The following is a 57,671-nucleotide window of genomic DNA, read 5'->3' as shown; positions in this document are numbered from 1 at the left end:
GGAATACACCATTGTATTAGCCCCGCCAAAGGCCATGTACCCAAACACAAAGAATGTGATGCCTATTAAAACAAATCGATAATCCACCTTCAATGCCGATGTGAGCACCTGGGTAAGTCCTACAGTTATGAGCACTAAAAAAGTGATTAGCAAAAGCGAAATCACGGCAAAGAAGGTCGAAATTGCCCTGCTTTGATACATATGACCCATCCACTGTGCTAGTGTAAGAGCCCTGGTTGAGCTACCCGCCTGTCGAAACTTTCTGGTCAGAATGACGAGCGATACCAGCGCTGCTAGCGGCAGAGAAATCGCATAACTTATCACCCCACTGATGCCGTAATAACCGATTAATCCCGGATTAATGATAAAAGTAGCCGCGCTTGTCATTCCCGCGGCCAAACTCAACCCAACAAACACCGGAGAAAATATCATCGACCCCAGGGCATAATCGCGAATACTGCCCGTACTCTGGCGCGATATCACCGTGAAGTATAATACAACGCCAGCCCAAAGGACCAAGAGAATAGAAGTTGCGATTACCATGTAATAAAAGTTTGAAGTGCAACCCGTTAAATCAACAGCTAATGTAGAGGCTTTAAAAAGCTTTTTAAAAGCCCTTTAAAAATTAATGGGCTGCAATAATTAAAAACTGAGTTCCTTAATTATTATTAAAATGCTAATTTTCAGAAAGTCACAATCAAATATTTACACACCGACCTGAAGCGCGAGGGTCAATATTTTAAAATTTCAGCCTTTTCGATGAAATATCGCCCCTCTTCTGTTAGTCTAGCACGGTCAATCATAGCGCGTGCGATTTGCTCGGCTCGCACCGCTCTATATTTATTAGGGATCAAGCCACCCAGCCAGCCATCGATTTTAATGGCCCACTCTTCAGCAGGTCGGCGCTCAGGTCGCTGACCTATGATGGTAGATGGTCTAAAGAAATCAACCCTCGGAAGTGCAGTGGCAGCTACATCGCGCTCCATCTCGCCCTTTAGCTTAGAGTAGAAAATCCAGCTTTTTGGATTGGAACCAATAGCCGATACCACCAGCATGTGATACACATCGGTAATTGCAGCCAGCTGGGCTGTACGCACGGGAATTCCGTAATCAATGGCGCGATAGGTATCTCGATCAGGCGTTTTCTTGCGCGTAGTGCCGATGCACATAAAGATGTGTGTAATGTCCTCTAAATGATTAGAAATAAACTGGTCAAAAAACAAATCTCCCACATGCCATTGAAGTTTTGGATGGGAAATAGATGCTTTTTGACGAGCCAACACGCGCACGAGTTTCCAATCATCAGCTTTCAGTAAAGCTTTAACCACCTCAGAGCCCACAGCTCCAGTTGCGCCTATCACCAATGCACGCATACGTAATTACGAAAGTTTTTGCAAAAATTCAACAACTTTTTCAGCCACGCGTTCGCCATCCATAGCCGCTGAAACGATGCCGCCTGCATAGCCACCTCCCTCACCGGCGGGAAACAGGCCTCCTATCTCCGGATGCATGAGTGTATCGGAATTTCTTGGAATTTTCACCGGCGACGATGTCCGGCTCTCAGTTGCCACGATTTGAGCTTCTTCGTTTAAATAGCCTTTCATCTTACGGCCAAAGGCTTTAAAGCCTTCTTTGAGCCTATAGCTAACAAACTCGGGTAATACCTCATTCATATTAACAGACGTTAGTCCAGGTATATATGAACACTCTGGAAGCACGGTGCTCACCTTGCCGTGAAGGAAGTCGATAAGCCTTTGTGCAGGCGCTGCTTGCGTTTTACCACCAGCCTCCCACACCCTTCGTTCGACCATCTGCTGAAAGCGCAGAGCTGCCAGCGGACCTTCTTTTTTAAATTCAGAAACATCCTCCGGCCGTATTTCTACCACTATACCCGAATTGGCAAAACGACTGTCGCGCTTGCTTGGCGACATACCATTTACTACAATCTCTTCTTGTGCCGTAGCAGCTGGCACTATGAATCCACCCGGACACATGCAGAAGCTGTACACTCCCCTACCTGCCACCTGATGCACCAATTTGTAGCTGGCTGCTGGCAAGTGCTCTCCGCGCTCCATGCCGTGATACTGAATGTGATCGATTAGCGCTTGAGGGTGCTCCACCCGTACCCCTAGTGCAAAGGGTTTGAGTTCGATTGAAATCTGCTTTCGGTGTAGCAGTTCAAAAATGTCTCGAGCAGAGTGTCCTGTGGCCAAGATCAAGGCGTCTCCTTCGATCACAGCTCCATCTCGAGTCACCGCCCCGGTCACCCTACCACTCTGAAGTACAAAATCTACCACCCGAGTGCCGAAGTGAATCTCTCCGCCATGTTCCAAAATGCGCTCTCTGATGGCCTGTACTACACCAGGCAATTTGTTGGTTCCAATATGTGGATGCGCATCTACACGGATAAAGGGATTTGCACCGTGATGGACTAGCAAGTCATAAATCCTACGCACATCTCCTCGTTTTGTAGAGCGCGTGTAGAGCTTTCCATCGGAGTAGGTACCGGCACCTCCCTCACCGAAGCAATAGTTACTTTCAGGATTTACGATGTGATCTCTGTTAACGGCTTTTAGGTCGCGACGACGCGTTCGCACATCGAATCCCCGCTCTAACACGATGGGCTTGAAGCCCAGCTCAATGAGCCTAAGAGCAGCAAACATGCCTGCCGGGCCAAAGCCTACAATTAATACACGCTTTTGAGCATCTCGCACATTTTTGTAAATCAAGGGTGTTAGCTCATCAGCTGGCAAGGGTTCGTCGAGGGCTACCAGCACTCGCTGTACGATCTGAACTGGATGCCTTCGCGCATCGATCGAGTAGCGCAAGGCCCGATAACCGGTCAGTTCGCTGGGTTCAACTTTTAGGTGCTTTAAAATTTCTGATCTTACAAACTCATCGTTGTAAGCCAGTGCCGGCAACGACTTTATTTCAATCTCTTTGATCACCTTTAGGTCAGCTTATTCAAATGTGATACAAAACAATACTGACCGCGTGTAAATTTTGTCAATATTATTTACATATACCGAGCCATCGTTAACCAGCAAGTTAGCAAAGCCAAAACCTGCCTTCAGCTGAGGCGACATTTTAAAATATTCAAAAAAGATATCTATGCCACAGCCTACTTCATATGCAAAATCGTTTCGCCGAATTTTAAACAACTCGTCGTCGAGCACCTTTTCCTGAGAGGCGAGGTCTATGTTGTAGCGCAAACCACCGGTTACATACACCAAATAATTGTGTATTCTCTTACTTGAAAATTTAAGCTCGAGCGGAAGCTCTACAAACGACGATTCCACGTCTTTAACATACACCTGCCGGCGTAAAAAATTTGGATTGTAGGTATCGATTTCAAGTCGGCGTACTGTCGCAGCAAAAGCGGGATTAAAACGCAGATTTAAGTGATTGACTATCCGGAGATCGGAGATGATACCTACATGATAGCCCGGATCAACGCGAGTAATGGTTGAATAATACCCTGGAAAATCGTCAAGATTGGGCTTGTGCCGAATGTGAAAGTTATACCAATTGATACCAATGTAAAATCCAAAGTGGTAAGGCTTGCTCGTATAGGTAGGCATATTCAGAATGCGCTGCCCATAAGCTGCAGTACTGCCCACTAGCAAGAAAACAAATAGCGCGTTTAATCTATGTAGTTTCATTACCCCTGAAAAACGCAAAAAACAACGCATTATTTTTCAGCCTCGTATATCGTTGCCACTCCAAATGTAAGTGGATGTAGCCGAATGTTTTTATATCCTAAGTATTTTAGAATGTTGGAAAAAGCCACTCCATAGGGAAATACCTCAACCGAATCAGGCAGGTAGCTGTATGCTCGGCTGTCTTTACTCACCCAGCGACCCACCAAAGGAAGAATATTTTTGAAGTAAAACTTGTAGAGCTGAGCAAATGGAAATCCTTGAGGCTGCGAAAACTCTAAGATGTAGATTTTCCCTCCCGGTTTTGTAACGCGAAGCATTTCTGCAAGGCCTGCTTCCAGACGTTCAAAATTCCTAACACCGAAGGCCACCGTTACTAGATCGAATGTGTTGTCTGCAAACTCAAGTGCCTCGCTATCGCCTTTTTGGAGGGTAATCAGCCCTTTAAGGCCTTTTTTCTCGATCTTCTTATGCCCATAAGAGAGCATGCCTTCCGAAATATCTACCCCAATTATGCAATTAGGCTTAAGCTCTGCCAAGGCAATAGCCAAGTCACCAGTACCAGTAGCAACATCGAGTATGGTTTTAGGTTTTGCCTTCGATGCCAGGCGAAGCAGCTTCTTTCGCCAACCTCGATCAATGCCCAGCGAAAGAATGTGGTTTAAAAAATCGTACTTGGGCGAAATGTTGTCAAACATCTCAGCCACCTGTTCCTTCTTGCTACCTGCTTTGTCGCTGTAAGGTTTTACTTCCATTTCTCGTAGTTCCATAAAAAACAAAACCTTAACACTGGTAGGCAGTGAAAAGGTTTTAAGAGTAAATCGAAAAAAGTATTTTTTTATTCAGCGTCAAAATTTTCGTAGCGCTCCATTTCTCTGTCGTAGAAGCTATCAGCCTGTTCGAGCAGTTGCATGATTTCAGCAGGTATGTCATCTTCTTCGCCAAGATCCACATCATCAAGCCATTCGAGCTCATCTGTTGACATATTTAAGATAAAGCGAGGATATTCCGTGTGAATTACGAAGATATCTTCAGGAAAATCGGTGTTGTCAGCGATTAAAAATTTAGGCATGCTCATGAATAATGAATTTAAATAGTTTTAAATCTTTAATGCTACAAAAGTAACCTCCACATTTTACCCTACCCTCCAACACCTCCAATTTTGGGCATTCCTTAACGGTATGTGATGAAACAATTAGCACAATTTACTCAACTTCTGAACTGTCATACATTCACAGGCCAAAACAACTGCATTTAAATGATTCGTTTTCTGAATTTATGAATATGGTTTTTCATCTTATTTATTGAAAATGAAAATCAATTTTTTCGAGAGAAAAGTGCAAGATTAAAAAAATTAACCAGGAAACAGCGCTACCAACAAACCTTTCCCTTCGAAGAGAAGAAAAATAAACTGATTTTCGAAGCGAACCTGTTTAATTGGTTCTTTATAAGGAAGTTCAACACGGCGTAAGAAATTGACATTCAGCCCACTGATGAGAATTCTCTTGCCTTCTAACCCATAGAGTTTTTTATCCTTTATCTGCACAGAAGTCAAATTTTTTACAGGCAATACTTTTACAAAGTTTCCAAACACGTCGAAAATCATCAGTCCGGCCTCTCTAAGATACAAATAGACACCTGAAGCATCACTCTGAAGGTACTCTGGCGTATTTTCTACACCAAGGAGTTGTGTGATGTTTTGAGTAGAAAATTCGATACCTTCTAAACGCGGATTGAAGAGCACAATCTGATCAAGCACCTGGTCGTAGAGCCAAATGCGGTTTTGGGTGGTCATGCTTGCCAATTGCACATCCATCAGACCAAGCTCTTCGAGTTGCAACGACTGTTGTATTTTGTTGAGTTTGTTATCTAAAAAAATAATGTTGTTAAACGGCTGATAGCGTACCAGTATTCGCATAGGATTAAAAGCATCAATAGAGGCCACTTTGCCGAGCTGAGGCTCAGAGAAGCTAATCTTTACCGCATTAGCAGCCGGATAAGGAACTATTTTTTTGATTTCTTCTTCGTAAATCAGGTAAATATTTCCAAGATTGTCGGTTGTAAACGACTTAATGGTCGGGTCTGCAACCCAAAGCACGGTATCAAGTGTTGATAAGTCCCCAAATTGGGCCTTAGCCGTGAGAATAAATCCAGTATAAAGCAGTGTTGCAATTAATTTCTTCATGAAATAAGCGGTAATAATTCGTCTAAAATCGATCGGTCGTTTTTGAGTTTTGGCACTTTGTTTTGACCTCCCAATTTGTTTTTAGACTTCAGCCAGTTATAAAAAAAATGCTGTGGTGCGCGATGGATAATCGGAAATTTTAACGTCATGTCTTTAAAACGCTTTGCATCGTAATCAGAGTTTACCTCGCGCAGTGCAGTGTCAAGCATTGTGCAAAACTTTTTGAAATCATCAGGCTCTTTGGAAAATTCAATGATCCATTCGTGTGCACCACTGGTATTTTCGCCAAAATAATAAGGTCCCGCCGTAAAATCGCGAACTTCCGCTCCGGTCGCAACGCAAGCTGCCTCAATGGCGCGCTCGGCATTTTCGATCATCAACTCTTCGCCGAAGGCATTTATAAAGTGCTTTGTGCGGCCAGAGATGTAAAAGCGCAAGGGTCTGGTTTCAGTGAAGATCACTGTATCGCCCGGCATGTATCGCCACAATCCAGCATTAGTCGAAATTACTAAAGCATAATTCACACCTGGTATAGCCTCCCATACAGGTATGATGTGCCTCTCCCATTCATCGTTTAAACGATCTAATGGAATGAGCTCGTAAAAAATGCCGTAATCGAGCATTAGAAGCATGCTGCCAGGCTCCTTGAGGTCTTGAATCCCAAAAAATCCTTCAGAAGCGTTGTAGGTTTCAAGATAATGTACAAAATCACCTGGAAAGAGTTTTTTAAAAGCATGGCGATAAGGTGTAAAGCTCACTCCACCGTGAATGTAGAGCTCCATATTTGGCCAAATTTCGTGCAGGTGCTTTGCTCCCGTTTTTGCCAGTATTCGCTGGGCCATCACATACAGCCAAGAGGGTACACCGGCCATGCTGGTTACATCTTCGTGAATGGTAATGTCGATGATTTTTTCAATCTTTTCTTCCCAGTCGCTGATTAAGGCAATATCTTGACTCGGCGTTGACCGCCACTGTACCCATGCCGGAAAATTTTTAATGAGAATGGCGCTTAAATCGCCCGAATAACTGCCGTTAGCTTCATTTATAAACTGTGTACTTCCGCCGATGCGCAGGCTCAACCCATGAAAGAGTTTGCTTTCAGGAAATAAGCTAAAGTAAATGCCTAGCATGTCGCGTCCGGCTTTAAAATGACACTCTTCTAGTGCTTGCTGGCTCACGGGTATGTATTTGCTTCGGTCGTTGGTAGTGCCCGACGATTTGGCAAAGTAGGATATCTCACCGGGCCACATCACATTGTGCTCTCCCTTCTTTATGCGAGCAATGTAAGGCTCTATGGTTTCGTATTGAACAACAGGTACATACCTGCGAAAGTCTTCGTACGATTCGATTTTTGGGAAATTGTACTTTACACCGTATTCGGTGTAGCGGGCCTCATCAATAAGCTCATGCAATATTTTTCGCTGTGCTTTTTCAGGAAACTCTCTGAAAAAATCCAATTCATCCATTCGGGCCTGCAAGTTCCATTTAAGCACATTATTGATGATGGATTTTAGCATGAGCTCAATATTTTTACCGTGTAAAAATACTGTAAACAACCATTATGCACTATACAGGATACTTAAACAAAATGTCTGTTTATCAGCACAATCCAGTGAGATATTATTTAAACACTGAAAACGATTTATTTTTCCTTAACGATCTTTTGGGTAGAAAAATTAAAATTTCTTACTTGCATAAAATCAAGTGTTTTTGCGGTAAAATTGTTGATTCGGTGTATCGAATGAATTTTTGTCAATCTTGTTTTTTTACTCTTCCACAAGCATCTGATGCGATTCTAAAGCCTGAACTAAGCAAGGCACATTTAGGCATCGAGGAGCGCGATTTAGAGTTTGAGAAGGCCTATCAGCTTCAGCCTCATACTGTTTATCTGGCTATTTCCGGTGGGTTAAAAGTAGGCGTATCCCGCACAATCCAACAAACCACCCGATGGATCGACCAAGGTGCAGTGGCAGCTCTCCCCTTGCTACAAGTTGAAAATCGCTATCAGGCAGGAATATGGGAAGTAGAACTGAAAAAAAAGTTTTCAGATAAAACTGCCTGGCGCCAAATGCTCACATGGAAAGACCCTGATGTAGATTTAATATCAATAAAAGAAGAAGTAAAACAAATGTATCCTGATAAAATTCATGAGTTTTCATCTGATAACACAATATACAGATTTGAATATCCTAAAATTGCCATACCTGAGAATATCTCTTCTGTAAACATTGAAAAAAACTCTTCTATAGAAGGTGAACTCACTGCAATAAGAGGGCAATACATCATCTTTAATAATTCCACAGCGCTCAACATTCGAACATATGAAGGGCGAATGGTAGAAATTGTGTTGTGAAATATCTTTGAATTATAATAAAAAGAAATGCTAAGCACACGTAAATTAAGGCTAATCATTTTAGTGACGTGTGCATTCATGTCCGTCTTCGATTTGTTTGGACAAATCGTACAATATAAGTTTTTAAATTACAATTCAAACAACGGACTTTCTCAAAATTCTGTTTACAGTATCGATCAAGACAGCATCGGACGTCTGTGGATTGGAACAGCAAACGATATCAACATTTGGGATGGCCATGAATTTAAAATGTATTCCGATATTTTTAAAGGAACAAAATATCTCAAATCAAAAAACATTAAAAAATTATATCTTTATAAAAATCTTTGTATTGTTTCAAATGATTTTGGTATTGAAATAATTGACATTATTAATGACTCCTTACTCACTAGAGATGAATTTAAAAACTACCAAACTTTTGATGTAAATAATAATCTATTATACATATATCAAGACACACTAATCGAAACAATTAATTTAGACAATTTAAAAAAGATAAAAAAAATACATGTAGAAAATTCTTTTCTTACCCTTGTCGCCTTTGATGACTTTTTGTATTTATACGACTATGACAAGCCCATTATAATTAGCTTAATAGAAAATAACAAGGTTTATTCCTTGAAAAATTGTAGATTAAAAAAAGTAAAATATAAACGTACAAATATTGCTATTCTCATTCATACTGAAGACTTCTATAATCCACTTCCTGTAGAAATTTCTTCTAAGATTCATTACTTCGAGACACAATCGGTTGAGGATATTCGATCATTTTACCTCTACAATGATAAAATCTGGATTGCACAAGGAAATGAACTGTATATTTATCAAACAAATGTTGGAAAATACCTCAAAATAGATAAAAAAGAAGTTCTTCCTACTTTCAGTAGTTTGTTTGTCTATGATTTTTTTACAGATTATAAAGATAATTTATTTATTTTAACAAACATCAATGGTTTTTATATATTCTCTCGCGACAATAATAAATTTATTCACATAAAAAATCCGAATTCATCGCTTAATATGGTGAAATCTATTCACGTATTGAGTGATTCGACCATCGTAACAGGAGTATATGGTGGAGGTATATCCTACTATTATACAAATGGCAATTTTAAAAACATTTTATTACCAGGCATGGACGCTATATGGGACATAGAGGCATCTTTTGAATCACCTGATAATTTTTATGTTATAAGCACAACGAGCTTATATTACTTTGAAAATAAAAAATTTAAAAAAATCTTGAGAGAAGATCCAAATATTGTTTTTATAAATATAGCAAAGGGTATAAACAATTATTTTCTCACCTATTCTGTTTCAAATAAAAGTGAAAAAAAGATCATTATTGAGCGATTAGATTACAAATTTCGAACGATAGATATATACGAAACAGATACATACATTCTAAATGTCTTTCAAAAAGACTTTAACACGCTTTTATGCAGTTCTTTTGACGGCGTCTATGCAATAGATATTAACACAGAAAACAAGAGAAAAATCTTGTCAAACAGAGCACAAGCCATAATAAGGGAGAACGAGCTTATCTATGTTTCAACCAATGAAGGTCTGTTTATTTTGGATGATCAGTTAACAATTAAAGAACTAATTACAAAAAAAACTCACAATATATCAGACAATTTTATTTATGCTACCCTGATTGATTCTGATGGTAACATTTGGATATCAACCAACAGAGGTATTAATGTTATTAATTTAAAAAATAAAAAGACGATTAAATACAGCCTGAACGACGGATTACAAGCAAACGAATTTAATACAAATGCATATTGTAAAAATGGAAATCTTTTTTACTTCGGTGGAGTAAATGGGATTAATATTATAAATACTAAAAATATTTACAACAACAACTTAAAGCCAAATATTTACTTTACGAATATTTTGGTAGATGACGAAATTGAATTAAAAAATTCACCAGATAACATCACATTAAATTATTCGAATAACACAATTTCACTATCTATCCGACACATAAACTTTACAAGTAAAGAAAAATCAGAGTATTTTCACAGATTATCGCCCATTGAAAGCAATTTTATTAATACGGGAAACAATAACTTTATACGTTATACCAATCTTCCGCAAGGATCATATACTCTTGAATTTTTTGTAATAAATCAATATGGAGAAAAAAGCGATATAAAGAAGATATTCATTAAAGTATTACCTCCATTTTGGAAGACATGGTGGTTTTACACTCTCGTAATACTTTCTGTTTTGATAATGATTTCAGGATTCATCATTTATCTCTATGAAAAGAATCGTCAAAAAATACTTTTGAAATACGAGGTTCAGAAAAATCTTGAAAATGAAAGAATGCGTATATCAAGAGAACTTCACGATAATCTCGGGGCTCAACTCTCATATATGATATCTCAAATAAATCTGTTTACCTCAAAATACTATAAAATACTCAATGACGATGACCGTTTGAAATTGAAAAAATTAGAAAAAGTATCAAAAGAAGCGATTCAAACAATTCGGGAAACCATTTGGCTTTTAAATTCGAAAAAGCTTTCGATTGAACAATTTATTGACAAAACAAAACAATATGTTTTGTCAATTCGTGAACTCAATGAATCGATTGAAATTGAGTATTTTGAAAATGTAGATTATTCTATTATTATTCCACCATCCTTAGCCATCAATCTATTCAGAATCGTACAAGAATCCATTACGAATTCGCTCAAACACAGTCGGGGTAATCGAATAAAAATCTACTTTGAAACGTTAAATAATAAACTTAAAATTCAAATAATTGATGATGGTGTAGGATTTAATCTGAATACAGAATTTCTTGACCACTATGGCTTGAAAAATATAAAAGCTCGAGCTGATGAAATTAATGCTTCCGTCGTAATTCATTCCGAAAAATTCAATGGTACCCTCGTTGAAATTGAACTTGATTTACATCAAATGCAGTATGCGAATTGATAGGCCTACATCTTTACTTTGTAAAGTTCAAAAAATACTCTATTCAACATGATTAAGTTAGCATTAGTCGATGACAAACGCATCAATATACAAAGCTTAATAGACCGTATTCGTCATAGTCCTGATTTTAAAATCGTTTTCACAGCCAGTGATGGAGAAGACTTTTTAGAGAAGTGTAAACAGTCGAAAGAATTGCCTGATGTGGTGTTTATGGACATCGATATGCCGATTATGAACGGTATAGAAGCTGTTTCCATTGCTTCTGAACTCTTCCCGTCCATAAAATTCATCATGCTCACAGTATTTGATGACGATGACAAGATTTTTGAAGCCATCAAATCAGGAGCTGTAGGATACCTTTTAAAGGAAGAAAGCGCAGATAAGCTAATACAACACGTACGCGACGTGGTAGAATTTGGCGTAGTTCCCATGAGCCCGCGTATCGCTCGTAAAACCCTGCAGCTGCTGTCGCGTGCTCAGGTGGAGCTCGTAAAAAACAAAGAAGAAGTGCTCAGTGAAAGAGAAGTAGACATTTTAAGGCATCTGATCAACGGGCTTGATTATCGGCAGATTTCAGAAAGACTGTTTATCAGTCCAAATACCGTACGAACCCACATTTCTAATATTTATAAAAAGCTGCACGTAAACAACAAGGCACAAGCCATTAAGATGGCCTATAAGAAAGGGATTGTGTAAAACAAAAATCCCGACCATAAACGAGCCGGGATATTTGAAATCGCCAAATTCTACGTTATTATTTTACTTTATTTGATCGATTACAGCTTTGAACGCATCAGGATGATTCATTGCTAAGTCAGCTAGCACTTTTCTATTAAGCTGTATGTTGGCTTGTTTTAGCTTGTTGATCAGTTGCGAATAAGAAATACCGTGCATGCGAGCACCAGCATTAATACGCATTATCCACAATGAGCGAAAATTTCTTTTTCGAGCTTTTCGGTCGCGGTATTGATATGTGAGTGCCTTTTCGACGGCATTTTTGGCTACGGTCCATACATTTTTTCTTCGGCCATAGTAGCCCTTGGCCATCTTAATTATTTTCTTCCTTCTCTCTCTGGAAGCTACGTGATTTACGGATCTTGGCATTTTACTTAGATTTTTTTGTGATAGGCGACTTGATTTTCAAGTACTTTAAGAGCCGGACACAGGGTTTTTAAACCATGAATTGGTTAGATGCAGAGCATCAGTTTTACATTAGGCTTATCAGCTTTGTGCACAAGAGCGTATTTTGTGAGAGCTCTTTTGCGGTCTGTAGCTTTCTTGGTCAGGATGTGACGCTTACCTGACTGTTTTCTCTTGATCTTGCCTGTGGCTGTGATCGCAAAGCGCTTCTTTGCGCTCGATTTGGTCTTCATCTTTGGCATATCCAACAGACTTTATTTATAGAATTCGGCGATTTATTTTTTCTTCTTAGGTGCTATAATCATTATCATTCGCTTACCTTCGAGCTTTGGCATTGATTCAACTTTTCCTACATCCTCTAACTCTTGAGCAAGTCGAAGCAAAAGTATCTCACCTTGTTCTTTATACACAATAGACCTTCCCTTAAAAAAAACATAAGCTTTCACTTTAGCACCCTCTTCGAGAAAGGCTTTTGCGTGTTTTTTCTTAAACTCGAAGTCGTGATCGTCGGTTTGAGGGCCGAAGCGGATTTCTTTTACAATGATTTTGGCCGCATTGGCCTGTATTTCCTTTTGTTTTTTCTTTTGTTCGTAGAGAAACTTCTTGTAATCGATAATTTTACAAACAGGTGGAATGGCCTTTTCTGTAATCATCACAAGGTCCATCCCTTGTTCTTCTGCCATTCTTAGGGCGTCTTGAGTGCTGTAGATGCCTTGCTCTACATTATCGCCCACTAGCCTGACCTGAGGCTCGGTGATTTCTTCGTTGATTCTAAAGGATATAGTGTCTTTCGACATTCGTCTTCTTTGGGGTTTTAGGGGTTAGTAAATTGAGGAATTAAACTGTTGATTTCATTGGTTAAACGTTCTACAAATGTAGGAATATCCATTTCTCCAAGAGTTTCGCCTCCGTGCTTGCGCACGTTGAGAATGTTATGCTCCTGTTCACGTTCACCTACGATTATCATGTAGGGAATCTTAGATACCTCGGCATCTCGAATTTTGCGACCTACTTTTTCATTGCGTTCGTCGATAAGGGCGCGGATATCGTGCTGATGGAGCTGTTGGGCGACTCTCAGGGCATACTCGTGATATTTTTCGCTAACTGGTAGAATGATGACCTGGTCAGGAGCCAACCAGATAGGGAAGTTGCCACCACAATGCTCTAAGAGAACTGCCACGAAGCGTTCCATAGATCCAAAAGGGGCCCGGTGAATCATAACGGGTCGGTGCATTTGATTGTCAGCACCTTTGTATTCGAGCTCAAAGCGCTCAGGAAGGTTGTAATCGACCTGAATAGTTCCCAGCTGCCACATGCGGCCGAGTGCGTCTTTTACCATAAAGTCGAGCTTGGGACCGTAAAAGGCTGCTTCGCCATATTCGATCACTGTAGGTAAGCCTTTTTCAGCGGCAGCTTCTATGATGGCTTTCTCAGCCTTTTGCCAGTTTTCTTCGGAGCCGATGTATTTATCGGGATTGTTTGGATCGCGCAATGATACTTGAGCTTTGTATTCGTTGAAATCGAGGGCTTTGAAAATATACAATACAAGGTCTATAACTTTCTTGAACTCGTCTTTTAGCTGATCGGGTGTACAGAAGATGTGCGCATCGTCTTGTGTAAAGCCTCTTACTCGTGTAAGGCCGTGAAGCTCACCACTCTGTTCGTAGCGATATACTGTGCCAAATTCAGCTAACCTCAAGGGAAGGTCTTTGTACGACCTTGGTTTCACGCGATAGATTTCGCAGTGATGCGGGCAGTTCATCGGTTTGAGTAAGAACTCTTCGCCCTCTTCAGGAGTAGTAATGGGTTGAAAACTGTCTTTGCCATACTTGGCATAGTGGCCTGAACACACATAGAGGTCTTTATGGCCAATATGAGGAGTAATTACCTGCTGATAGCCAGCTTTTTTCTGAGCCTCTTGTAAAAATTTCACAAGGCGCTCGCGGAGGGCAGTACCTTTAGGTAACCAAAGTGGTAAACCCTTCCCAACCCTCTGGCTGAATGCAAATAGCTCTAATTCAGCACCAAGGCGACGATGGTCACGTTTTTTCGCCTCCTCGAGTCGCTGAAGGTATTCGTCGAGCATCGACTGCTTAGGGAAGGATATGCCATAAACTCGCGTGAGCTGTTTGTTCTTCTCATCGCCACGCCAGTACGCTCCAGCGGCATTTAAGATTTTTACAGCTTTTATAAATCCGGTATTTGGAATGTGACCACCGCGACAGAGATCGGTAAAAGTACTGTGGTCGCAGAAGGTAATGGTGCCGTCTTCGAGATTCTGAATGAGTTCAGTTTTGTAGGGATTATCTTTATAATATTCCAAAGCCTCTTGTTTGGAAACGCTGCGCATTTTGAATTCTGCTTTTTCTTGCGCGCGCTTGAGCATTTGCTTTTCTATTTTCTCGAAGTCAGCTTCTCCAAACACTTCGTCGCCGAAGTCGATATCGTAATAAAAGCCATTTTCTATTGGTGGACCAATCGTGAGTTTAGCATTCGGATAGTAATCGAGAATGGCCTGAGCCATCACGTGGGCAGAAGAGTGCCAAAAGGCTCTCTTACCTTCGTCAGAATCCCAGGTGAAAAGTCGCAATGAACCGCTCTCATACAAGGGCTGATTGGCTTCAATGATCTTACCGTTTAACTCGGCTGAGAGCACGTTTTTAGCCAGCTGATTGCTGATACTTTCAGCGATTTTTAAGGCTGTAGTGCCGTCTTCGTATGTTCTTTTCTTACCGTCGGGAAATGTTATTTCAATCATTTAACCTAAAAAACGGCTGCAAAAGTATTTTAAAATCGATTGTACAGATATATCTGAAAAAAGTATTTCCCTAAAATTTCTATTGAAACAAATATTGCCAGCCTACTCTTACCTGTGATTTCCAGCTCAATTCGTCGAGGGGATCTTCTCTATCAATAAGCCAGTATTGCACTTTTAACATTGACTTCCAGCTATTTAACTGAAAAGCATAGGCACCTCCAAATCTTACCATTTTACCCGGAAGCAAGTCGTTGAGCATCAGTTCTTCATAGCGAAGAGAGAAAATAGATTTCAGGGGTTTGGCGAAGTAATTTATCTGCCCGTACATTCCTCCGCCTTGATAAAAACCTCCGGTTTGCCATTTCGGAAGTCCGAGGAGCATGAAATTGTTTGAGTCGCGTGGTGTGGCGCGGTAAAAGTGAAATTCATATTGTGCAGAGAAACCCATCCACTGAAAGGCGACATCGAAGCCGTAGACATATTTAATGCCGTCGATCACTTTTACACCATATTCACCGCCGGCTCCTGCAGGTAGAGTTCTATTGGCTAAAGGCTGTCGTTTATCGGCGTAACGGCCATTAATACCGACAGCAACTATGGGTACTGGAGTGATACGATCGTCTATATCCCTATACCTGAAGCGCGATGGATAGGCGACTTCTGCTCTTCCTACATATTCTAATGTTCCTGATGGATCGTTGTCACCTCTTAAGCTTAATTCACCTAGCCCGTTGTAAACACCAGCCACAATGTGGGCGCGCTGCCTCCAGAAGGTTTTTCCTAACGAAACTCCCACATCGCGACGCGAAAAAATATCGCCACGCACGATTTCAGCTCTTTGCCAATAGGGTGTATATATAAAAGGTACAAGCGATGAGCGTGAATAAGGCAATTTGGTGTATCCGAAAGTGATATCAACTACATGCAGTCCTTTGTAACGCACATAAGCATCCATGATTCCGGGGTTTTCGGGATCAATCACTCCGGTAGCCGCCTGTCCAAGGTCTGAAAAGTCAATCTGAAGCTCATATTCTACCGTGCGCTTATACCGACCTTCTATCTGAATCTGTGCATCGCGCAGATTAAATCGGTCTTTGCGTTTGTTTAATTCATTTTCTTTCAGAAATCTCTTGTTAAAATAAGTGGAAACTGCACCCGTAATCTCTATGGTATGATCACCATTTGTCAAAGTTACCTGACTGAAAACTAATTTGTTTACAACGAAAACTATAAGTAATAGCAATTTTTTTTTCATTGATTCGGATTTTTAAAGTAATATAATTTTTCACGGTCATCACTGATGATTCGAAGGCTCCTGTCTGGTAAAAACATGATGCCCTCGGGATTAATGATTGGCACCCTCCAAGCCTGTATAATGGAATAATCCTTAGGTGAAAGTTGGAAAATGGTTCTGTCTTCATCGCTCAACAGATAAAGAAAACCTTCGAAATACGTAGCTGAGGAAATATCGCGAGCGGCTTCAAAGCGTTGAATGTTCAATTGGCGAAAGGCAGTGTCTAATTCCACGATGTATACAGGGTCTTTTTCGGTAACGAGAATAAATTTTCTACTATCTGGTATATAAGCTATTGATTCAAACCCTTTATTTCTGCCGCCCGAGTAAGGTATATGATACGTGCGAAGAAGTTTTAAGTCTTTTGGGTCAAATACAAGAACGTTTCTGTGACGCTCTTCGACTACATAAATAAGATCATTTACGACAGTAACTGCTTCGAAATCGACCCCCTCGTAAGGCGCTTTGCGAAGGATTTTACCATCTAGTGTGGTTTCAAAAAGATCACCATCGTCGCTTACTATGAATAGTGAATTGTTGTTTGAGTAATATACCAATCCACTTGGCTCAGATACTTCGATGTAATGCGACATGTAGGGCGCTATCTTCGTTCTTTTAATCTTTTGAGCGTAGACATTTGCAATGGAAAGAACAAACAATGCAACCGCTATGCCGAATTTGTAACGCATCATAAACAGAAAATTTATTTATTAAGTTATTGATTTGGTGCATTAGGCGTCATCACCATTTCGTAGTACGTATTTCCGGTACCATCGGGCCTTAAACCAATTGACTTGGTGAAATCGTAGGGAGTGTAAGACATTTCATCAATCCTTGTCAGGGGAGAAGACGATGATTCTTGAAAAGAAATAACAAAATCCTCACCCGAAGAAGAAAGGCCAAAAGAAGTATTGATAAATTGTCCTTCGCTGTTGCGGGAATTACAAAATACAATCAGGTAGCCTCTTGGTGGAATATACCAATCACGAGTGATAGCAAATTTAGTGGGGTTTCCTTTACTGTCGCTCAAAAAGGTTTTTCCACCCGTTAATTTAACCCAGCTTGTATTGGAAGGATTAAAAATTTCTACCCAATCGTTGTTTTGCCCAAACTCATCCGGCAGATTGCTCCCGCTTGCCACCAATTCATTTATTCGTAACATATTAGGTTGGAGTAGAGAAACTGTATCGCGAACGGGAGGAGGAGGGGGATTTGTACCTTGATCCACATTCAACTTTCTATCTTTCAGACATGAACTGAGAGCAAAAACTGTTATCAGCGAAACTGTAACTATTTTCATTGAAAAAATTTTTTAACAAATGTAGACGTGTTTTATTACTAAATCTTTAATCTTTGTTTTATAAAAATTTGACCTCAGATGAATTTTTTTCCTTATTTTTACGATATATCTTTTCAAAGAAATGCATATTCTCGTGCAAAAAATCTTATTTTGATATTTCATTAATCAATCTTTATTTTGGCATTTAAAATATTTTCCAACCCGAAAACGAATGAGCCGCACATTAATAGCAAGTATCTTAATTGCTTTAAACTTCTCAATTTCAGGATTTTCTCAAAATGTCGCCTCTAAACAAACCACAGCGACTCAAGCCCCAAAAGAAGAAAAAAAGAGCAAAGACTTCAGGCAAGCTTTAGATGCTTTCAAGTCTAATGAATTTTATTTCGCTGCTGAGCAATTTAAAAAGGCGTACTCCAAAACGCGTAGCAAGTCAGAAAGAACTGAAATACTCTACTATTTAGGACAATGTTATTTTAAAATGCTAAATTTTAAAAATTCATCCAATTATTTTCAAAGAGCCATTTCGGCCGGTTACAGCGAGCCAGAAGTACGCTTGTTGCTGGCCCAATCACTTCATAATTTAGGTGAGTATGAAGACGCTATAAAAGAATACGAAAACTACTTAAGACTTGTACCTGATGATCAAAGAGCAAAAAATGGAATCGAAGGCTGCAGGTTGGCAGTGCAGTACAAAAAGAATCGTACACGATATTTGGTAGAGAACGTAAAGGATCTCAATACCAAAGAAAACGAGTTTGGAGTGGTATATGCCGGAAGACCAGGCTCATATGACGAAATTGTTTTTACCTCTGATCGACTGGGTGCCACTGGTAAAAAACGCGAAGGCTGGTTCGGAGGCAACTTTACAGATATTTTCGTGGCTCAGGCTGAGCGCAAAACAGCCAAAAAACAGCAGAGACTCAAAAAAGGTGAGAATAAGTCACTCATGTCAGAAACCAAATGGCTAGAGCCCAAGCCTGAAAGTGCAATACTCAATACTCAATATCACGAAGGAGGTGTCACTTTCGACAAGCGCAGAAAAACCATTTATTTTACACGTTGCCTAAAGCAGAAGAGTCAAAACCTCGGTTGCGGAATTTATGTATCAGAGCGCTTAGGACAAGATTGGAAAGAGCCCGAAGTAGTATTCCTTGCCCCTGACTCTGTGAGCAGTGTGGGTCATCCTGCCCTATCGCCCGACGATAAATATCTCTACTTCGCCAGCGATATGCCCGGCGGATTTGGCGGAAAAGATATCTGGATCACTACATACAACCGCCGTACACGCTCCTGGGATACTCCAAAAAATCTCGGACCTATGGTTAATGGCGCCGGCGACGAACTCTTCCCTTTTGCTCACGACGACGGCTACCTTTACTTTTCAAGTACCAGCCATCCGGGTATGGGTGGGCTTGACATCTTCAGAGTACCCGTAAACGAAGAAGGAATGCCCACCGGAAAACCTGAAAATATGGGCTACCCTATTAATACGAATTTTGATGACTTTGCCATCGTGCTCGAAAGTGGTGGCGCCAAGAAAGGTTTTATATCGTCAAATCGCGAAGGTGGTAAAGGAGGCGACGACATCTATGCCATTTACCTAGCTCCGCTCGAGTACAAACTAGAAGTACTCGTAACCAATTCCAAAGACAAAAAACCTTTACCTCAGGTATCTGCTCGTATTGATGGCAGCGATGGTTCGTCTTTTACGGTTAATACCGATAAAAATGGCGTATTTATCGTAGAACCGGGTACACTTAAGGAAAATGTGAACTATCAGATCAACTTTGAGAAAAAGAAATTTCTTAGTGGATTCATCAACTTCTCAACCGTGGGCATAGCCATGGAACAGTACGAATTTATTCCGGCTGAAAACCACTTTTTATACAGCTTTAAGTTCACCAAATCACTCGACCCAATTGAGGAGCCAATCATACTGCCTAATGTATTCTTCGATCTTGCAAAGTGGGATCTCAGACCTGAATCAAAAGAGGCACTCGATATGGTGTACGACATTCTTATCAAAAACCCTAATATCGTCATCGAATTGCGCTCGCATACCGACTATCGCGATTCAGATGCCAATAACGACCTGCTCTCACAACGCAGGGCCCAAGCCTGTGTTGACTACCTGATCGAAAAAGGCATTGACCCTGAAAGACTGGTAGCCGTGGGTCGCGGTGAGAGAGAACCCTTCACCGTACCTGAAAACTATGATGGCTACGGAAAAGGCCTCTTCAAACCGGGTACTGTGTTAACAGAAAAATATATAAAAACCTTAACACCAGAATTGCAGGAAGTTGCAAACCAAATCAACAGACGTACGGATTTCAAGGTAATTTCTGAAAACTACGTGCCCAAAGCTAAGACCTCACAAACACCTTCCGGCAGTGGTGCAGCTGCTACCGGTGCAGATACAAAAGAACCCACAGCTCCAGCTAAACCGATCGGACAAATACACGTTTGCGATGCAAAAGACAATTTCGGAAAAATCGCCCAGCAATACAACATAACCCTTCGCGACCTAAGAGAACTCAATGGCGGGCTGAGAGGTGTGCACATTTTCGAAGGACTTGAATTGAAAGTGACTCCGGGAGGCGATTACACCGAATACGACAGCAAGCGCTATCGCGTGGAACAAGGTGATAACTTTAAAACCATCTCTCAAAAAACTGGAGTACCTGTAAAAGAATTAAAACAGCTTAATCCAAATATTAAAGAGCCTGATTTAATTCCGGGAATGATTATTTTTGTCAGGTAAAAATGATTGTTTAATCCTCTCGAGCTTGCACCCGGCCGCTGGCCGGGTTTTTTTATTTAAGCCAGTCACTTTCAAATTTAAAACCAATACCTTGCCCAGGTTTTGCCTTAAATCGGCCATCTACCTGCCCACCTACTACCCAGGCCACTTCACCGTTTATGGTCATAACAAGGGTTTTGTTGCGCTGAACGATAGTCATCTTTTTGTCTTTTAGTAAATCACTTACCTTCTTGCGACCTACGTTGGGAATCAAAATAAAATCATCGGAATGCCAAGGCCGAAAGTGAATTTTTGCGTTTTGATTGTCAAAACTCACCCACGCATCGGCATTTTGATTTGCAATATACACCCTACCCCACCCGGGGAGGTCGCAGGGCACTTTAAGATTCTCCCAGATTTTTTCAACGGAAATCTTGTTCGATCGATGTTCGTTTGGATAGAAATAAAGTTCGGCATTACGGGTAAAAATCAGTGGAAATCCTACATGCCAAATCTTTGATTCCGTAGATTTTAAAGCATTTGAAAAACTATTCAGATCAGAAATCGGAATCTTTTCTTGAAAAAGTATTTCCTGAAGTAGGGCCTTATATTCTTCCCTCCAAGGCAACAGAGTCTTGAAGGATATTTTATATCCTTGATAAACAGGAGATTTATGCAATCTCAGATAATCTTGTGCTTGTAAATGCAAATATTTAAATGTAACTTCGAGATTTTCAGAAGTATGCCTTAACCCAGATGCAACTCTCGGATGTATTGAGTGTAGAAGTGGCAGAATTTCATTTCGGATGCGATTTCGCTCGTACTTAGAGGTTGCATTGGAAGCGTCTTCGCGCCAAGGCACAGCATATGCTTGGGCAAATTGCAGAATATCTCTTTTGCTTACCAATCGCAGTGGTCTGATAATCAGAGAATCATCTGAGGGTTGAACTAAGCCTCTCAATCCCGAGCCACGAGTTAGGTGAAGGAAAAATGTTTCTACCCAATCGTCGAAATGATGAGCTAATGCAATGAAGTCGGCCTTTTCCTGAATTCTTACCCATTCAAACTTCTCGTACCTGAACCTGCGAGCTGCCATCTGAGGGCTCTCGTTTTTCAGCACATCCCTATCTTTTTGAAAATGAAAGATGTGCAGAGGAATACCTAATTTTTCGCTAAAAGATTTTACTAACTCTTCATCGGCATCCGACTCTTCACCGCGCAAATGATAATTCACATGGACAGCTACGGCCTTAAGCTGATGTAAATGAAATAAGGTCAAAAGGCTCATTGAGTCAACTCCACCGCTTACGCCCAAGATACAAACTTTATCCTCGAGGCCAAGACGTTTGACTTCGCTCAAAAATGCTTCTTCTACGAGGAAATGTCTTTTGCTGTTATGTGCCAACTTTCAGTTAGTTACAGAAGTAAGCTTAAGCAGACATTCCTGATATTCGTCTTCAGCATTGGCATATACAGTTACCGCGGAGCCTACGCCAATATAAGAAACACCCGTAGTTAAATCAGCAACAATCGATCGGATAATCACGTTGCAGTCAATATCGCCATGCGGATCGATATATCCGGCTGTACCCGAATATATACCTCTATCGTGCGTCTCCACCTGACGAATGATGTTCATGGCGCTGAGTTTCGGGGCACCTGTCATGCTTCCCATAGGAAACAGGGCTTTAAAAATCTGTTCTAAAGAAACATTCTCCGAGAGCCTTCCGCCTATAGTGCTGATCATCTGATGAACTTTGGCAAAGGTGTGTATGCCAAACAACTCTTCTACACGAATGGAACCAGGCTCGCTGATACGCGATATATCGTTGCGCACCAAGTCAACGATCATTACGTTTTCAGCGCGTTCTTTGGTACTCTCAAAGAGCTTTTTCTTAAAGGAATCGTCTGATTCTGTGTCAGCCCCTCTCCTGATGGTGCCTTTAATGGGTTGTGAAAAAATTATACCGGAGCGAAGGGTAAAGAATCGCTCTGGCGACTGGCTCAAAACACATATATTTCCCCATTTAAATAGACCACTCATAGGTGCACCTTTTTGAAAAGAGATTTTGAGCCACGCCCCCGGAATATCATCGATGGGCTGATTGCTGCTATAAAAGACGCAATAATTCAATTCATAAATATCACCCCTCAATAAGTGACTTACTACTTTGTCAAATGCAGAGAGATATTCCTTTTTACCGGTATGAGCTGTGTAAGAGGGTAAATTTGCTTTTGTGGGAGCTTGATCTGATCTGTTGTCGATTGAAGCAAGAATTTGTGGCAGTAAGTCAACCTCGGGTTCTCGAATATCGGCAAACACTTTCCCGTTTTTCGAATAAAATACCCAGCGAGGGATAAAAAAGATCTCATCAGGAATATCGAAAAAGATCTTACCAGTATTTAAATGCCCTAAAAGGGTTTGTTTAAAATCATAAGGTAAAAGAAATCCTATCCAATCTGCGACTTGGCTAGGCTGAAAGTTTGCCATTTCGCTCCATGAAAGCCGATGCACAGCATCGACCATTACAAGCCAATCGTACCGATAAAAGCGGTCAGATGTATATCCACCCGAGTCGTAAACAAAGCACTCCACGTGCTCAAAACCCCAACGAACAAGTTTTGTGAAAAAATTTCGAGCCGAGACATGTGCAATCGGCAAGGTGATTCGACGTTGAGTCTCGACGTTGAACATGTTATTTAATAAGTTGTCTTACAAAGATTTAAAATATTCGCGGAACACTGGCAACAAGTCCTTTCGATTTTCGATATGGCTCATGTGGCCGGCTTTGAGCACAAAGGCTTTAACCTTAGGAGCTGTGAGCTGATCGTCGAGCGAATGACCTTTGAACACTGGATCTTCACTGCCCACAATGTGAAAAATTTGATACGGGGCAAAGTGCAGAAGAACTGTACGGTCCGGCCGGATTTTCATTCCTTCGAGAGCGGCTACTATGCCTTGTGATGAAGTGGAAACAGCAATCTGAGTCTGTTCTTCGATTTCGTTTTTGCAGAGATCATGCGCCCAGTCAGCAAAAAGGCCTAGGAAGGTAGTACGCGAAAAGAGTTGAGGATTATTTTTAGCAAGCTCAATTCCGCGATTTCGGTTTTCAATTTTTTCAGGACTATCAGCTGCTGCGGTTGAGTGAAACAAACAAAGTGCTCTCACCGACTCTGGATATTTTTCACCAAAAGCTAGCGAAACATATCCTCCCATAGAATGACCGATGAAAGCAGCTTTTCTTATTTTTAATTCGCGAAGCACAGCCATCACCACATCAGCCATTTCGTCCATTGTATGTACGTAGGCGATGCATTGACTCCTTCCAAATCCGGGTAAATCGATGAAAATATGGCGAAACGACTGTGGCAACTGATCGAGAAGGTACGTCCACATTCGGCTGTCTTCTAAAAATCCATGAAGCCAAACGACTGCCTTTCCCTTTGGATTGCCGAAGGTGTAGTAGGCTATTCTGACGTCTTTATATGTAGTATAATATTGATTCATCTCTAATCACAATTATTACTAAAATACTGTTTATGAATATCCGATGTGAAAAAGGGCATCGCCTTTGTGAACTAAAGGAATATTGTTGTGACCAATGATGTAACCCGATACTGTGGAGAGTACGGGAATGTTGTAAAGGTTGTACGGATTGTGAATGTAGCCTATGATTTCACCTTCGGCTACTTCTTGACCTGATTGTTTTAAGAAGGTGAAAAGTCCAGAAGCTTCAGCGCGCACCCAAGTTGAGTTCGCACAAATTATTGACTTGTAGGTAGATGAAGCTCCTACTTTAATCATGCCAAAGTGTTTGAGCACACGACGAATGCCTTTTAGGCCCTCTTCGATGGCAAGCATATCAAAGCGCATTGACTCTCCACCTTCATACACCACGATAGATTTATCCATTTGAGCGGCTGTAGCGCGAAGCGAACCATCGATTACCGAAGAATAAAGGGTAAAGGGAGCATTGAATGCCTTTGCCAGCTCAGCGCCTTTTAGGTCGCGCTTGTCGTAGCGAATTTGAGGATAATTGGTACGACTTGCACCACCTGTGTGAAAATCAATGCCAAAGTCAATGATGGGCAGAATTTTACGACTGATAATGGAGGCAACAATAGAGGCAAGTGAACCATCAGGATTACCTGGAAAGGAACGATTTACATCTTTGCCGTCTGGCACATCGCGCGAGAAGTGAATAAATCCATACACATTAATGATTGGCAGCGCTATTACAGTACCAGCAAGCAGTTGGTGAATCCACTTGCCAGCTACTACGCGCCTAATAATTTCAACACCATTAATCTCATCGCCGTGCAACCCGCCGGAGAGCATGACAACAGGTCCCGGATTCTTACTGCGGTATACAAAGACGGGCATGTGAATCACTGTACCTGACGGCAGGCGGGCTACTTCGATATCAATGCGCTTATGTGTACCCGGACTTACGGGTTGGGTATCAATTAAGAGGTCTTCCATTTTCCGATGTAGTTAAACGGAGTGATGGCAAGTAACTCTTCTTTTATAGGAGATGAAACATGGAGATTGTTGATAAAATCAATGAAATCTTGCCTAGCCGGTGGTGTCTCTCGACGGCTCAGTGCTTTGAGAGCTTCGTAGGGATTGGGGTAATTTTCGCGACGAAGGATGGTTTGGATAGCTTCGGCCACTACTGCCCAGTTGCCTTCCAAATCGCGCTGAATAGCTTCGCGATTTACTTTAATTTTTGAGAGGCCCTTTAAAAGGGATTTAAAAGCAATTATAGTATGCGAAATAGGTACCCCAATGTTTCTCAAAACGGTGCTGTCGGTCAGGTCGCGCTGCAGCCTTGAAATGGGGAGTTTCTGACTTAAAAATTCGAATATTGCATTGGCGTACATAAGATTGCCTTCAGCATTCTCGAAGTCGATAGGGTTTACTTTATGGGGCATTGCTGATGAGCCGACTTCCCCGGTCACGATCTTTTGAATGAAATACTCCATGCTGATGTACTGCCACATGTCGCGACTCAGATCGGTCAATACAGTATTGATGCGCTTTAATGCATCGAAATATGCTGCAAGGTGGTCGTAATGTTCAATCTGCGTAGTTGGGTACGAGCGAGTGAGGCCAAGTTGTTCATTAACAAATCGATCTGCAAAGGCATGCCAATCTACCTGAGGAAAGGCGACAAAATGAGCATTCATATTGCCTGTGGCACCACCGAATTTGGCAGCAAATGGTATCTGGTGTAGTAGCGATAATTGATTTTCGAGACGTACGACGAATACTTGTATTTCTTTGCCCAACACAGTGGGTGAGGCTGGCTGTCCGTGTGTGTGGGCAAGCATAGGAATATCCTTCCATTCTGTTACAAAATTTTTCAGTCTACCAATAAGCTCATGCAACAGAGGTAGGTAAATTTTGTTTGTAAATTCCTTGAGCATCAGCGGAATGGCTGTATTGTTTACGTCCTGAGAAGTAAGGCCGAAATGAATCCATTCTTTCAGCCCGCCCCACCCTACTTGTTCAAATTTTTGTTTAATGAAGTATTCAAGTGCTTTTACGTCGTGGCGAGTTGTGCTTTCGATTTCTTTGATTTTCAAGGCTTCTTCGAGGGAGAATTCCTTGATCCAGCCGTGAAGGATTTCGATCTTTTCAGCGTCGATGTGTAGGCTGTCGATGATTTGCAAATGTGATAAGGCGATGAAATATTCTATTTCTACTAAAAATCTGTATTTGAAGAAGGCGTATTCTGAAAAATATTCTGATAATTCGCGCGTAAGCTCGGCATAGCGACCATCAATAGGCGAAATTGCCAAAAGCGGGTGTGACATATCGTACTCATTAAAGGGCAAAGGTAGCATTGAGACTTACAAAATGAGAATTTACACTATTGCGAATAAGAAAGAGCAAGTCATAGTTAATTATGAATGATGAATGCGAAAAAAATCTTGGCCATTTGAGCGATGAAGTGTGCAAGAAACAGTGCATTTTTAATGACTAAATTTTGCTTAAAACCTGAAACGCCTGAAGATTTTTAGCACCTAAAAGCCACAGCGTAAAGGACAATGCGGCACACAGTGTGTGAAAAAGTAGCCCGAAGGTAATGCAGTCCCAATAAACCTATCTATCGTTTCTTTGTCTTAATAAGCCCAATGACGAAGGAGTTATTGCTACCTTAGTTGTGCAAGCATTATTCCAGCTAAAACGTGTACTTGCTTTGATTAGGGCGCAACCGTGAAAGAAAATTCACTGAAAACTTGATGAAACAATTGAAAATAAAACAGGGCCCCATGTGAGGCCCTGATTTTAAAAGTACAAAGCTATTTGATGCCGTGCATCCAGCGGCTTACCATAGGACCGAGAATGAAGAGAAGAACCCCACAACCTATGGCAAAAAGGCCGAGCTTGCGGAAGACGCCAAGGCCAAGATCTAAAGAGTCGTTGCGCAATGAGGATATCACTGTACCGCTAATGCTTCCATCGAGCAACTCAGAAGCCTTGCTTTGCGGTACTATGCCGTAGTCTTTAGTAGCACCATTGTCTGAATATACAAGGAAGGTCTTTTGGCTTTCGGCCAGTGCCTTTTGGCGCTGAGTTTCGTTGCTGAGGTTATTAGCGCGGTCGATGATTTCCTGAATTTGAAGGGTGGCCACAGCGTATTTGGGCGATTCCAGGCCTTGATTCAGCAACTGAAGGGTCTTTTCGTTTACAAGGGCTTTTTCAACCGACATTTCTTTCATCAGTTGGCCAAACTCCTCTCCAGAGAGTACTTCAAAGAGACGTTGGTCATCGATGTGCTTTTTAAACTCTGGATTTTGGATGATTTTAGATTCGCTCACAGTTGTAAATCGGGCAATATGCTTACCAGCCTGGTGTGCAATGGAAGAACTTAAAAACCAAATCCCCATAAGCATACCAACAATTTTAGCAGGTGAGAGCTTGGTAACAAGGCTGAGACCCACTGGCGAAAGGGTCAGCTCTCCAAGCGTGTGAAGCAGGTAGAGCATTATAAGGAAGAAGGCAGGTACTAGGCCCGAAACAGCTGCGGCCTTACCAAGGGTGAGCACCAGAAATCCGAGACCAAGAAGCGACAAACCAACTGCAAACTTGTATGGTGCAGCAGGCTCTTTTCCAGCTTTGCTCAGCGTAATCCAAAGCCACGAAAATACCGGAGCGAAAAGCATGATAAACAGAGGATTGACACTCTGGAAGAATGTAGTGGTAAAGGTCATACCGAGAAAGGTCTTATTCACGTTGCGCTCGGTAAAGAGGTTCATGGCGCTGCCGGCCAACTCGAAGAATGTCCAGAATACGGTTGTGAAAAGCAACAAGAGTACGATTACCCAAATACGCTGCTTCTGCACTGTGTCGTATTTGCCGGCTAAAAAGAGCAAATAGCCGAGAATACCTACAGCCAAAATGCCAAGCATTACATCGACTACGTCATTTTTAAGAATCAGGAGCCATGCTATGGGAATGAGAATAATCGTGGTGATATAAGGTACGAGTCGGTTATTTATGCCTTTGATAATGGGTTTTGCATCTTCTTCCGGTTTTAAACCATGTGATTCATACCATCCCGCACTCTGTGCCCACATGAAGATGAGAAAACCGAGTACCATACCAATACCAGCGGTGAGGAAGCCGTATTGCCACCCCTCAATTTCGCCAATGGCACCACAAGTTAGAGGGGTAAGAAACGCCCCGATATTGATACCCATGTAAAAAATGGTAAAAGCTCCGTCGCGACGAGGATCGCCTTCGGGATAAAAGCGACCAATCATGCTCGAGATATTGGGCTTAAAGAAGCCATTGCCGATAACCAACAGAGCAAGACCAATGTAAAAGGTCGTTTGATTGTTGAGAAATAGGGTAAATTGACCTGCTGCCATGAGTAGGGCTCCCCATATGATCGCCCGGCGAAAGCCCATGATTTTATCGGCGAAAAATCCCCCTAAAATGGGAGTGAGGTACACCAAGGCTCCATAAGCACCGTAGATACCATATGCTTTGGCGTCGTCGAAGGCAAATCCGCCCTTTGCCAATTCGCTGGTCATATACAGTACCAGTATGGCACGCATACCGTAGTAGCTAAAGCGCTCCCACAGCTCTACCATGAAAAGGGCAAAGAGCGCTTTGGGGTGAACTTTACGGTTGAGCAGAATAACGAAAGCTACCCAGGCGGCCACGGCGGCCCAGGCGATCAACATAAGTTTGTAAGCTGGATGCATGTTACGTGAGTATTACGATATTTTTGACAGGCGGCAAATCTAAACAGCTTTCACAAATGGTTAAGAATAAAATCGGTCATCTTCCGATACAGGTGTAGTCGCGTATAGCCGCCGTAGATGCCGTGATTTTTATCGGGGTACATCATCATGTCGAAGTCTTTGTTGGCTTGTACAAGGCGTTCGGCCATGTACATAGCGTTTTGGTAATGTACATTGTCATCGGCAGTGCCATGTATAAGCAAGTACTTGCCGCGCAGTCGGCTGGCAAACTGAGCAGGTGAATTGTCGTCGTAACCTGAAGGATTTTCCTGTGGCGTGCGCAAGTAGCGCTCTGTATAAATGGTGTCATAAAACTTCCAATGTGTTACGGGCGCCACAGCTATAGCAAGTTTGAAATAATCTGCTCCTTTGGTAATCGCTAACGACGACAAATACCCCCCAAAGCTCCAACCCCAAATACCAATGCGCTCTTTGTCAATATAAGGCAGGGAGCTGAGGTATTTAGCAGTTTCAATCTGATCGATAAGCTCTAACTTACCGAGCTGTAGATAGGTGGCCTTTTTGAATGCAGCACCGCGATGACCTGTACCGCGGTTGTCAACCGATACGACGATAAAACCTTTCTGGGCCAACATCTGATGCCAGAAGTGATTGGCCGGATCATAGCGATCGACTACTGTCTGAGCACCTGGACCTCCGTACACATGCATTAGTACAGGGTATTTTTTGTTTGGATCAAAATCAGCTGGTTTGATCATCCAGCCGTGAAGTTCAACGCCTTCTGAAGTTTTAAAGGCAAAAAATTCGGTTGGCGAAAGGTTGTAAGATTCAAGGCGGTTTTGGGCTGTTTCGTTGGACTCAAGCATTCGGATTAGCTTTCCCGTATTATCGCGCATAGCGATCACAGGCGGTTTTCCTGACCTTGAGTGTGTGTGGATGAAGTATCGAAATGTCTTGCTGAAGGAAGCAATATTCGTACCGTCATCAGAGGTTAGCCGACGCATGTTGCGGCCATTCAGACCAATGCTGTACACTTCAGTACGACCTGGATGAAGGGCTGATGCCTGAAAGTACAGCGTGCGAGTAGAAGGGTCGTAGCCGTAAAATTCAGTTACATCCCAGTTGCCCCTTGTAATACGTGATATCTTTTTGCCACGATTTTCTACCAGATATAGGTGGTTATAGCCATCGCGTTCACTAGTCCAAATGAAGGAATTGGCTGAAAGGAATCGAATATTGTCGTTTACATCTACATAGGCGCGATCGGTCTCAGTAAATATTTTTTCTGCTTTGCCTGAATTGGCATCTACCAGGTAAAGGTCAAGAGTGTTTTGATGGCGATTCATTGCATACACCATAAGTGTGGCGTCGTCAGGTGTCCATTTAATGCGAGGTATATATTCATAGCTTTCGGGCAGCTGCACCTCGATAGTCTTATTAGTTGAGAGTTGATAAATTTTAATGGATACTAAAGCATTTTTCTCCCCCGCTTTCGGATATTTAAATTGTTCCTGACGTGGATACAAGTCATTGCCAAATATGTCCATACTGAAGACAGGAACTTCTCTTTCGTCAAAGCGGTAGAAAGCTAAATAATTCCCTTTGGCTGACCAGTAATGGCCACGATCAAAGCCAAATTCTTCTTCATACACCCAATCTGTTGCACCATTGATGATTTCATTTTTCTTTCCGTCGGTGGTGATTTGAGTTTCCTCACCGGTCTGAAAGTTTTTGATATAAAGATTATTGTCGTGCACAAAAGCGACGATGTTCTTTTCGGGATTAAAAAATGCCAGGCGCTGTGATGGAGTTTTTGAAAGTCTTTGGAGTTCGTTGGTTGAAGGGTTGTATATGTAATATACGGCCTGAGTCGAATGTCGGTAAATGGGCTCAGCATCAGTAGTGAGTAATACCAATTTCTCATCTGCAGAAAACTCATAGCCGCTGAAGGTAAAAGGCTTTCCAAACGCTTTGGTAAGAGATGCTGCACTTACGAGTGTATCGACAGTCTTACCATCAGAATATCTGTTTTTTACTACCGAAAAGCCGGCAGGCGTCTGCACCATTAGGCTGTAGTGTAGGCCGTCGTTCATGCTCTCCCCTGCCCTGTAGCCGGCAGATCTGAAGGCTCCGCGCAACCAGATGTCTTCGAGGGTAATTTCCTTTTTTTGAGCTGATATGGATGACGAAATAACAAATATTAGCAGGAGCATTGCCCCAATTCTGTAAATTCTCATATTGTAATATTGTTTTTGCCGCCTAAACTAAGGCAAATACCGACTTATTCCGTCACTGTAACTTGCACTTCATCGCCCATTGTCAGGCTCCAGCCACCTACGCCGAAGTCCCGTCGATTGAGGGTTGTTTTAAACTCTCTTCTACCATCAGGCAGCATTCGCATGGTAAACGCATGCTCTTTGGTGATGCCTTTAATACTCAATTGTCCAATGATGAAATACAGTGCTTCGGTTGATGATTTTTCGATTCTGGTAGATTTAAAGGAAATTTCCGGATATTTTTTAACATGAAAATACGATGAAGATCTAAGATGATTATCACGAAGTGAAATACCCGTATTTATGCTTTCGACCTGAACTTTACCTGTAACCGTGGAAGCAGTTGGATTTGAAGCATTCCACCGGATGTTAAGGGTAAAGCGATCAAATGAGCCCTCTACAGTAGAACCCATGTTGCGAATCTGAAACTTAACCGAACTCTGTGCAAAAGCAACGGCAACTGTAACCCATATACCAAAAGTAAACCAGAATTTCATGAGTACTTTTTTGAAGGAAAAAACTGTGAAAACGGATGTTTGTTTTACGAATCGATCAAAAAGTTAAACAAACAGGGAATTTTTTCTTTTTTGGTGTTAAAATTTATTCTGCGTGCATAACATTTGCTTGTTAAAATTATGTAAATGATTGATTTACTGATTTTTGAAACAGTTATATTTTTTTATTAATATAGGAAAAAATTTAGTGAAATCCTCTACTTTCGTCTAACAAAACTAAAAACTTTTCGTTATGTATGTACCATTTAACGAAATGAAGGATTCATCGCGCATATGGATTTTTCAAAGCGATAAGACCTTCACAGAGTCGAATCTCGACAAAATCTCTGAAAAACTCTACAACTTCTGTCAAAACTGGAAGGCACACAACAAGCCACTGCTGTCGTCGTTTGCCATCTTTTTTGACAGATTTGTGGTACTGGCAGTTGACGAAAGTTTTAACCAAGTGAGTGGCTGTGCTATCGATGCTTCAGTTCGGGTACTGAGCGAAATTGAAAAAGAATGTGGCATAACGCTATTTGACCGCTTCCAGGTAGCCTATCGCGATGGCAATGCGATTGTGGGCTGTAACTTGCAAACATTCAAAAGATTAGTAAAAGAAGGCGAAATAGGCCTAGAAACATTGGTTTTCAACAATGTAGTGAATACAAAAAAGGATTTGGAAAACAACTGGATTGTGCCTGTTAAACAGAGCTGGCATTTTCAATACGTAAAGTAAGAAGACAATACAACCTACTTAAAAGGGAGCATCCTATTGGGCGATGCTCCCTTTTAAATTTTACGAAAAAGAGTAAGTGTCAAATCTTTTTTTAAAACCTTCCAGACTTTCAAGCTTAAAACATCAAAAAGCTTGAGATTCTTAAGAGTAAAAATGATAGGGGCTACAACTCATAAGTTGTAACCCCTTATTTTCCGTATTTTTTCAGTTTTTGGCAGATTGTCAATTTTTGTGAATCTTAACTGCCTGGTTTTTCGTGGGTTCAACAGGATTCGAACCTGTGACCCCCTGCTTGTAAGGCAGGTGCTCTGAACCAGCTGAGCTATGAACCCTTGTTTTTAAAGAACGGCTGCAAAGATAGAGTTCTTTACACTCCTACAATATCCTTTCGAAATTTTTTTGATTTTTCAATTTACTGATTTTCAAAATATCAGAAAATATTTCCAAATCTTTAATTTTTCGTTAAGGAAAAATCAGTTCAAAACCGGATCAGAGGGAGTGTTGATCCATAAGAGATATTCCCCACCAATTTTTCGAAGCATATGTGGCCATCGCTCTTCGGGAGGCATGCTGAGCAGTTCGTCTATGGAGTCTTCTACCACAATCCAGGATTTGTGCTTTATCTCGTTTTCAAGTTGGCCGGATGCCCATCCACTGTAACCTCTAAAAAAAATAACCTCTTGGTCAGATATTTCGCTGTTTCTGATCTTCTCGAAGAGTTTATCTGTATCCCCTCCCCAGTAATAGTTGTCGGTAATGTGATAATTGGATTCTATCAGGTCAGGACGTTTGTGAATAAAGTAGAGGTTTTGCGTTTCAACCGGTCCGCCATTGAGAATAAACATATCAACATTGTCAAGATTGTCGAAGAAATCGCTGATCATCAAATCGCTTTCGTGATTGATGATAAAACCTACTGCACCTTCGTTTGAATATGCTACTAGATAAACAACAGATTTCTCGAAATTTGGATCACCCAGAAGTGGTTCCGAAACGAGTAAACATCCTTGCTTTGGTTTGTCTAACACTTTCATAATTCGAACAACTTAGAGCTAAGTAGGTATAAAAGTATAATCAAATGTCATACTACGAGTCAAAAAGTTCAAAATAATTTTGTCAAAGATTAATTATATTCCGATGAAGAAAGTACTTCATGGCGCCAGAGAGCATTACACGAGAGGAGAATTAATAGAATCCGAACTACCTGACAATCCTAATAAACTCTTTGATATCTGGTTTGAAGATTTTCAAAAGATCAATGTATACGACTTCAATGCTATGACGCTGAGCTCCATTGGACTGGATGGCTATCCGAAGTCGAGACAAGTGCTTTTGAAGGAATATTCGATCGATGGCTTTGTTTTCTACACGAATTACGATAGCGATAAAGCTAAAGAAATTGCTGAAAATCCAAAGGTATCGCTTCTCTTCTACTGGGCACAGGCCGAGAGACAGGTGCGCATTGACGGGCTGGCTGAAAAAGTGTCGAGAGCTGAAAGCGAAGCATATTTCAGGACTCGTCCGCGCGAAAGCCAGATTGGTGCACATGTATCACCACAAAGTCAAATCATCGATTCGCGTGAGTATTTGGAAAAGCGCTTTCAAGAGTTGGCTAAAAAGTTTGAAAATACTGAGCAAATACCCTGTCCTGAAAATTGGGGAGGATATATCGTCAAACCAAAAAAGTTTGAATTTTGGCAAGGCAGACCCTCGCGACTACACGACCGCATTGTTTATGAATTTACAGAAAATGCCAATTGGAAAATATACCGTTTAGCACCATAATTAATAATCGCTAATAAAAATGATCAACGAACACATAACCACAGGCCACTGGATTTTTGCCGCTGTATTTATGACCCTTTTTATTATATACCTCGCATGGAGTTACAAGAAAGATGCGCCGATACACAAGCACTTTTATTCAGGTACAGTATATCTGCTGCTTGGTATTATTACATTGCTGTTTTTGATTTTTGTATTCGCAAAAGTTTTTTAGTGATATAGGTATTACTCATTTATCGCAATTCGGGTCATTACCACGTGTCAGAAAAAGACTTTCATCTGAAGATCGAATACCTTTTGAGTACGCATAGCCGAAAGGATTTTGAGAATGCGTGTAAATTGATTTATGAAGCTTATGCAACTCGAATAACGATGTTCGTTCGATCTTTTCTAAAAAATTCAACCGATGCACAGGATGTAATGCAGAATGTTTGGATCAAAGTATTTGGCAATCTTCGAAAATTTAAAGGAAATTCTACGCTTTACACTTGGATGTATCGCATTGCATATAACGAATGCATCAATTGGAAAAAGTCAAAAGATTTTGAAAAGTTCGCTGAATACGATTCTTTAGAAATATTGAAAACATCGTATCACGAAGAAGAAATAGATTTTTCCAAAGCCTCGGAGTGGTTTGATGATGCTGTAGCAACCCTACCTCCAAGGCAGAGAGCAGTATTTCTGATGCGCTACTTCGACGAACTCCCCTACGACACAATAAGCGAAATTACAGGAATTTCTGAAGGATCACTGAAGGCTTCCTTTTACCACGCGATGGTGAAAGTTGAAAAATATCTAATTGATAAATTAAACGAAAATCGCTAAATGTTGTCAAAAGTCTTGAAATGAAAGAATCAATCGATAAAGAATTAAAAAACTTTCCTCTCCTTGGATTACTCCGAGAAAAGGTACTATTGAATAAAAACTCAAAAGTTAACACTGGCGATTTTAGCCATTATTTTATTTCATACAATTCAAGAAGAAAGAGGCTCTATTACCTGTCAGCATCCATTGCTGCTGCAATTCTACTGCTGTTAGGGGTTTCTGTTTATAAATATCAACAACATCTGAAGACAATAGAACAAGAATATTTTGCCAAACAAAGTGAATTAATAGCTATTACCGACGAGGCTATACTTACAACTGAATACTTCAAATATTTAGAAAATCACACACAATCAATCGCTGAAGAAGATTTACTATGGCTACAAGAATAATTTCACTCACTTTATTGGTTATCAGCGCTTTGAGTTTAAGTGCCCAGCACGATAAGATCCATCACAAAGCACGAACTCGCATTGAAAATATGCGGATAGCCATCATCACTTCACGATTAGACCTCACTCCCGAAGAATCGGAGAAATTCTGGCCCCTATACAACGAATACCGCAAAAAGATAGACAAACTCCATCAAGACCGCATAGAGCTTATTGACGGAAAAATACAATCAGACTCAATAAATGCAATTTCTGACAACGAAGCTGAAAGGGTGCTGAACTCCATTTTTAAAATCAACGATGAATATGCAAGGCTACAGAACGAATACTATAAGCGTTTTCAGAAGCTTCTCGGCTCACGCAGAGCATTAGAACTTTACAGGAGCGAAGTTCAGTTTAGGCGTGCTATCGTAAAAGAACTCAGAGAAATGCCCGAGCGAAAAGCCGATTAATATCTCAGAGCTTTATTCTGCATTGCAATTTAATCTCCGACGAGCGGTTGCCGTTGATTTCCTGAAGTCCGGAGCTTATTACATACTTGTCACTGAACCTTGTTACAGCGTAGCGCAACCAAAAGGTAGCCCGACCGTAGGTGTATTCCACCAACAAATAGCTCCGAATACCTCTGTCATACAACGCAGGTATAGAAAAAGAATATAGAACATCATTTTCAAAGGCATAAATGCGGCTGTTGTAATCATCCGTGTCATACACAGCAAGCCTGTAAGTCCATTTTATGGGAAAATTCGAAGGTAAATAGCGAAAATCCTGAAACAATAACCAACCGGTGCTCACCCCACTATACGACTCAAAATAAGAGTATTCTATTCGTGAAGCAAGCGAAAAATTCCTGGAAGGCAAAATGTTTTGATGAAATCGAAAACCGCTTCTGCGCTCATCGGCCGTCGGGCGAACGACAAATTCATCAGGACCATTCACCAGGCGGTTTTCGCTTCGCACGCGAATATAAAAGTTGTATCTTCTGCTGGCTATATATTCAGATTGAACAAAAACATCCCTTCCACGGCTGGGTTGATTCACATCGTAACGAGGCCAATCAAATTGATAAAGGTCAGCATAAGCGTTAACGAAAAGACGAGGAGCTGCCTCCCAGCGAAAACCTGTGTAGAAACCTCGTTCCGCATCTTTTCCAGTACCCTCAGCAAATGAGGCGTTAAAAAGGGCTGCATATTCCTTCTGAAAATGTCGATACAAGAGCGCATAGGTGAATTTACTGCCTGCGCTTAGGTATGCACCATGTGTCATGGCAATTCCTCCAAAAGAATTGGTGGCAACCTCACCGAAAAGATGAACAGAGGGCAAAAGAATCTGGTAGTCGATCGATGCATTTCGGACGGATGAACCTCGTAAATTATACTTTTGATAAAGTTGGGTAGAGCTTGCCAAAGGCGGATTGAATCGATGCTCTACCACTGTACCACCCAATCGCACAGAGCTAAAGTCAGTTGTTAAATGGGCACCATAGCTTTCAAGTGAAAGTGTATTTCTAGCAGCTCGCTCAGTGGGAGTGCGATGTAAACCTGAAAGGCGAATTGAACCTGCCTCGTCATAGGTCTCACCAGATTCTTCATCTTCAATCGTTGAAAGAGCTGAAGACATTCTTTTATTCGAATAAAAAACCGAAAGGTCAACTTTTCCAAAGGAATATGTAGCAGCTGCCCCTCTGAAGAATCGATTTTCGTCCAAACCGTTGTAGGGAATAAAGCCCCGCCCGAATCGTTGAATATTAAGCACTGCAGGCGATTTTCTAAAAGCCAGTGAACTCCAGAGTACTAATCCCTGACCGAATTGAATCTGATAATCGCCAAAAATGAAAGTCTTCAGTCTCTTTTGTCGCATTAGAGCGATATGACCGCTGTAAAAGTCAAAACCTCGCTGGCCTGGTTCCCACACAAATGGCTCTCCGGCATCTTTTTCACCTGTTAATCCTATGCTGAATTGATTGGCATACACATATCTGTGCCTAATGAAGGTACGATATGGATCGCCAACATAATAGTTTGTAACAGTGGAATCACCGGCCAGTAATCTCCGTCTGAGCTCAAAACCTTTTCTCTCCTCTAAACCCCACTGAGCTCGCACGAACGTAAGGTGCCTGCCCTTTGTCAGATAATCCTTCAAAGAGTGTTTTCTGCTTTCTGTGGATCCTAAATAGGTGAATAGTTCTAACTTCTGAAGCACTGAAGCATCAAATCCATTTAAATACTCTAATTCATAAAAAGTAACAATTCGGCCATATTTTCGTCGATGTTCCAACAAATTGTAAATCTGAAAAGCATTCAGAAAGCCTAGTTGCGCCAGTACTTCTTTCGTAGCTGTGTTGAGATTGATCTTGTTTTCACGATAATAGTCAAGATTTTCAGCCAATTGAATCAAATCAGCGTCATCGCCTAATTGTTCTGCAATGGCCTCTGTTTCTTGTTCCAGCTCATTGAGCTCTACCTGAGCTAAAGTGTAATGTAGGGTAAAAAACAAGAAAAAAAGAAAGATTCTCTTTACCATGAATACGCGAAATCAGCACCAGAAACACCTCCCGGCAGAGCCATATGAACAAAGGAAAAATTAGCTGTAAAATTATTCCAATGTATGCCTACTCCCAGACTGTAAGAAGAGTTAGTGTGCGAATATCCGGTTCTCAGCCAAATCCGCTCCATCCAATGCCATTCGATACCGGTTTTGAATTGTGCGGGCAATAGTTCAGTCTTACTTACTTCACCAAACAATCCCAAACCGTTGCCCGCCATATAAGAGGCGCCAAAGGAAACTCCGGTTGGGAAATATTCGTCGTATTCGCGGATGCGAAGAATCTGAAAAGGATTGAAAAAAACCAGTCCCAGCTTTAAGCGATTGTTTACCTGGTACATCGCCCCAAGATCCGCATGAGCTCGAAATAAATTACCTCGCTCTGCTAGGTGATAGTTTGTGAGATTGAGTTTAACCCCTATCGAAAAGGCATTCATGAGTTTAAGTCCATATCCGGCTGTTACATGATTTTCCCTAAAACCTTCAATGCCAGTAGAGGCTAATGCTAGACCAATGGCCTGATCACCCCTTAATCGATATTGACCTGAAAGGTGAAAAATATTTAAATCATTTATTCCAAAGCGATTTTGAACTGAAACAGCCACTGAGGATTGTGACAAGTAAGCAAGCCCCGCTGAATTGTTGATAACCGAAAAACCATCTACCAGTACGGAACTTACACCAGCCAATCCTAAGGAGCGCATTCCGCTTAGAGAATAGATGGTTTGTGAGGACACACATAAACTTTGAAAAAAAAATACAGCGAAGGAATACCAGAAAAAAAGCTGCTTTTTAAGCATTCGAAGGAAGTATATTTCGATGCAATTTTACCACTTGCAACTCATATATACATGCAAATTCGATGTTGTTTGATTCTACTTACGACTTTTTTCTACATTCATTCAAAAGCTCAAGTAACAGAATTACCCTTGATTTTTCAATCTTTTGGAATAGAAAATGGTCTTTACAATCCTCTGATTAACGATGTCGTAATTTTAAATGGCACCGATAGGTATTTCGCTACAGAAGGTAATGGCTTAGTTCATTTCCAGCAAGGCAGATTTTATTATTATGGCTTGCCAGAGGGGCTTCGCTACCCATTTATTTCAACACTTTGCGTTGTAAACGATGACTCAATACTCGTTGGTTCTGAAAATGAAATGTATTTTTTTTCCACAAAATCTAATACCTTCCATCTTTTATACAGCTTTCCATCAAAGAGTAAAGTGCGAAAAATACTTTCAAATGCAAGAGGAATTTATGTATTAACAAATGATGATAAATTATGGATTTTTGAAAAGAGTGAAAAAGTACAACTTATAAATGAAATAAAACTTACCTCTCCGGCGAAAATTACCAAATGGAATCAGCGAATAATCGTTGCTAAAGACGATACCTGCCTTTATCAAGTAAAAGACAACATCCTTGAAGCTTTTTATGTCGACACTTTAAAAATTCTTAATATCGGATCATTGTCAGATGCATTATATATCTTCTCAGATGTTTCCATCATTAAAATTAAAAAAACTATAAAAACAATTATTCGAACGAAAAAAAAATTAAATTTCGTAAAAAATCTTGTAAAGAATGATCAATATCTTTTATGCCGAATTGATGAAGATAAACTTCTTTCTCTTGATGCGAGTAATAGGGTAAAATATATTTCTATTCCTGCAGAGACAAATAAATTTTCCTTGCTCGATAATGGAGAACTCTGGATTTCTGAAGGCAATAGAGTGAAGTGTTATTTATATCCATCAGTAGAGCGAGTATTCGAATTTTCCAAAGACCGAATAAGTAAAGTATATGATTTAAAAATCATCAATCATCAATTGTTCATATCTGCAGGAACTTCTATTATACTTGTCGATTTATCGTCAAATGAAGTTCGTGAAATTCCTTTTAATACAAAAAATGGTCTTGTCCTACAGATTTTAAAGGATAAAAAGGATATTTTATTTAATACTGAAAATGGTTTAATCCCATTTTACAAAAGAAATGCAATGCCATATCCATCCCTGCAAGGAAAATATATTGGAAGTGCTAGTGAGTATCCTGCAGGTTGTTTGAGTTACATAAGTCATTCAGCTATCTCATTGCACTGCGAAAAAGAAGAGCGAAAAATTGATTTAGACAGAACCATACTATCACACCATTGGACAGATACTCACAGAATATGGATACAAACAGATAATACACTTGAATTCTATAGTTTCAAAAATTCAGAATTAAGTTTAATCAGAACTTTTAAAATCTCGCCAAATGCATTGATATTCAATGGAGATAAATCAAGAAAAATTTGGTTACTTGATGATGGGACTATAAAAGTTTTTAAAGATACAATTCAAACTACATTTTATTCAACATCCATACGGATAGATAACATTTTAAAGGTTAGAAATTTAGGTGAAGATACACTTATAATCTTAGGCGATAAAATTCAAATGGCTTACATCGAAAATAATAAAATAAATTTAATAACACTCAACTACTTCAATTGGATAAATGGGGTAAATCAAATTTTAGACTTTTTCGAATACCAATCTGAAATATATGCTATTTCTACAAATTCTATTTTGAAAATTTCGAATAAAATATTCTCAAATTACTCTAATCCTAAAATTCTTTTATTTCGTACAATGGTTAATGGAAACGATCGCAATTTATCAGAAAATATATTTCTTAATAGCAACGAAAATACACTTCATTTTTACTTTTCAACTCCCTCAGATATTTTCACAGAAAAAGAATACAGATACAGATATATTTTAACATCGAATAGATTTAAAAATGACACAATCGATTCATCGCTTCCAGAACTTTATTTGGCAAACATTTATCCAGCAAATTACACATTGATTTATGAACTTATTTCACCAGAAAATACAGTAGTTGATCGTAATGTAATTCATTTTACCATAGCATCACCTCTTTGGCAAAGATGGTGGGTCGTGACCGGCACATTAGTGTTTTTAATCAGTGGTTCTGTTGCTTTTGTCAAATGGCGAACTAATCAACTCCGCGAAAAGGTAAGACTAAAAGAAACGCTTCTCGAGACTGAAACTCGTGCACTTCGATTGCAAATGAACCCTCATTTTCTTTATAATTCATTGGAGTCAATTGAAGGTTTTATTTTAAAATCAGATAAAGTGTCTGCTATCAGACATTTAAACAATTTCACGCGATTGATGCGTCTGATTTTAGAAGGCAGCGACAAAGGATTTCACTCTCTAAAAAGGGAAAAGGAAATTTTGTATTATTACCTCGATTTAGAAAGAATGCGCGCCAATAACGAATTTGATTATCAAATACACATTTTTCCGGAGAACGTAGAAATTGATCAGCTTTTAATTCCTTCAATGATAATTCAACCTCATGTAGAAAACGCAATCATACATGGCATACGCCCTCTAAAGGACAGAAAAGGTCTTATAAAAATAATTTTTACAATCAACGAAAACAACAATGAACTCGAAGTGCTGATAGACGACAATGGCGTCGGTCGGTCAAAATCTTCCGAATTTTCAGTAAAAAATGACGTAAAATCAAAATCAATGGCACTAAATATCAATGCACAAAGGCTAAAAATATTGAGCCAAACCCACAATAAAACATTTTTAATTTCGATCGAAGACTTGTTTGATGACTTTGGTGTACCTTCGGGTACTCGAGTTCGAATGACTTTGCCCATTCTTAAAAATACAGAAGTATGCTAAAAGTAGTATTGGTAGATGACGAAAACACCATCATTGAATCACTAAGGTCGAAAATTGAAATGTTTTGCCCAGATACAGTGGTGGTAGGCACTGCTACTAACATCGATGATGCACTTAAAGTAATCGACAGCCAAAGGCCAGATGCTATTTTGCTCGATATACATCTCAACGATGAAAGCGGTTTTGAATTGGTAAATGAATTACAACTTGAATTCGAAGAATACGAACCGGCTATCATTTTTATTACCGCCTATGACGAGTATGCAGTTAAAGCTTTTAAAGTAAATGCTATTGACTACTTACTCAAACCTGTAAATGTAGATGAGCTACAGGCTGCACTTGAAAAGGTGAAGAAAGTGCAATCCAAAAAGCTTCAGGAGTTTACACAACCGCTTACCCACACTCAACATGTCGTTTATCAAAACGAGCGTATTCCGATTTATACTAACGATGGTGTAGAATTTCTGAACATCAACGACATTCTATGGATAGAGACATATAAAGCACACACATTGGTAGTTAAGGCTAATGGAGAAAAAATTGAATCGACCCGCCCTATACGTTTTTACGACGCCATGCTTCAGAATTCGAAAATGATGCGCGTACATAAATCGTATATCTGCAATTGTGAACACATTAAGAAATATCTGCCTTACAGCGGGGGATTCGTAGAAATGTCGGACGGAAGTATTATTTCAATTTCGAGTAGAAAAAGGGAGATGATTCTTAAGCGAATCTCTCCCTATTATCAGTGAGTTTAAAGATTACTGTACGATCCACTTAAAGGTTTTACTGCCTTCATCAGCATTAAGGCGAATCAAGTACATACCAGTCTTGAGCGATTCTGTTGAAAGATCAATCGACCGCAGACCTACTTGCAGAGCGTGCTTTTGACTGTACAAAATTTTACCCTCCATCGTAAGAATCTGGATATCAACATTGCCTGGCAGCAGTTTTTCAAAGGTCAAGTAGGCTCTTTGACCTCCCGATACCGGATTAGGATGGACTGAAGCAGAAGACAATGAACTCTGTTCATCGGCAGAAAGCACGGCTGGTGTTAGTGTTACAAATCTTGATACAGCGAAAAATAACTGATTTACCCCATCAATTCTAAAACGCGCAATAGAGGTATTTAAACCTGGAGGAATGATGACCAAAGCCTCACCGTTATTCGGCCGGCGACCGAGGTAGTGCGCCCAAGTTTGTCCATTGTCAGTACTTAAATAAATGTCCACTTCTTTACAATTGATGTTTCCTGCGTCGGTACCAGCTACATTCCATATGATGCGTGTGATGGTACCTGAACGAAGCTGGGCACCCTGAGTGGGATATGTGACTGTAAAAGGGCCAGCATTTCCATCAACTGCCAGCTGAATTTGTCGATAGCTCACAGCTGAACCATCGCGCACAGTAAGCCTAAAGCGAAGGTTACGAGCATAGGTTGGCAAAATCTCTCCAATAACATTTACACCCGTGAGAATAGATGTATAACGAGGCAAGAATCGCGTACCGGTATTCACCGGACTGAAGCTTCTGAAAATAGGCGCGTTGCCACTAGGGCTAGTAGGTGCACCTGAGGGGCCGGTATCAAATTGCTCCCAAGTGTAGGTGATTGGATTGCCATCAGGATCGGAAGCAAATCCATCAAGACGAAAAGGTGTTTCCTTTGGTATGGTGGTATTAGGCAGGCGAATGCTATCTATTACCGGTGCGTTGTTTGGGGTAGTGATCTTATTAGCACATGAATTTCCGGGGCCAATGATCGCATAGTTATACATTTCGCCAATAGAACCTATGTGAAAATAATCATCGCTGTTGTTCTGCAGATTTGGTGGGCATATTCCGGCATATCCCATTATCGTTGAAGCACTTCCTGGTTCCCATGCGGTACTGCCATTGCGCTGGCAACTGTTGTTTTGGGTATGATTTGCACCGAATTGATGTCCCATTTCATGTGCCACATAGTCAATGTCAAACGGATCGCCTACCGGTGCTGAACTGCCTGTTACTCCTTGAGCCTTATTTGTAAGGCACACACATCCTAGAGAAGCTAAACCTCCCCCACCTGTGCTAAAATTATGACCAATATCGTACGCATTAAAACCAATGGCATTATTTATTACATTTGGATTGGTGGATAAAAGCTGGCTTGCACTATTGTTTTGAAAAGGATCGGTAGCCGGATTTAAAAAAATAAGCTGACTATTGTTTGGAACAAGGACCAAGCGAATTGCAATATCCCGTTCATACACGCTGTTCACTCTATTAACAGTAGTAATTATCGCATTCATCACTGTTGGGATGGTACCTCCGTGAAATTGGCTGTATTCGCCGGTAGTAGTTACGGCCAAGCGGTATTCTCTTCTGATTTTCTCCACCACTACTACATTGTTCTGCGTTCTTTCAGACGTTTCGTACTCGTCATCGCGTTCGATGGGTGTACCTGAAAAATGACAAACCGCTTGTTTGTCGGTGATAAAATCTTTTTTGAAGTAGCATATCGAAAGTTGAGGCTCATTGCGATACACCGGATCGATGAACCAGCTGCCTTCAGGATGGCCAGTAACCATAGCTGTAAAACCGCGCGGACCAATTTCGGCTTTCAGGTACAAAGAAGTATCACCACTAATAAAATACCCTCTGATAGCACGAATCTGAGGAAATTCATCCATCATGGCTGGTGGCATTACACCCGATTGGGCCAATGTGAAAGTAAAAACTCTGCCGTCAGGTGCTGGTATATTCATGTAGGTGAATGCACAACTCTCCCAAAATTCACATGATGGCGTCGATTGAAAAAGTTCTAACACTTTTGCCCGATCAAACTCATATAGCTCAAAATGATTAGCCACAATCTGTGCATCTGTTCTTTTGTAAAGCTCTTTATCAACTTTTACAAATAAGTTTGACTGAGCGAAAGCAAAGATTCCAAAACTTACTGCTAAAATTGAGAATGCTAACTTTTTTATCATTTATTGTGTTTACTTTATAATGAACAAAGATACGGAGAAGGTTATCGTTTTTATTGATGCACAGTGTGTGCTCTGTGACTTTTTATCCAAAGTAATTCTTTGGGCCGATAAGAAAGATTATTTCCGAATAGCTTCTTTGACAGGCGAAACCTACCGAATGCTTGCCCAAAATCCACAGCCTCCCAATCAATTGCAATACGTTGAAGTGTACTCTCACGGCAGGTGGTTTGATGGGCCTATGGCAATATTTGAGATTTTGCGCACACTTGGGTTTCCATATTCTATTTTTTTGGTATTTAAACTTTTACCCACCAAAATCAATTGGTTCTTATATCGATATGTAGCAAAAAAGCGCTTTGCTTGGTTTGGAAGGAAAGAGATTTGTTCTTTAGAATCTTCTCAAAATCTTAAAAAAATTTTGCCATAAGTATCTCAATTGATAATTAATGATAAAAAAATTGTACTTTTGCGGCCCGAAATTAAAACCAACAAAATGTACGCAATTGTAGAGATAGCAGGGCATCAGTACAAAGTACGAAAAGACCAATCTATCTTCGTAAATCGCCTTGCCAATGCCGAGGGTGAAGAAATCACCATCGACAGAGTATTGCTAATAGGCGATGACAACGGAGTAAAGGTTGGCGCCCCGGTTATAGAAGGTGCCTCAGTGAAGGCCGTAGTTGATCAGCACCTGAAAGCTGATAAAGTGTTAATCTTTAAGAAGAAGAGAAGAAAAGGGTACCAAAAGCTCAATGGTTTCCGTCAGTCAATCAGTAAAATAACAGTTAAAGACATAATTGCATAAAACCTTAAAGTCATGGCACATAAAAAAGGGGTAGGTAGCTCTAAGAACGGACGTGAATCAGAAAGCAAACGCCTTGGCGTAAAAATTTTCGGTGGTCAGGCTGCTATTGCAGGCAACATCATTGTGCGTCAGCGCGGCACACGTCATCACCCAGGCAAAAATGTCGGCATGGGTAAGGATCACACCCTCTACGCTCTTGTAGATGGAATCGTAGAATTCAAAAAGAAAAAAGATAACAAATCTTACGTTTCAGTTATACCAGTTCAGGTAGCTGAAGCATAAAATCACAATCTATCTTTTCAAAAAGCTGTCAGAATAGTTTTGACAGCTTTTTTTATTTTATTTGCATTCAAATCGATTAATAAGTAATGTCAACCGCCCAATCAACACCTGAAAAAAAGGTTACCACCAATACAGTACAAGAAATGAAACGCCGTGGTGAAAAAATCAGCATGCTCACGGCATATGATTACACTATGGCCAAGATGGTAGATGCAGCAGGTATTGATATAATCTTGGTAGGTGACTCAGCATCAAACGTAATGGCGGGACATGAAACCACCTTACCCATCACCCTCGACCAGATGATCTACCACGCATCATCGGTAGTAAGGGCAGTAAAGCGAGCGTTAGTAGTCGTAGATCTTCCTTTTGGATCATATCAGGGCGATAGCAAACAAGCCCTCAACAGCGCTATACGCATCATGAAAGAATCAGGCGCACATGCCGTAAAATTGGAAGGTGGGGTTGAAATTATTGATTCAATAAAGCGCATTTTATCCGCCGGTATCCCCGTAATGGGACATTTAGGCCTAACCCCCCAAAGTATTTACAAATTTGGAACATATACAGTAAGAGCACGAGAAGAGGCTGAAGCCGCTAAGCTCTACGAAGATGCCCTGCTACTCGAACAAACAGGTTGCTTCTCGATTGTTTTAGAAAAAATCCCTTCAGAACTTGGAAAAAAAGTAGCTCGAGCCGTAAAAATACCCATCATAGGTATAGGTGCGGGTCCTGATGTAGATGGCCAGGTACTTGTGACTCACGACATGCTTGGAATGACCTATCAGTTCCATCCGCGCTTTTTGAGGCGATATCTCAATCTTTACCAAGAAATTACGAATGCTATAAGTCAGTACGTAGTTGATGTAAAGTCTGGCGACTTCCCAAATGAACATGAAAGATATTGATTTGCAAGATATTGCAAATAGAATTGTCTATGAAGATAACCACCTTCTGATATTCGATAAGCGCGCTGGTGAGTTAGTTCAAGGAGATAAAACGGGTGATACACCGCTTTTAGAAATTTTAAAAAACTATATAAAGATTACCCGCCAAAAACCGGGAAATGTATTTTTAGGAGTAACACATCGCCTCGACCGACCTACACTAGGGTTAGTAATTTTCGCAAAAACCAGCAAAGCTCTCGAACGCATCAATGCACTGCTGCGAACAGGCAGTATTTCAAAAACGTACAGAGCTATTGTAGAAGGTCAATTAGCTTTTGGTGAACGTAAGATTCTGGAAAACAACCTTATAAAAAATCCAAAAAACAACAAAACTTATGTAGTAGCGCCAGATACACCTCAATCAAAATTAGCTAAGCTCGAATATCAATGCATTCAAAATTTTGATCATTACAGTCTATTAGAAGTGCGATTATACACTGGCCGTCACCATCAGATTCGCTGTCAACTCGCCCACCTAGGCCATTGTATAAAAGGAGATGTGAAGTACGGCGCAAAAAGGGCTAATCCTGACGGTTCCATCAGTTTGCAGGCTTACCAATTAGAATTCATTCATCCCGTGTCGAAGCAACCGATTTGTGTAAAAAGTACACAATCATTGCATCTCGCAAGCAAAAAAAGTTAACTTTGTAAAAAAAAACGATAGACAGACGCCATTGCTATTACGTTTTAGGTCTCTCGCCCGGTGCCTCTCAAGAAGACATTAAGCGGGCTTACCGTCGTCTTGCAAAAAAATTTCATCCCGATGTAGCTAAAAATCCTTCTGACTTACAAAAGTTCAGACAAATACAAACTGCATACGAAATACTCACTGGTAAACAGCGACCAAGATTTTCAGCATCTTTTTCTACTTTTAATAATTATTCTACCGTAAACAGAAAAACTACCTTTTCGCATAAAAAATCGGATGATTTTCGAAGAAAATATGGAATTTCAAAAGAAGAATGGCTCAAGAGAAAAGCTGCTTCTGAACGCATAAGACAAAAAAACTCTGAAGAAGCTTATAAAGCTTTGAAAACCGGCATGATATGGGCCATACTTTTCACTATTTTTTCTAATATTATTTATCCTTTTCTTTCAACGTCCTACACAAAATTTATTGTATTCAAAAATCCGTTAGAATCAGTAGCATCTATCAATTATACATTAGGGTATCAAGTAGGTATAGTTTACCAAACGCTATATGGTGAAAAGAGAAAAGAGCTGAGATGTAATTACTTCAATGAAACAACCTATTTACCAAATGGTTTTCCGGCTTATAAAAGTGATACATATACAGTAATTTACAATAAATATAATCCTGATTATTTCATCATCGACTTTACGAAACCAGATGATATACTTAAAGATAAATTGCTGAAATCTTGTCTTGAAGTAATTACAAGAGAACCCGAAAAATTCAATAATATATCTAGAGAAAAAGCTTCATATTTTTTAAAAGATATTATGAATCATTTCGGTATAAATGGATTATCGATGATATATAATCATTCCACAAAATTCTACCACAACATAAAATATAATTCATTGGTTTTTTACTTCTTTAAAAAGAATAAGTCATACCGAAATCTTTTAGATAAATACACGGAAAATTAATAAGGCCTATTTTTATTTATCAATCAAGCATTCAAGCATTTTTATTCTTAACAATTACTTAATACCATACTAAGTTGAGCATTTTAATTCTAAAACTACTTTTGACTCGCCTTCTTAATAGATAAAATGAATAAACGTTTAAAATTCTTTGACAGATACCTCACCTTGTGGATTTTTTTGGCGATGGTCTTTGGTATTTTGATAGGAAACATTTTTACAGATGTCAAAGAATGGAATGAAAAGATGAGCTATGGAAGCACGAGCATTCCTTTAGCCATCGGATTGATACTGATGATCTATCCCCCGTTAGCCAAAGTAGATTATTCATTAATACCTCAAGCGCTTAAAAATCGAAAAATTCTTGTCCTTTCTCTTCTACTCAATTGGATTGTTGGCCCAGTATTGATGTTTCTTCTCGCTGTATTTTTTCTTAAAAAAGAGCCGGAATATTTTACAGGTCTAGTCCTGATTGGCATTGCCAGATGTATTGCGATGGTAATCGTGTGGAACGATTTGGCCGGAGGCAACAGAGAATACGGTGCCATGTTAGTAGCTCTTAACAGCATCTTTCAGGTATTCACTTATAGTTTTTATGCATGGATTTTTGTATATTTTTTACCTAATTTTTTGGGTTTAAATAGCCAAGAAATTTCAGTTTCATTCAAAGAAATTGCTCAGAGTGTTCTCATTTATCTTGGAATTCCCTTTATAAGTGGTTACTTGAGTAGATTATTATTAATTAGAAGCAAGGGGATTGATTGGTACAATAGAAAATTCATTCCCATTATTTCACCTATAACTCTAATCGCTTTATTGTTCACCATTGTTGTAATGTTTAGTTTAAAAGGCGATACACTCGTTGAGCTCCCTTTTGATGTTATTAAGATTGCAATACCACTTGTATTTTATTTTATATTAATGTTTTTCACAAGTTTTTTCATTGGAATTAAAATGGGAATACCCTATGATAAAAATGCTGCCATTTCATTTACAGCATCGGGAAATAATTTTGAATTGGCTATAGCAGTAGCTATATCTGTTTTCGGTCTAAATTCTCCTCAGGCTTTTGTCGGTGTTATAGGCCCATTGATTGAAGTTCCTGTTTTGATTTTGTTAGTAAAAGTAAGTTTGTTTTTAAAAGAGAAATATAATATAAAATATAGCAATGAAACCAAAAATTCTCATCCTTTGTACAGGGAATAGCTGTAGATCACAAATAGCTGAAGGATACTTCAAATACTTCGCCGGCGACAGGGCTGAAGTGTACAGCGCAGGAATGGAGACGCATGGAGTAAATCCACGAGCAATTGCTACAATGGTTGAGGATGGAATAGATATTTCTACTCATACCTCAAATCACGTAGATGAATATAGAAACATTGATTTCGACTACGTAATCACTGTATGTGATCACGCACGCGAAGTATGTCCCTATATTCCATCTAATGCACAACAATTTCATCACAATTTTAAAGATCCGGCCAAGGCTACCGGCACAGAGGAGGAAATAATGGCAGAGTTTAGAAAAGTGCGCGATGAAATAAAGAAATTCGCAAAGGAATTTGTCGATAAATTTATTGCAGTTTAAAAAGATTATTTTTTATTTAGAAATGTTTTATACATATGCTTTTAATAGTCAAACTGATTAAATTTTTAAATATATTGCCAAAAATATGAGGCCAAAAATTAGTTTACATTACAAATGGCTTGATTATTTATTAGAGGTTGTGTCTTTCCTCGTGTTAGTAAGTATCATTGGTCTGTTTTTTTGTAGATATCAAGACTTGCCGGATGAAATTCCACTTCATTACGATCTAAGTGGAAAAGCTGATAGATTTGGAAGTAAAAGAGAAGTATGGTTACTTTTATTAGTTACTATACTAATCTACCTCTCTTTGACATTTTTAAAAAAATTTCCTCACATTTTTAATTACCCAATAGTTATAACTTCAAATAACGCCAGCTATCAATACACTTTAGCAGTCAGAATGCTTCGAATTCTGAAGTTGATTATTTTACTTATTTTTTTTCATATTTTTTACTCAGTTTTAAAAGCAAAAGATAGTTTGCCTTTTTTCGCAATTGTATTAGAAATATCTTCGATTTTTATTACGCTAATAATCTATCTAATATTAGCCTCAAAAAATGCATAGAAAAACAGCTATTTAGTTGTTAGCTTAAACAAAATTTGTGGTACAGTAATTTCTGAAATTTGCGAAGGAGAAACTCTGTAGTAAATTCCAATACCATTAGCTGAAAACAACCTATTTATCTCAATTCCAAATTCCTGATAAACTTGAGAAGGAGCCGTAGCATTTACTCCGTAATGATATGAAGATTGGCTGTTTACTCCATACAATGCTCGATACACAAATTCGATGTGAGGACGTCGAGGCTTGCGGTCAAAGAAAAGATTCCAAGTGTCATAACGGAGCATAATCTGAGCGTACGTATCCATTGAAAATTCGTTGAAAAGCATTGTTTCAAAGCTATGGCGGTCGGCAAGTGCAAATCGGCGCAATCGAGCAATATCGCCATTGTACAAATTCCCTCTGCCGGCGTATAGATATCCATAAGGTGCTCCACCCTGAATATGTCCACCGGCTATTTCAGTATATAAAAAACCAATCCTTCGCCGACCGAAGCGAAAATTAGCTCTGAAATCGACTTTTGTAAAACGCACCTCTCCAACATCTGATGAAAAGGCTTGTGTGACATTAAAAAAATACCTAGGAAAGGTGTAACGCACCGTGCGACGACCGAGAAAGGTTTCAGTTACTACATCGTTTGGTGCATATTCCATCGAATATTCGGCCAAATGCAAGGCAATTCCGTTGGTTAATTGAGTAATGGATTGATCAGGATTGTAATAGTAATAGGGCTGTGCATGTTTGCGAAATTCGCGATTATACCTCACTATATTTTTAAAACGAGGTGTCCATTCCCACGACACAAACACATAAGCTGATGAAACATAGTCCCAGCCTGTGATGTAGAGCCTTCTGACGGCTGACTCGAGCAAATTTCTTCTCTGATAGAAGTAAAATTGAGGCTGAGCAGCCTCGACCATGTCGTAAGAGTATCCGGCTCCGGCCCAAAGATTGTAAGCCTCCAAAAACTGCCATGCTCCCTGATAGCCAAATTTCCAAAGTCGATCGCTCCATCCGTATCCGGCAAATCCACTAAGCCGAAGACGAGGATGCAAGCGTTCGTTGGTGGAGGCTCCTATACCTGTTCGCAAGCCTTCATAGAGATTGAAATTTAAAATTCTTTTCAGGTCCAAATCGATGAATTTCACACGAAACTTCCCGTCAGTAAAGGCGGTAAGCCATACAAGCCTGCGATCAATATTTAGTGCCTGACCGATGGAGTCATTGAATTCATAGGTTCTTGCCTCCATCGGAGTTAGATCGTGTGCACGAAACTGGCTCCAATAGACGCTATCTTTCTCACCTGCATCGGGATTGATTTTAATATCAACGCTTCGAAAATCTTTTAGTCTCAATCCCGGCGAAAGATTGATATCGCGGTGATACGAACGCATGCTTCCATACAGACTTAGGCCATTTATGGCGACATTCAAAATTTTAAAGTCGCTATTAAGCTGCATCGGAAACCACCTGCCCGTAGTTTTTTCGTAGAGTTGTTGTATGGAAACAGAAAAATTCTGTTGTTTAGCGGGCGAAGCAATCACATTAGCAATGGCATAGTCGGGCGTAGCAATGTACAGCAGCCCTTTCATGCTTTTGTGTTCGTGCCCGGGTCTGGGTCTAAAGGAAATGACAAAAACAGTATCGGCGTCAGGCCTGTCATACAAGGTGTCTTCAATAAGATAAAAATACTGATTTTCAGCTTTTTTTGAGATAGGATTATCAAGAGTAATGTTAAAGAGTTCAAATTCATCTCTGTAAAACGAAAAACTTTGTAGCTGGGTAGCTAGTATGCTGAAGAGAGGATTCTTAATACCTGAAATGCGTGAAGCCAGTACAGTTTCGTTTACTTTGTTGGGCTTTAGATATCTCCTTTCAGATACTGACTCTGAGAGGAAGAGATATTGGCGGTTTGAAAATTCAATAGCTCTGAGGGCAAAGGAATCGATTTTCTCTGGATTTATTGAATCTCTAATAACCTTTAAATCGTTGGTATCAAATGCTATAACTAATTTATTGTAGGCCTTGTAGTAATACGAATCAAGACCTTCCGGATCGTTTCTGTCTTTATTGTTTCGCACCTGACTAATGATTCTAAGAGCAGGATTTTCACCGGGATACACCTTTACCTCAGCAATGAGGAGCGATGTAGGCTTGAGCGCAATAGTGCAATTGACTGTACAAGAAGCTTTTCGAATGTTTAGTTCTAATTTTTCGTATCCAGCGTAGCTAAAAATCAACACACTATCCGTAGGAAGAAGCACTAGTTGAAATCGCCCCTCAATGTCGCTCGAAGTACCTCGCTTTGAATTTTTTACAACAATGTTTCCGAAGGGCAGGCGTTCGCCTGTTTGAGCATCAATCAAAATACCTGAAAAAGACTGAGAAAAAGCGCTGTAAATGAATAATTTACAAAGAAGTACAAATAGAATTTTCGATTTAATCGTGTTCGCCATTCAGCAGCGGTTCGAGTAGGGGTAATTTGTCCTTGGTCATAGGTTTGTCAAGAAACATTTTGACCATTTTAGTCTTGCTGGCCTTTTCGCGATCTTCTTCATCGACAGATGCCGTAAACATTACTACAGGATATTCAAAACCATTTTTTTCTACATTTTCAATAAATTCCCAACCGTTCATTCCGGGCATGTTCACATCTACTAAAATGAATTTCGGTTCAGCTCTTTTGTCAACAATTGCTTTTAACGCTTCAGATGGATCTACGAAATCAAGAACTTCTACCCCATCTAAATTCATTGTGAAAACTTTGCGACAAATCAGATTTTGTATCTGATCGTCGTTTACCACCATGATTTGTTTTTTATTTGCCATTTTTCAAAAACCGCACAAAAATACAAGTATCAAAAGATTTTTAAACATTGAAAAAATCGCATAACAAAGTTTTTAAAATCCTATTCTCTTCGGTCAGTTTTTTATTAAAATTCCTCATCTACTTAAGGCATTTTTTATACGATCGCAAATGGCTTTTTTCGGAAAACTTCCAAAAAACGAAAGTCCTTGCAATTGGTAACCTTGCGCTAGGTGGTACGGGAAAGACACCGATGACTCTTTTTTTGACAAAAGAACTGAGCAATGAATTTAAAATTGCTATTCTCTCCAGGGGATATGGCCGAGTGTCAAAAGGATTCTTGTGGGTAGATGATACTTCTGCTTTTTTGGAAGTTGGAGACGAACCTTTATTGTTAAAAAAAAATCTGCCAAACATTCCTGTGGCAGTATGCGAAAGGCGGGTCGATGGTGTAAAAAAAATTCTGCAAAAATTTCCGGATACCCAGGTGGTGATTCTCGATGATGCCCTGCAACATCGTGCCATTGTTCCTGATATAAAAATTTTACTCACAACGTGGAATCAGCCCTTTAGCGCAGATGCTCTCTGGCCAATAGGAACCCTTCGAGATGTAAAAAGCAGAGCTAAATATGTGGATGCCATCGTAGTAACAAAGACTCCAGTGGCAGCGACTACAGCTGAAAAAGAAAAAATCATCTCCTCTCTCCAGAAATATTCTAATGCCCCAATATTTTTTTCACACAATCACAATTATTTCTTTCCTCCATTGCCAGAAAATAAAAGGGATGTCGTGATTGTTACCACGATAGCCAATCCATCTTATGTTCTAAATTTTTTGAGTCAATGGAATCTTAAAATCATAGAAAAATTTCTGTTTAAAGACCATTATCCAATATCCCATCGCGAATGGGAAGCAATTTTTGAAACTTGCAACAGAAAGGACGCTCTATGCATAATGACTGACAAAGAGTATGTAAAACTGCCCTCTGTGTTAGCTGAAAAGTTTAACAACACGATTTATGTACTTAAACTTACAGTAGATATTGAAAACAAAATTGAATTTTTAAACCTTATTACCAAAAAACTTTCCTATGATTAAGAAATACAAACTCACGGCAGCCACTGCATTGCTGATTTTATTGTCAGGGATGATTAAATCCAATTCAAATGGTGCTTTTTCAACAGGTTACACCGGTGCACCCATAGACAACGGTATGAACTGCTCTGGTTGTCATGGTGGACAAACGTCAAACAGCACCTCGCTCATAACTTCCAACATACCTCCAACTGGCTATGTACCGGGAACAAAATATCAAATAACCATCAATGCCCAGCACCCTACCCTCAATAGATTTGGATTTATGCTCACAGCTCAAACGAATACTACAAATCCCATTCACGTAGGTACTTGGTCGCTACTAAACAATCAGACACAGCTACGGATAAACAATCGATATGTTTCGCATACTTCGCAAGGCACGCAGGGATCAAATAATGCCCGAACCTGGCAAGTAGAGTGGACAGCTCCTGCCGCCGGAACTGGAGCAGTTGCAATTTACGCAGCCGTTAATGCGGTGAACGGAAATGGAACTACCTCAGGCGACCAAACCATTCTAGGAAGTTTAATAGTAGGCGAAAGTTCTGTTTCACTCAATGAAACAAAAACGCCAGCTGTGCGAATTTTCCCCAATCCAGTCAAGAGTGAATTTGTTCAAATCGAAAATGTTGTTCCTTTTTCTCGCGTTGAAATATTCACATTAGATGGTCGATTGGCAAAAAAAGAAGACTTTGGAAAAACAACTTCAGCTACTGTAAAAGTTAGTGATTTAAAAAGCGGAATACATCTCTTTGTAATTTTTGATGAACAAACAATGTTAAACACACAAAAAATCTGGATACCTTGATGAAGTTAGATCAAGCCTATTGGACAGAGCGATGGCTAAAAGGGGAGACTGGATGGGACATAGGGCATCCCTCCCCTGCTCTGATTGATTTTGCTGTAAATCACATTCCGACTGACGCCCGTATTCTCATTCCTGGAGCCGGTAATGCCTATGAAGCCGAGGAGCTCTTGCACCTAGGCTACAGTCATGTGTATGTGGTTGATATTTCGGAAGTGCCTTTGCGCAACTTGAAAAAGCGATTTCCCGACTTTCCCACCAATCAACTTTTGCACAACGACTATTTCAACCTTGAAGGCTACCAATTTGACTTTATCCTCGAACAAACTTTTTATTGCGCACTAAATCCATCGCTGCGCGACAACTATGTGAGAAAATCCTATGAACTGCTTACATCCGATGGTCAAATGGCTGGTCTTCTTTTCGATTTTCCTCTCACTGAGGCTGGCCCCCCTTTTGGTGGTTGTTACGAGGAATACCTCGATCGGTTTTCAAGATATTTTGAAATCCTTACCCTCGAAAAAACCAACAAAAGCATACAGCCCAGAATGGGAAAGGAATTTTTCTTTCACGTGAAAAAAAAGAAGCCAACCCGGTAGTGGCGCTATCTTAGCACGAAATTTAACTGCATGTACAGACGCAAATTGCCAAAAGAGCAATGGACGTGGGCCTTTTACGACTGGGCCAACTCGGTGTACTCACTGGTCATAGGCACGGCCATTTTTCCAATTTACTACGCTTCAGTGACAGGCAACGGAAATGCTACGGTTAAATTTCTTGGGAAAACATACGCCAATTCAGAGCTTTACAGCTATTCACTTTCCTGGAGTTTCCTGGTAGTTGCTATTATTTCACCTTTGCTCTCAGGCATTGCCGACTACACGGGCAACAAGAAATTTTTCCTGCGTCTTTTTTGCTATCTCGGCGCTTTGAGCTCCATGGCATTGTACTTTTTTACCGATCAGAATCAAGTGCTCATGGCACTCATATTCAGCTCTTTGGCAAGTATCGGATTTTGGGGGTCCATCGTTTTTTACAATTCTTATCTTCCCGAAATTGCTCCACCCGAACAGCACGATGAACTCAGCGCACGAGGGTATTCCTTAGGGTATTTCGGAAGCAGCATTCTTTTGATACTCAATCTCCTGACAATCACTTTTCCTGAAACATTTGGATTTAAAAATGCAGCACAGGCCACTCGATTCAGCTTTCTCACCGTAGGATTGTGGTGGGCAGGTTTTGCACAGATTACCTTTAACTATCTACCAAACTTTCCTCGCCGTCGTATGTACAGACGCGCCTATCTATTGGCCGGCTACATCCGTATTCGGCAGGTTTTTAAGCAAATATTGCGAATGCCTTACCTAAGGTTGTATTTGTTTGCCTTTTTCTTGTTCAGTGTCGGAGTTCAAACCATAATTCTGATCTCTACTCTTTTCGGCAGGCAAGAGCTAAAGCTGGAAACCCGCCAATTAATCCTGACCATTCTTCTGATTCAATTTTTCGGTATTGCCGGGGCTCAGCTCTTTGCCTTTATCTCCTCTAAGGTGGGAAACATTCGCGCCCTAATGGTCAATGTAAGTGTTTGGATTACAATAGCTACCATGGCTTACTTTCTCGATGCTTCAGATAAGTATGTGATTTACAAATTCTTTGCGCTCGGCAGTACAGTCGGTCTTGTAATGGGAGGCATCCAATCACTCGCGCGCTCTACTTACTCTAAGATGATACCACCCACTGAAAACACAACCAGCTTTTTTAGCTTTTACGACGTAACTGAAAAAATCGCCATTGTGATCGGCACGTTTCTATATGGAAAAGTCATTGGACTTACGGGAAATATGAAAACCTCAGCACTTCTTTTAGCCCTCTTTTTCTTGATGTCGATCATTTTCCTCTCTGGGGTTAAACTGCGCGAAGTGAAGAAAAAGAAAGCCTCCAGGTATATCTAACTGCCTTATGAAATCCATTCTGCTCGATTACGAACTACTACTTGGGTCAGCTAGCCCTCGCAGACATGAACTCCTTTACCTCATGAACTTGCCCTATCGAGTTGTAAAATTGCACGTGGACGAGAGCTATCCGCCCGAACTTGTTCGACAAGAAATCCCCGAATACCTCTCCCGTAAAAAGGCTCTTGCTTATTTCAAAAATCTACATCCCAACGAAATTCTTATCACAGCCGATACGATCGTTTGGCACAAAGACCACCCCCTCGAAAAACCACGCAAGCGAGAAGAAGCTATAGAGATGCTCAGAGAGCTCTCCTGCCAATGGCATCAAGTTTACACTGGTGTTACCCTATCGCATCCCAAACTGCAAACTACCTTTTCCGTTTGTACGGATGTCTTCTTTGAGCAATTAAACGATGAAGAAATTGAATTTTATGTAGATGATTACAAGCCCTTTGACAAAGCTGGCTCTTACGGCATGCAAGAGTGGCTAGGCATTGTAAAAGTGCGGGAAATCAAAGGCTCTTATACCAACGTAGTAGGACTACCCACCGCCGAATTGTACAAAAACCTCAAACAATTTATTGCGCTGATCAGAAAACTTGAAGATGAAGAAGCTGAGTAAGGTTTTGATTCGAATTTTCGTCTATTTTCTTATCATAACCCATGTTTTGGTTTGGCTGTATCGTTTTTTGCCCGTGCCCTTTACACCACTTATGGTCATACGCTATATAGAGCACTACAATGAAGGAATTCCCTTTCAATATAAATGGGTAAAAGCTAAAAATATAAGTCAACATGCATATCTGGCAGTCATAGTATCAGAGGATCAAAACTTTTTCAAACATTCAGGATTCGATTTTAAAGCCA

Annotated in this window: 56 protein-coding genes, 1 tRNA gene and 1 pseudogene (2 of these 58 cut by a window edge); 28 read left to right on the top strand and 30 right to left on the bottom strand. The window is 40.2% G+C overall.

All coding sequences use genetic code 11. The features are described 5' to 3' along the window. The 8 genes from ACK4EX_RS09960 to ACK4EX_RS09925 all read right to left on the bottom strand — a co-directional run. Positions 1-543, bottom strand: the 5' end (the start) of a protein-coding gene (locus tag ACK4EX_RS09960) for a sodium:solute symporter family transporter (RefSeq protein ID WP_409772341.1). The gene continues 939 nt to the left of window position 1, outside the view; the window shows 543 of its 1,482 coding nt (coding positions 1-543); it begins with the start codon at positions 541-543; the stop codon falls past the left edge of the window. Between the two features lie 188 nt (positions 544-731). Then, positions 732-1,373, bottom strand: coding sequence for an NAD(P)H-binding protein (locus ACK4EX_RS09955; protein WP_409772339.1), 642 nt, complete (start codon positions 1,371-1,373; stop codon positions 732-734). A 6-nt stretch (positions 1,374-1,379) separates the two neighbouring features. Then, on the bottom strand, positions 1,380-2,948 hold the full coding sequence (locus ACK4EX_RS09950; RefSeq protein WP_409772337.1) for an NAD(P)/FAD-dependent oxidoreductase: 1,569 nt from the start codon (positions 2,946-2,948) through the stop codon (positions 1,380-1,382). Positions 2,949-2,960: 12 nt separating this feature from the next. After that, the gene (locus ACK4EX_RS09945) at positions 2,961-3,662 is read right to left on the bottom strand and encodes an outer membrane beta-barrel protein (protein WP_409772335.1); all 702 of its coding nucleotides are present in this window, start codon (positions 3,660-3,662) and stop codon (positions 2,961-2,963) included. Between the two features lie 29 nt (positions 3,663-3,691). Then, the gene (gene ubiE, locus ACK4EX_RS09940; RefSeq protein WP_409772332.1) at positions 3,692-4,429 is read right to left on the bottom strand and encodes a bifunctional demethylmenaquinone methyltransferase/2-methoxy-6-polyprenyl-1,4-benzoquinol methylase UbiE; all 738 of its coding nucleotides are present in this window, start codon (positions 4,427-4,429) and stop codon (positions 3,692-3,694) included. Positions 4,430-4,497: 68 nt separating this feature from the next. Then, positions 4,498-4,737, bottom strand: coding sequence for a hypothetical protein (locus tag ACK4EX_RS09935; protein ID WP_409772329.1), 240 nt, complete (start codon positions 4,735-4,737; stop codon positions 4,498-4,500). A 276-nt stretch (positions 4,738-5,013) separates the two neighbouring features. Further along, positions 5,014-5,844, bottom strand: a complete 831-nt coding sequence (locus ACK4EX_RS09930; RefSeq protein ID WP_409772327.1) for a hypothetical protein — start codon at positions 5,842-5,844, stop codon at positions 5,014-5,016. Then, positions 5,841-7,361: a GH3 auxin-responsive promoter family protein gene (locus tag ACK4EX_RS09925; RefSeq protein ID WP_409772324.1), complete on the bottom strand. Its 1,521-nt coding sequence runs from the start codon at positions 7,359-7,361 to the stop codon at positions 5,841-5,843. Before ACK4EX_RS09925 ends, ACK4EX_RS09930 begins: the two co-directional genes overlap by 4 nt. Before the next feature lie 44 nt (positions 7,362-7,405). Between ACK4EX_RS09925 and ACK4EX_RS09920 the strand changes: the two genes are divergently transcribed. From ACK4EX_RS09920 to ACK4EX_RS09910, 3 genes are all read left to right on the top strand, one after another. After that, positions 7,406-8,197, top strand: a complete 792-nt coding sequence (locus ACK4EX_RS09920; RefSeq protein ID WP_409772321.1) for a DUF2797 domain-containing protein — start codon at positions 7,406-7,408, stop codon at positions 8,195-8,197. Positions 8,198-8,275: 78 nt separating this feature from the next. After that, on the top strand, positions 8,276-11,149 hold the full coding sequence (locus tag ACK4EX_RS09915) for a two-component regulator propeller domain-containing protein (RefSeq protein ID WP_409772318.1): 2,874 nt from the start codon (positions 8,276-8,278) through the stop codon (positions 11,147-11,149). 48 nt (positions 11,150-11,197) lie between these two features. Beyond that, positions 11,198-11,845 carry a response regulator gene (locus ACK4EX_RS09910; protein ID WP_409772316.1) on the top strand — a complete coding sequence of 216 codons (648 nt, stop codon included), beginning with the start codon at positions 11,198-11,200 and terminating at the stop codon, positions 11,843-11,845. 63 nt (positions 11,846-11,908) lie between these two features. Here the strand turns inward: ACK4EX_RS09910 and rplT are convergent, their stop codons facing one another. The 7 genes from rplT to ACK4EX_RS09875 form a co-directional block, all read right to left on the bottom strand. Beyond that, a complete protein-coding gene (gene rplT / locus ACK4EX_RS09905) occupies positions 11,909-12,253 on the bottom strand; it encodes a 50S ribosomal protein L20 (protein ID WP_409772314.1) in 345 nt (114 codons plus the stop codon). A gap of 83 nt (positions 12,254-12,336) precedes the next feature. Then, positions 12,337-12,531 carry a 50S ribosomal protein L35 gene (gene rpmI / locus ACK4EX_RS09900; protein WP_124397110.1) on the bottom strand — a complete coding sequence of 65 codons (195 nt, stop codon included), beginning with the start codon at positions 12,529-12,531 and terminating at the stop codon, positions 12,337-12,339. Between the two features lie 33 nt (positions 12,532-12,564). Continuing rightward, positions 12,565-13,086, bottom strand: coding sequence for a translation initiation factor IF-3 (infC, locus tag ACK4EX_RS09895; protein WP_409772311.1), 522 nt, complete (start codon positions 13,084-13,086; stop codon positions 12,565-12,567). 17 nt (positions 13,087-13,103) lie between these two features. Continuing rightward, a complete protein-coding gene (thrS, locus tag ACK4EX_RS09890; protein WP_409772308.1) occupies positions 13,104-15,047 on the bottom strand; it encodes a threonine--tRNA ligase in 1,944 nt (647 codons plus the stop codon). Positions 15,048-15,126: 79 nt separating this feature from the next. After that, the gene (locus tag ACK4EX_RS09885; protein WP_409772306.1) at positions 15,127-16,302 is read right to left on the bottom strand and encodes a porin; all 1,176 of its coding nucleotides are present in this window, start codon (positions 16,300-16,302) and stop codon (positions 15,127-15,129) included. Further along, positions 16,299-17,033 carry an SdiA-regulated domain-containing protein gene (locus ACK4EX_RS09880; RefSeq protein WP_409772303.1) on the bottom strand — a complete coding sequence of 245 codons (735 nt, stop codon included), beginning with the start codon at positions 17,031-17,033 and terminating at the stop codon, positions 16,299-16,301. Before ACK4EX_RS09880 ends, ACK4EX_RS09885 begins: the two co-directional genes overlap by 4 nt. Positions 17,034-17,056: 23 nt before the next feature. Continuing rightward, a complete protein-coding gene (locus ACK4EX_RS09875) occupies positions 17,057-17,641 on the bottom strand; it encodes a hypothetical protein (protein ID WP_409772301.1) in 585 nt (194 codons plus the stop codon). Positions 17,642-17,852: 211 nt separating this feature from the next. Here ACK4EX_RS09875 and ACK4EX_RS09870 point away from each other — a divergent pair, with 211 nt between their 5' ends. Continuing rightward, a complete protein-coding gene (locus ACK4EX_RS09870; RefSeq protein WP_409772299.1) occupies positions 17,853-20,402 on the top strand; it encodes a LysM peptidoglycan-binding domain-containing protein in 2,550 nt (849 codons plus the stop codon). Positions 20,403-20,454: 52 nt separating this feature from the next. Here ACK4EX_RS09870 and tilS read toward each other — a convergent pair whose 3' ends face one another. The 8 genes from tilS to ACK4EX_RS09830 form a co-directional block, all read right to left on the bottom strand. Beyond that, a complete protein-coding gene (gene tilS, locus ACK4EX_RS09865; RefSeq protein ID WP_409772296.1) occupies positions 20,455-21,786 on the bottom strand; it encodes a tRNA lysidine(34) synthetase TilS in 1,332 nt (443 codons plus the stop codon). A 3-nt stretch (positions 21,787-21,789) separates the two neighbouring features. Beyond that, positions 21,790-23,076 carry a chorismate-binding protein gene (locus tag ACK4EX_RS09860; RefSeq protein ID WP_409772294.1) on the bottom strand — a complete coding sequence of 429 codons (1,287 nt, stop codon included), beginning with the start codon at positions 23,074-23,076 and terminating at the stop codon, positions 21,790-21,792. Between the two features lie 18 nt (positions 23,077-23,094). Then, on the bottom strand, positions 23,095-23,889 hold the full coding sequence (locus ACK4EX_RS09855) for an alpha/beta fold hydrolase (protein ID WP_409772292.1): 795 nt from the start codon (positions 23,887-23,889) through the stop codon (positions 23,095-23,097). Positions 23,890-23,919: 30 nt separating this feature from the next. Then, complete coding sequence (locus ACK4EX_RS09850; RefSeq protein ID WP_409772290.1) at positions 23,920-24,864, bottom strand: succinylglutamate desuccinylase/aspartoacylase family protein; 945 nt, start codon at positions 24,862-24,864, stop codon at positions 23,920-23,922. Beyond that, positions 24,849-26,201, bottom strand: a complete 1,353-nt coding sequence (purB, locus tag ACK4EX_RS09845; RefSeq protein WP_409772288.1) for an adenylosuccinate lyase — start codon at positions 26,199-26,201, stop codon at positions 24,849-24,851. The genes ACK4EX_RS09850 and purB overlap by 16 nt, the downstream gene beginning before the upstream one ends. A gap of 489 nt (positions 26,202-26,690) precedes the next feature. Beyond that, positions 26,691-28,601, bottom strand: coding sequence for a peptide MFS transporter (locus ACK4EX_RS09840; protein ID WP_409772286.1), 1,911 nt, complete (start codon positions 28,599-28,601; stop codon positions 26,691-26,693). A gap of 50 nt (positions 28,602-28,651) precedes the next feature. Then, positions 28,652-30,838, bottom strand: a complete 2,187-nt coding sequence (locus ACK4EX_RS09835) for a S9 family peptidase (RefSeq protein ID WP_409772283.1) — start codon at positions 30,836-30,838, stop codon at positions 28,652-28,654. A gap of 44 nt (positions 30,839-30,882) precedes the next feature. Beyond that, positions 30,883-31,374 carry a YceI family protein gene (locus tag ACK4EX_RS09830; RefSeq protein WP_409772281.1) on the bottom strand — a complete coding sequence of 164 codons (492 nt, stop codon included), beginning with the start codon at positions 31,372-31,374 and terminating at the stop codon, positions 30,883-30,885. A gap of 250 nt (positions 31,375-31,624) precedes the next feature. Between ACK4EX_RS09830 and ACK4EX_RS09825 the strand changes: the two genes are divergently transcribed. Beyond that, positions 31,625-32,110, top strand: coding sequence for an ABC transporter ATPase (locus tag ACK4EX_RS09825; protein ID WP_409772279.1), 486 nt, complete (start codon positions 31,625-31,627; stop codon positions 32,108-32,110). A gap of 257 nt (positions 32,111-32,367) precedes the next feature. Here ACK4EX_RS09825 and ACK4EX_RS09820 read toward each other — a convergent pair. Further along, positions 32,368-32,442: transfer RNA gene (locus tag ACK4EX_RS09820), tRNA-Val, on the bottom strand. A gap of 141 nt (positions 32,443-32,583) precedes the next feature. Then, positions 32,584-33,144 (bottom strand): YqgE/AlgH family protein, encoded by a 561-nt coding sequence (locus ACK4EX_RS09815; protein WP_409772276.1) that lies wholly within the window; start codon positions 33,142-33,144, stop codon positions 32,584-32,586. Positions 33,145-33,247: 103 nt separating this feature from the next. Between ACK4EX_RS09815 and pdxH the strand changes: the two genes are divergently transcribed. From pdxH to ACK4EX_RS09790, 5 genes are read left to right on the top strand one after another with little or no spacing between them, the layout of a single operon-like run. Continuing rightward, entirely contained in the window at positions 33,248-33,895 is a 648-nt protein-coding gene (pdxH, locus tag ACK4EX_RS09810) for a pyridoxamine 5'-phosphate oxidase (protein ID WP_409772274.1), read from the top strand. Positions 33,896-33,914: 19 nt separating this feature from the next. Next, positions 33,915-34,109 carry a hypothetical protein gene (locus ACK4EX_RS09805; RefSeq protein ID WP_409772273.1) on the top strand — a complete coding sequence of 65 codons (195 nt, stop codon included), beginning with the start codon at positions 33,915-33,917 and terminating at the stop codon, positions 34,107-34,109. Between the two features lie 44 nt (positions 34,110-34,153). Further along, positions 34,154-34,720, top strand: a complete 567-nt coding sequence (locus ACK4EX_RS09800) for an RNA polymerase sigma factor (protein ID WP_409772271.1) — start codon at positions 34,154-34,156, stop codon at positions 34,718-34,720. Positions 34,721-34,740: 20 nt separating this feature from the next. Then, entirely contained in the window at positions 34,741-35,112 is a 372-nt protein-coding gene (locus tag ACK4EX_RS09795) for a hypothetical protein (protein WP_409772268.1), read from the top strand. Continuing rightward, complete coding sequence (locus ACK4EX_RS09790; RefSeq protein WP_409772265.1) at positions 35,097-35,564, top strand: hypothetical protein; 468 nt, start codon at positions 35,097-35,099, stop codon at positions 35,562-35,564. Before ACK4EX_RS09795 ends, ACK4EX_RS09790 begins: the two co-directional genes overlap by 16 nt. 4 nt (positions 35,565-35,568) lie before the next feature. Here ACK4EX_RS09790 and ACK4EX_RS09785 read toward each other — a convergent pair whose 3' ends face one another. Then, positions 35,569-37,635, bottom strand: a complete 2,067-nt coding sequence (locus ACK4EX_RS09785; RefSeq protein WP_409772263.1) for a helix-hairpin-helix domain-containing protein — start codon at positions 37,633-37,635, stop codon at positions 35,569-35,571. After that, positions 37,629-38,393, bottom strand: a complete 765-nt coding sequence (locus ACK4EX_RS09780; RefSeq protein ID WP_409772261.1) for a hypothetical protein — start codon at positions 38,391-38,393, stop codon at positions 37,629-37,631. Before ACK4EX_RS09780 ends, ACK4EX_RS09785 begins: the two co-directional genes overlap by 7 nt. A 9-nt stretch (positions 38,394-38,402) precedes the next feature. Between ACK4EX_RS09780 and ACK4EX_RS09775 the strand changes: the two genes are divergently transcribed. Beyond that, a complete protein-coding gene (locus ACK4EX_RS09775) occupies positions 38,403-41,372 on the top strand; it encodes a histidine kinase (RefSeq protein ID WP_124397086.1) in 2,970 nt (989 codons plus the stop codon). Then, a complete protein-coding gene (locus ACK4EX_RS09770; protein WP_124397085.1) occupies positions 41,366-42,127 on the top strand; it encodes a LytR/AlgR family response regulator transcription factor in 762 nt (253 codons plus the stop codon). The genes ACK4EX_RS09775 and ACK4EX_RS09770 overlap by 7 nt, the downstream gene beginning before the upstream one ends. 9 nt (positions 42,128-42,136) lie before the next feature. Here the strand turns inward: ACK4EX_RS09770 and ACK4EX_RS09765 are convergent, their stop codons facing one another. After that, a complete protein-coding gene (locus tag ACK4EX_RS09765; RefSeq protein ID WP_124397084.1) occupies positions 42,137-44,344 on the bottom strand; it encodes a reprolysin-like metallopeptidase in 2,208 nt (735 codons plus the stop codon). A 19-nt stretch (positions 44,345-44,363) separates the two neighbouring features. Here ACK4EX_RS09765 and ACK4EX_RS09760 point away from each other — a divergent pair, with 19 nt between their 5' ends. The 10 genes and pseudogenes from ACK4EX_RS09760 to ACK4EX_RS09715 all read left to right on the top strand — a co-directional run bounded on the left by ACK4EX_RS09760 (position 44,364) and on the right by ACK4EX_RS09715 (position 50,145). Then, entirely contained in the window at positions 44,364-44,771 is a 408-nt protein-coding gene (locus ACK4EX_RS09760) for a thiol-disulfide oxidoreductase DCC family protein (RefSeq protein WP_124397083.1), read from the top strand. 66 nt (positions 44,772-44,837) lie between these two features. After that, a complete protein-coding gene (gene rplU / locus ACK4EX_RS09755) occupies positions 44,838-45,149 on the top strand; it encodes a 50S ribosomal protein L21 (RefSeq protein WP_124397082.1) in 312 nt (103 codons plus the stop codon). A 12-nt stretch (positions 45,150-45,161) separates the two neighbouring features. Beyond that, positions 45,162-45,431: a 50S ribosomal protein L27 gene (gene rpmA, locus ACK4EX_RS09750; protein ID WP_277028885.1), complete on the top strand. Its 270-nt coding sequence runs from the start codon at positions 45,162-45,164 to the stop codon at positions 45,429-45,431. Between the two features lie 86 nt (positions 45,432-45,517). Further along, positions 45,518-46,339 (top strand): 3-methyl-2-oxobutanoate hydroxymethyltransferase, encoded by an 822-nt coding sequence (gene panB / locus ACK4EX_RS09745; protein WP_124397080.1) that lies wholly within the window; start codon positions 45,518-45,520, stop codon positions 46,337-46,339. After that, positions 46,320-47,021 carry an RluA family pseudouridine synthase gene (locus tag ACK4EX_RS09740; RefSeq protein WP_409772255.1) on the top strand — a complete coding sequence of 234 codons (702 nt, stop codon included), beginning with the start codon at positions 46,320-46,322 and terminating at the stop codon, positions 47,019-47,021. Before panB ends, ACK4EX_RS09740 begins: the two co-directional genes overlap by 20 nt. A 17-nt stretch (positions 47,022-47,038) precedes the next feature. Next, positions 47,039-47,158 (top strand): annotated as a pseudogene (locus ACK4EX_RS09735) (DnaJ domain-containing protein); the annotation flags it as partial. Positions 47,159-47,407: 249 nt separating this feature from the next. After that, a complete protein-coding gene (locus tag ACK4EX_RS09730) occupies positions 47,408-47,992 on the top strand; it encodes a hypothetical protein (RefSeq protein ID WP_409772252.1) in 585 nt (194 codons plus the stop codon). 126 nt (positions 47,993-48,118) lie between these two features. After that, entirely contained in the window at positions 48,119-49,195 is a 1,077-nt protein-coding gene (gene arsB, locus ACK4EX_RS09725; protein ID WP_124397078.1) for an ACR3 family arsenite efflux transporter, read from the top strand. Further along, positions 49,158-49,580, top strand: a complete 423-nt coding sequence (locus ACK4EX_RS09720) for an arsenate reductase ArsC (protein ID WP_124397077.1) — start codon at positions 49,158-49,160, stop codon at positions 49,578-49,580. The genes arsB and ACK4EX_RS09720 overlap by 38 nt, the downstream gene beginning before the upstream one ends. A gap of 85 nt (positions 49,581-49,665) precedes the next feature. Continuing rightward, positions 49,666-50,145, top strand: coding sequence for a DUF1648 domain-containing protein (locus ACK4EX_RS09715; RefSeq protein WP_124397076.1), 480 nt, complete (start codon positions 49,666-49,668; stop codon positions 50,143-50,145). Positions 50,146-50,153: 8 nt separating this feature from the next. On the opposite strand, the gene ACK4EX_RS09710 is transcribed toward ACK4EX_RS09715, so the two are convergent. Together ACK4EX_RS09710 and ACK4EX_RS09705 are read right to left on the bottom strand one after the other, a co-directional pair. Beyond that, positions 50,154-52,598, bottom strand: a complete 2,445-nt coding sequence (locus ACK4EX_RS09710) for a DUF5686 and carboxypeptidase-like regulatory domain-containing protein (protein ID WP_277028886.1) — start codon at positions 52,596-52,598, stop codon at positions 50,154-50,156. Beyond that, complete coding sequence (locus ACK4EX_RS09705; protein WP_124397074.1) at positions 52,582-52,971, bottom strand: two-component system response regulator; 390 nt, start codon at positions 52,969-52,971, stop codon at positions 52,582-52,584. Before ACK4EX_RS09705 ends, ACK4EX_RS09710 begins: the two co-directional genes overlap by 17 nt. Before the next feature lie 47 nt (positions 52,972-53,018). Between ACK4EX_RS09705 and lpxK the strand changes: the two genes are divergently transcribed. The 6 genes in view from lpxK to mtgA are tightly spaced (at most 30 nt apart) and all read left to right on the top strand, a layout consistent with a single transcriptional unit that may run on beyond the window. Further along, the gene (gene lpxK / locus ACK4EX_RS09700) at positions 53,019-54,047 is read left to right on the top strand and encodes a tetraacyldisaccharide 4'-kinase (RefSeq protein WP_124397073.1); all 1,029 of its coding nucleotides are present in this window, start codon (positions 53,019-53,021) and stop codon (positions 54,045-54,047) included. Beyond that, positions 54,040-54,852, top strand: coding sequence for a choice-of-anchor V domain-containing protein (locus ACK4EX_RS09695; protein ID WP_124397072.1), 813 nt, complete (start codon positions 54,040-54,042; stop codon positions 54,850-54,852). The genes lpxK and ACK4EX_RS09695 overlap by 8 nt, the downstream gene beginning before the upstream one ends. Continuing rightward, positions 54,852-55,448 carry a methyltransferase domain-containing protein gene (locus ACK4EX_RS09690; protein WP_124397071.1) on the top strand — a complete coding sequence of 199 codons (597 nt, stop codon included), beginning with the start codon at positions 54,852-54,854 and terminating at the stop codon, positions 55,446-55,448. Before ACK4EX_RS09695 ends, ACK4EX_RS09690 begins: the two co-directional genes overlap by 1 nt. Before the next feature lie 30 nt (positions 55,449-55,478). Beyond that, the gene (locus tag ACK4EX_RS09685; RefSeq protein ID WP_124397070.1) at positions 55,479-56,801 is read left to right on the top strand and encodes an MFS transporter; all 1,323 of its coding nucleotides are present in this window, start codon (positions 55,479-55,481) and stop codon (positions 56,799-56,801) included. A 7-nt stretch (positions 56,802-56,808) separates the two neighbouring features. Further along, positions 56,809-57,426, top strand: a complete 618-nt coding sequence (locus ACK4EX_RS09680; RefSeq protein WP_409772246.1) for a Maf family nucleotide pyrophosphatase — start codon at positions 56,809-56,811, stop codon at positions 57,424-57,426. Further along, a protein-coding gene (gene mtgA, locus ACK4EX_RS09675) for a monofunctional biosynthetic peptidoglycan transglycosylase (protein WP_409772244.1) crosses the window boundary here: on the top strand, positions 57,410-57,671 show its beginning. The gene runs 437 nt beyond the window's last position; the window shows 262 of its 699 coding nt (coding positions 1-262); it begins with the start codon at positions 57,410-57,412; its stop codon lies off the right edge, out of view. The genes ACK4EX_RS09680 and mtgA overlap by 17 nt, the downstream gene beginning before the upstream one ends.

The sequence above is a fragment of the Thermaurantimonas sp. genome (assembly GCF_046299575.1).
Taxonomy (GTDB): Bacteria; Bacteroidota; Bacteroidia; order Flavobacteriales; family Schleiferiaceae; genus Thermaurantimonas.
This window is presented reverse-complemented; position numbering and strand designations above follow the sequence as displayed.

Excerpts from the sequence above, each read along its gene's own strand:
- rpmA (WP_277028885.1), top strand. The coding sequence starts at position 45,162 with ATGGCACATAAAAAAGGGGTAGGTAGCTCTAAGAACGGACGTGAATCA.
- ACK4EX_RS09680 (WP_409772246.1), top strand. The coding sequence starts at position 56,809 with ATGAAATCCATTCTGCTCGATTACGAACTACTACTTGGGTCAGCTAGC.
- ACK4EX_RS09740 (WP_409772255.1), top strand. The coding sequence starts at position 46,320 with ATGAACATGAAAGATATTGATTTGCAAGATATTGCAAATAGAATTGTC.
- purB (WP_409772288.1), bottom strand. The coding sequence starts at position 26,201 with ATGTCACACCCGCTTTTGGCAATTTCGCCTATTGATGGTCGCTATGCC.
- ACK4EX_RS09840 (WP_409772286.1), bottom strand. The coding sequence starts at position 28,601 with ATGCATCCAGCTTACAAACTTATGTTGATCGCCTGGGCCGCCGTGGCC.
- ACK4EX_RS09770 (WP_124397085.1), top strand. The coding sequence starts at position 41,366 with ATGCTAAAAGTAGTATTGGTAGATGACGAAAACACCATCATTGAATCA.
- ACK4EX_RS09705 (WP_124397074.1), bottom strand. The coding sequence starts at position 52,971 with ATGGCAAATAAAAAACAAATCATGGTGGTAAACGACGATCAGATACAA.
- ACK4EX_RS09805 (WP_409772273.1), top strand. The coding sequence starts at position 33,915 with ATGATCAACGAACACATAACCACAGGCCACTGGATTTTTGCCGCTGTA.
- ubiE (WP_409772332.1), bottom strand. The coding sequence starts at position 4,429 with ATGGAACTACGAGAAATGGAAGTAAAACCTTACAGCGACAAAGCAGGT.
- ACK4EX_RS09695 (WP_124397072.1), top strand. The coding sequence starts at position 54,040 with ATGATTAAGAAATACAAACTCACGGCAGCCACTGCATTGCTGATTTTA.
- ACK4EX_RS09875 (WP_409772301.1), bottom strand. The coding sequence starts at position 17,641 with ATGAAAATAGTTACAGTTTCGCTGATAACAGTTTTTGCTCTCAGTTCA.
- panB (WP_124397080.1), top strand. The coding sequence starts at position 45,518 with ATGTCAACCGCCCAATCAACACCTGAAAAAAAGGTTACCACCAATACA.
- ACK4EX_RS09885 (WP_409772306.1), bottom strand. The coding sequence starts at position 16,302 with ATGAAAAAAAAATTGCTATTACTTATAGTTTTCGTTGTAAACAAATTA.
- ACK4EX_RS09760 (WP_124397083.1), top strand. The coding sequence starts at position 44,364 with ATGAACAAAGATACGGAGAAGGTTATCGTTTTTATTGATGCACAGTGT.
- ACK4EX_RS09835 (WP_409772283.1), bottom strand. The coding sequence starts at position 30,838 with ATGAGAATTTACAGAATTGGGGCAATGCTCCTGCTAATATTTGTTATT.
- arsB (WP_124397078.1), top strand. The coding sequence starts at position 48,119 with ATGAATAAACGTTTAAAATTCTTTGACAGATACCTCACCTTGTGGATT.
- ACK4EX_RS09935 (WP_409772329.1), bottom strand. The coding sequence starts at position 4,737 with ATGAGCATGCCTAAATTTTTAATCGCTGACAACACCGATTTTCCTGAA.
- ACK4EX_RS09860 (WP_409772294.1), bottom strand. The coding sequence starts at position 23,076 with ATGTTCAACGTCGAGACTCAACGTCGAATCACCTTGCCGATTGCACAT.
- ACK4EX_RS09690 (WP_124397071.1), top strand. The coding sequence starts at position 54,852 with ATGAAGTTAGATCAAGCCTATTGGACAGAGCGATGGCTAAAAGGGGAG.
- ACK4EX_RS09715 (WP_124397076.1), top strand. The coding sequence starts at position 49,666 with ATGAGGCCAAAAATTAGTTTACATTACAAATGGCTTGATTATTTATTA.
- ACK4EX_RS09795 (WP_409772268.1), top strand. The coding sequence starts at position 34,741 with ATGAAAGAATCAATCGATAAAGAATTAAAAAACTTTCCTCTCCTTGGA.
- ACK4EX_RS09830 (WP_409772281.1), bottom strand. The coding sequence starts at position 31,374 with ATGAAATTCTGGTTTACTTTTGGTATATGGGTTACAGTTGCCGTTGCT.
- ACK4EX_RS09815 (WP_409772276.1), bottom strand. The coding sequence starts at position 33,144 with ATGAAAGTGTTAGACAAACCAAAGCAAGGATGTTTACTCGTTTCGGAA.
- ACK4EX_RS09850 (WP_409772290.1), bottom strand. The coding sequence starts at position 24,864 with ATGGAAGACCTCTTAATTGATACCCAACCCGTAAGTCCGGGTACACAT.
- thrS (WP_409772308.1), bottom strand. The coding sequence starts at position 15,047 with ATGATTGAAATAACATTTCCCGACGGTAAGAAAAGAACATACGAAGAC.
- ACK4EX_RS09910 (WP_409772316.1), top strand. The coding sequence starts at position 11,198 with ATGATTAAGTTAGCATTAGTCGATGACAAACGCATCAATATACAAAGC.
- ACK4EX_RS09685 (WP_124397070.1), top strand. The coding sequence starts at position 55,479 with ATGTACAGACGCAAATTGCCAAAAGAGCAATGGACGTGGGCCTTTTAC.
- ACK4EX_RS09930 (WP_409772327.1), bottom strand. The coding sequence starts at position 5,844 with ATGAAGAAATTAATTGCAACACTGCTTTATACTGGATTTATTCTCACG.
- ACK4EX_RS09855 (WP_409772292.1), bottom strand. The coding sequence starts at position 23,889 with ATGAATCAATATTATACTACATATAAAGACGTCAGAATAGCCTACTAC.
- ACK4EX_RS09915 (WP_409772318.1), top strand. The coding sequence starts at position 8,276 with ATGTCCGTCTTCGATTTGTTTGGACAAATCGTACAATATAAGTTTTTA.
- rplU (WP_124397082.1), top strand. The coding sequence starts at position 44,838 with ATGTACGCAATTGTAGAGATAGCAGGGCATCAGTACAAAGTACGAAAA.
- infC (WP_409772311.1), bottom strand. The coding sequence starts at position 13,086 with ATGTCGAAAGACACTATATCCTTTAGAATCAACGAAGAAATCACCGAG.
- ACK4EX_RS09790 (WP_409772265.1), top strand. The coding sequence starts at position 35,097 with ATGGCTACAAGAATAATTTCACTCACTTTATTGGTTATCAGCGCTTTG.
- ACK4EX_RS09945 (WP_409772335.1), bottom strand. The coding sequence starts at position 3,662 with ATGAAACTACATAGATTAAACGCGCTATTTGTTTTCTTGCTAGTGGGC.
- ACK4EX_RS09920 (WP_409772321.1), top strand. The coding sequence starts at position 7,406 with ATGCACTATACAGGATACTTAAACAAAATGTCTGTTTATCAGCACAAT.
- rplT (WP_409772314.1), bottom strand. The coding sequence starts at position 12,253 with ATGCCAAGATCCGTAAATCACGTAGCTTCCAGAGAGAGAAGGAAGAAA.
- ACK4EX_RS09880 (WP_409772303.1), bottom strand. The coding sequence starts at position 17,033 with ATGATGCGTTACAAATTCGGCATAGCGGTTGCATTGTTTGTTCTTTCC.
- ACK4EX_RS09955 (WP_409772339.1), bottom strand. The coding sequence starts at position 1,373 with ATGCGTGCATTGGTGATAGGCGCAACTGGAGCTGTGGGCTCTGAGGTG.
- ACK4EX_RS09825 (WP_409772279.1), top strand. The coding sequence starts at position 31,625 with ATGTATGTACCATTTAACGAAATGAAGGATTCATCGCGCATATGGATT.
- ACK4EX_RS09765 (WP_124397084.1), bottom strand. The coding sequence starts at position 44,344 with ATGATAAAAAAGTTAGCATTCTCAATTTTAGCAGTAAGTTTTGGAATC.
- pdxH (WP_409772274.1), top strand. The coding sequence starts at position 33,248 with ATGAAGAAAGTACTTCATGGCGCCAGAGAGCATTACACGAGAGGAGAA.
- rpmI (WP_124397110.1), bottom strand. The coding sequence starts at position 12,531 with ATGCCAAAGATGAAGACCAAATCGAGCGCAAAGAAGCGCTTTGCGATC.
- ACK4EX_RS09785 (WP_409772263.1), bottom strand. The coding sequence starts at position 37,635 with ATGGTAAAGAGAATCTTTCTTTTTTTCTTGTTTTTTACCCTACATTAC.
- ACK4EX_RS09870 (WP_409772299.1), top strand. The coding sequence starts at position 17,853 with ATGAGCCGCACATTAATAGCAAGTATCTTAATTGCTTTAAACTTCTCA.
- ACK4EX_RS09720 (WP_124397077.1), top strand. The coding sequence starts at position 49,158 with ATGAAACCAAAAATTCTCATCCTTTGTACAGGGAATAGCTGTAGATCA.
- ACK4EX_RS09925 (WP_409772324.1), bottom strand. The coding sequence starts at position 7,361 with ATGCTAAAATCCATCATCAATAATGTGCTTAAATGGAACTTGCAGGCC.
- ACK4EX_RS09710 (WP_277028886.1), bottom strand. The coding sequence starts at position 52,598 with ATGGCGAACACGATTAAATCGAAAATTCTATTTGTACTTCTTTGTAAA.